This is a genomic window from Rhizobium sp. AN5 (genome assembly GCF_900215255.1).
GTDB lineage: Bacteria > Pseudomonadota > Alphaproteobacteria > Rhizobiales > Rhizobiaceae > Agrobacterium > Agrobacterium tumefaciens.
In genome coordinates this window covers 226,527-284,197 of the sequence record NZ_OCMJ01000002.1, presented here as the reverse complement: position 1 = coordinate 284,197, position 57,671 = coordinate 226,527, and the positions used below count along the sequence as shown (strand labels likewise).

Below are 57,671 nucleotides of genomic sequence, written 5' to 3'. Positions count from 1 at the left end.
AGACCCTCTACATGGAAAAAGACCGGACCCGCGTGAATGCGAGGGAATTCCTTCAAGCTGTTTGCAGCAGTGCCAGGCAGGCCTTCTCAAAGGAGGTTGCGCTCCATATCGACGTGGATGAGGTACAATTGCCGAACGACGTTACGATGCCGCTGGCGCTGGCCCTGAATGAACTGCTGACGAACGCCGCCAAGCATGGCTGCGACGACGCGGGGAAATGCGACGTCTGGATCACCCTTTCACATCATGACGGAGGATTCGTGCTGACAGTCCGCGACAGTGGTCCCGGGTACAGTTTTGAGGCCACGGGCAGGCGCTCCTCGGGGACGGGGCTGGTGTCTGGCCTGGTAAGGCAACTGCGTGGTTCCTTCTCCGTGGCGCCAGGTCCAGGCGCGATGTGCACGATCCGATTCATTGACAACAAGCTGGGCTGAACATGTACCCGACGACGTCGTCCCCAACTTCTCATGGATCCAACCCGTCAACACTGGAAACGAGACGAGAATATGCGCGGAACTGAACCCGAGGATTTGCGCATTCTAATTGTCGAGGATGAATTTCTGATCGCGTTGGAACTGGAGAGTAGCCTTCTTGATGCAGGCTATAAGGTTGTCGGAATAGCCGTGACGGCCACAGAGGCCGTCGCTATGGCTCGTTCTGAGCAGCCGGATCTGGCGGTGATGGACATCCGGCTTGCTGATCGGACGGACGGTGTAGAAGCTGCAATCGAGTTGTTCGGTGCGTTCGGCATTAGGTCAATCTTTGCATCTGCTCATGTTGATGAAGTAACGCGGAAACGAGCCGCACCAGCCAGACCCATTGGCTGGGTCCAAAAACCTTACTCCGCTGACGCGCTGATACGTCTAATTAGGGACTTTTGCGGTTAAATCGTTGTGGTCTTATCTGATATCCGCGATGCGGCTCGCTCCTATTGAGTTGTTCCAGCCTCCTCCGATATCACAACACTCATCGAGTGGCTCTGCACAACAACCTGAGGAACAGCAGTTGAAGAAATGGAGGCGCGGTCGAAGTGGGGGGCGTTTGGATGCCGAAGGCCGATCTGCCAATGGCCGTGTTTGATCAAAATCGCAAGGTTTGCGGGTTCGTCTCCGCTCTGCATATCCATTGAAGCAGCGGGTCGTAAGTTCCAATTGGTTCAAGGCGTGGTGGTCATTCGCATTCAGCTTGCTGAATTCCTGAGATGAGACGCAGGCTTCCGGACGCCTGCGTCTCGTATTTCCTTGCGCTAAGGAAGGGCGACCAGAACCTCAATCTCGACGAGCCATTCGGGCATGGCGAGTGCTTCGACGCCGATCCAGGTGCTCGCGCAAACCGGCCATTTTTCACCGAATATGTCAGCGCCAGCCTCGAAGATCGCTGGAACAAGATCCGCGGAGTGCCGAACCACGTAGATCTTCATCTGCAGGATGTCGTTCGGATGCGCTTTCATGGCCGCGAGGGCGTTGAAGACATTCCCGAAGCATTGCTTTGCCTGGGCGGCATGATCGTTTCCACCGACGAGTTGACCTGCCCTGTCGACCGCGACCTGGCCCGAGATGGCGGCGAGACGCGCGCCAGGTGGGGCGATGGCGATTTGTGCAATCAGGTGTGAGAAGGCATCAGTCAGGGACGAGGGGTTGAGAGTTTCCATCGCTGCCTCCCTTATTCCTGATCGACAGCGGCGACGTAACCGTCTGGCCTGACCAGCAGCGCCCGAACGCCGCGAAGGGCGGCGTGATCGGAGGAAACTGCTGTCAGGGATTTGACGAGGCTGGAGCGCAACCATTCCGGGCCGGAAACCGATGCGCCTAGCGTGAAGGAAAGGTGAAGCCAACGTCCTTCGACCAGCAGGCTGTAGAGTGACAACGATCCGCCGTCCCTGTCTACCAGTTCGATATCGGGAACGCGGCGCCCTGCCGTCAATTGCCCGGCAGTAACGGCCGCCTTCGCATCGGCGCCATAGGCGACGTCGAAACCGGAAAGCTCACCGGCAAGACGATGATTGACCGCCGGGATTTTCAGGAGTTCGTTCAGCGTTTCGCGCAGGGCAAGGGTCGCCGGATCGAGCCGGGTGACCAGCCCGACTTGCGCGAGGGTATTGGTGTAGAGAATTTGTCCTGTAGGTCGCCGTTCCTCTTCATAGGTATCAAGCAGTTTGTCGGGCGCTTCGCCCTTCACGACTGCGGCCAGTTTCCAGCCGAGATTCAAGGCGTCTTGCAGTCCGACATTCATGCCCTGTCCGCCCATCGGAGCGTGGATATGAGCGGCATCGCCGGCGAGGAGGACGCGACCCTTGCGATAGGTTCCCGCTATGCGCGTCTCATCGGTGAAGCGCGAAAGCCATATCGGGTCGCGAGCCTGATAGTCCTCGCCGATAATGCGCGCAGTCGGTCCCGCTACTTCTTCCAGAGTGACTGGTTCGGTTCTTGGCACATGGGTTCGTTGGGGATCCACGAGCACGATGCGGTAGTGCTTGCCGTCACCGAGAGGCGCGATCATCACCGAACCATGCTCGTTGGTGACTGACACGACAGGCTTTGCCGGCGGCGAGGCAAGAACTACGTCTGCGAGCATGAGTGAATTGCGGGCTTCTGCTCCCTCATATGAGATGCCAGACTGTTCCCGCACGATGCTGCGAGCGCCATCCGCTCCCACCACATAGGAGCCGGAAAACTCTCCGGCGTCGGTTGAGATGTGCACCCGCCTTCCGTCGTCCAGAATTCCGGTTGCTGTCACGCCCCGCACGATGACGACACCGAGTTCAATCGCACGTTCTTTCAGACGCTCTTCGGTCACGGCCTGCGGAATAAACAGCGTGTAAGGGAAGCGGGTGTCGAAGGCTGAGAAATCCAGCCGCGTATCGAGGACCGCGTAGTGGCCGGTCGGGATCGGTTTGCCGGTGCTGAGGAAACGATCGGCGAGACCGCGCAGGGCAAATACTTCCAGCGAACGTCCATGGATGGTGAGCGCACGCGACTGTGCCGTCCGCTCCGTTCGTCGCTCGAGAACGGCGACATCCACACCGGCAAGTTTCAATTCGCATGCCAGCCACAGCCCGACAGGCCCGGCGCCGACAACAATAACATCATAGTTCATTTTCATGAGGGGTGCTCAAATCTAACGTTGTTAGATTTGCCTAACAATGTTAGAGAGTCAACGGTAAAACTGGAGACGGACATGCGCATTGTGAAAACCGAGGTCATCGCGACGGCGCTGAAGCTGCTTGATGAGGTCGGCATGGAGGGGTTGACGATGCGTAAGCTGGCGGACGCCCTGAACATCCAGGCACCGTCGCTCTACTGGCATTTCGCCAACAAGGACGCCTTGCTCGAGGGGATGGCGGATGCCCTCATGGAGCCGGTCGCCGCAAGCAATCCGGAAGGCGAGGCCTGGGATGCGAGGCTTGGGCGCGTGGCTTCCGAAGTGCGCGAGGCCCTGCTGTCTCGCCGCGATGCTGCGCGGGTTTTCGCTGGCACCTATCCTTTATCTGATAACGTGCTGCGCGTCGGCTCGTTGTTGATCGGCGCCCTCAAACAAGCAGGTGCTGACGACCGCACTGCAAGCTGGGGCGCATTCACGCTGATCTATTTTGTGATCGGCTTCGTAATTGAGGAGCAGGCCTTGGGCGGAAAAAAGACCAGCTCCGGCAGTGAGGAGGCGCGAGTTGCCGCTGAGTTTCCGCTCGCTGTGATCGCAATGCGTGAGATTGCCGGAACAAATGCCGATCAACGTTTTTCGTTCGGGCTCGATCTGCAGATCATGGGCTTGAAGGCGGCGCTTCGTCTTCCTTGAGACGGTAGCGAGGTTACCCGCACATCTTTGTCCAGGACATTATGGCCCCAGACTATCCGCCAGGAAGCGACCCAAAAATTTGGCTTCGGCGGAAAGACTTGCCCGGCCCTTCACCAATGCCATCTCGGACGCGGGCTGATCATCGAACCCATCCCTTGGACCGAGTTGCCGATGTTCGGAAAGCACCGCATCGGAAGGCAGCAGACTGATCCCGAGTCCGGAAGCGACAGCTGCCTGAACGCCCATCAGGCCCTGGCTGGTATAGGCGATCCGCCAGCGACGACCGCTGCGCTCGATCGCACGGATGGCACGATCCCGGTAGATGCATCCGACGGGAAACACCGCAAGTGGAACCGGCTCCGTCTCGACTGGACGGGTGGCACTTTCCACCCAGAGCAGTTCCTCCTTCCAACTCGCAAGACATGCCCCATCTCCGGGCTCCCGCTTGATCAGCGCGAGGTCGATCTCGCCCGCATCCAGCAGGCGGCGAAGCTCGGTGCTCCATCCGCTGACCGTGTCTAGTCTGATATGGGGCGATGTACTGGAAAATCCCGACAGGAGATCGATAAGGCGTCGCCCGGCAAAATCTTCCGGCACGCCAAGACGGACAGTTCGCGGCGCCGAAGGCCTCCGCATGACCTCGGCGGCCTCATCTGCCACGGCGAGTAATTTACGCGCATAGCTCAGCAGCAACTCGCCGGCCTCAGTCGTTTCCACAGTTCCGGTCGATTTGCCCCGCCGCAACAGTGAGGCGCCCAAATTGACTTCCAGCTTCTTGATCTGCTGGCTCACAGTCGATTGCGTCAGGTGAACCCGCTCGGCCGCCCTGGTGAAGCCGCCGCAGTCGACGACTGCAGCAAAGGTTGTCAGAAGATCCAGATCGAAACCGAGGCTCATTTGATTTCTCGATGACAATGATGATGAGATTTAATTTCTCAATCAATGTGGGTTTTATCAATCTCGGGGAAATCCAAGGAGAAGATACATGACCCTGATTGGACCCAAGCCGACCTGGCTGACCTTTGATTGCTATGGAACCCTGATTCAGTGGGACGAAGGGCTGCTTGCTGCAATGGACAGAATACTGTCCGCAAAAGGTGGCGATATCGACCAGAAGGCCTTCATCTCGATCTACGACCACCATGAACATGCGCTTGAGGAGGAGCGTCCGCACCGCACGTTTGCGGAGGTCAGCGCGCTTGCGCTGGAACGGGCCATGGCCGAATTCGGCCTTCCGTTTGAGGTTGCGGATTCCGAAATCCTGACGTCCTCGATCGGGAAGATGCCACCGTTTCCGGAAGTGGTTGCAACATTGGAAAAGCTGAAGGCAGCCGGTTTCCGTCTGGCGATCATCTCCAATACTGATGATGCCATCATTGCTGGAAACGTAGCCCAACTTGGTGGCCACATCGACCGCGTCATCACGGCTGAACAGGCCGGTGCCTACAAGCCATCCAGCCAGATTTTCCATCAAGCCTGGAAAAGCCTCGGCATCAGCATGGAGGATCTCGTGCACATCTGCGCCAGCCCGCATCTTGATCTTGCCGCAGCGCGTGAGCTCGGATTTCGCAGCGTCTGGATCGATCGTGGTACGGGCCGCAAACCACTCGCTGACTACCACCCGAATGAAATCGTCCCGACGTTCGACAAGGTGCCTGCCATCCTTGCCGCAGCGGGCTGGATGGAACGATAGGAGACTAACATGGCGCATGAGCTGAATGTTTCGAAGACAAATCCTGCACTTCGGCACAATCTCCCGATGGATACCGACGAGATATGGCAGGCGCGTGTCGATCTTGCCGCGTGTCTGCGGATGGCGGCGCGGCTTGGCCTCGAAGAGGGGATCTGCAATCATTTCTCCGCCGTCGTGCCCGGCCATCCCGACCTCTTCATCGTCAACCGCCTCGGTTGGGCGTTTCAGGAGGCGACGGCATCCTCGCTGCTGATCTGCGATTTCGACGGCAATGTGGTTGCTGGCGATGGGGTGCCCGAAGCGACGGCCTTCTTCATCCATGCGCGTCTGCACAAGATGGCGCCTAGGGTGGGGGCCGCCTTTCACACCCATATGCCGAATGCCACAGCGCTCAGCATGGTCGAGGGTGAGCCGCTGGTCTGGGCAGGCCAGACGGCGCTCAAATTCTACGACCGTGTGGCGGTCGATGAGAATTACAATGGCCTTGCGTTGGATGAAAGCGAAGGCGACAGGATCGCATCCGTCCTTGGGGACAAGGACATCCTGTTCATGAGAAACCATGGCGTCATGGTTTGTGCACCCAACATTGCCGAGGCCTGGGACGATCTCTATTATCTCGAGCGGGCCGCCGAGGTTCAGCTGAAGGCAATGGGCTCCGGCCGCAAACTGCTGCCGGTCTTGCCCGCAGTGGCGGCCGCAGCGGCACGGCAGATGCGGGAAGGCGACCCGGAAAGCGCAAGGATGCATCTGGAAAGCATCCGGCGGGTCCTCGACCGGCAGGCGCCAGAGTATCGCGATTGATGGAACAGGAAAGGCGAAGCGTTTGGCATTCGCCTCTCCTATAGTTTCTCCGGGTCAGGGCGTCCCTTTCAGCAGCGCCGAATCATTCAGTGTCACGACCATATGTTCGATGAAGGCACGGACTCGGTGGGGCAGGGGACCGCCACCGACATAGACGGCATGCACCAGTTCAAGGTCGCCTGGATTGAAATCTTCGAGCAGTGGGATCAACCGTCCCGCCGCGATGTCGTCGGCTACATGGAACAGGCCGACGCGGGCAATGCCAGCGCCGGCCAGCGCCATTTGCTTCATCGTCTCGCCGTTGTTGACGACGATGCTGCCTTTAACCGGTTGCGCGATATCCCGATCATGGTCACGAAACGGCCAGGATGGCCGTGCGCGCCGGAAATTGAACGTCAGGCAGTCGTGATGCGCAAGATCCGCCGGCGTTTCAGGCGAACCCCTGCGCGCCAGATAGTCGGGTGAAGCGCAGACCACGCGCCGGCTCTGCCCCAGCTTGCGGGCGATCAGGCCGCTGTCCGGCAGGTTGCCCATGCGGATAGCGACATCGGTTTTTTCTGCGACCAGATCGACAATCCCGTCGGTGAAGGAGAGGTCGACGATCAGGTCGGGATTGCGGGCGATGAATTCCGGAATCGCCGGAGCAACGAACATCGTGCCGAACGGTATTGTGGTGTTGGTCCGCAACCGGCCACGGACTGCGCCACCTGCTGCTTCCTGCTCCGCCTCGTTCAGTTCCTGCAAAATCCGAAGCGCGGCATGATGATAGGCCTCGCCTTCTTCTGTCAACGTGAGTGCGCGTGTCGTTCGCACCAAAAGGCGCGTGCCAAGCCGTGCTTCCAGACGGGCGATCAACTTGCTGACTGCTGATGGCGTGATGTCCAGATTGCGCGCGGCGGCGGAGAAACCCCCATCCTGAAGAACGCGGGCAAACACTTCCATCTCGCCGGAGCGTTCCATCAGAATGCGCGGCATTGATGATCCTCATTCACAGGTGCATGTCTTCTGCGGGCAATAGTGTGAATTGAGCTTAAATCATAAGTTTCCTCCAGCAACAATCTGGAGACACGGATATGGATCTGCAACTGAACGGGAAGACCGCCCTCGTGACCGGCGCCACCGCAGGCATCGGCCTCGAAATCGCCCGATCTCTCGCCGTAGAAGGCGCACGCGTTGTCATCACAGGCCGCGACCGCGCCAAGCTCGACAACGCCGTCGCCGCAATCATGGCATCCGGCGGATCGGACGTCTTTGGGGTTTTGGCAGACGCCGCCAGCCCCGAGGGTGCCGCGATGATCGCGAAGGCCGAACCGTCGGTCGATATCCTCGTCAACAATCTCGGCATCTACGAGAGCAAGGCCTTCGGCGACATCACCGACGCCGACTGGAGCCATCTGTTCGACGTCAATGTCATGAGCGGCGTGCGCCTGTCGCGCACCTATCTTCCCGGCATGCTGGAGCGCAACTGGGGCCGGATTATCTTCATTTCCAGTGAGTCGGGTCTCGCAATCCCTCAAGACATGATCCACTACGCAACGAGCAAGACGGCGCAACTCTCGATCTCGCGCGGATTGGCGCAGCTGACACGCGGCACCAATGTCACGGTCAATTCCGTGCTGCCCGGACCGACCCGCTCGGAAGGCATCGAGGCTTTCCTGCGCAGTCAGGCAAGCGATCCGTCCGCACCGATCAAGCAAATCGAGGCCGAATTTTTTGCCACCGCCCGCGCAGCTTCGATCCTCCAGCGCATGGTGGAAGCGGAGGAGGTTGCAAACCTCGTTGCCTATCTCGCCAGCCCCCGCTCATCCGCCACGAACGGTGCAGCCCTTCGTGCCGAAGGCGGTCTCGTCAACACCATCGCCTGAGAAAGGTGCTACCCATGTCAAACACGCCTTTGACCATCATCGCCATCACCACCGCCAAGCCCGGCAAGGAGGCGGCGCTTGGTGCCGCCCAGGAAAAGCTGGTCACTGAGACTTTGGCCGAAGACGGTTGCCTTCGGTACGAGTTGCACCGCTCGCTCGATGATGGGCGCGTGCGCATCTTCGTTGAAACCTGGGCAAGTGAAGCCCAATGGCGCGCCCATATGCAGGGCTCCGCCATGCAGCGGTTTCAGGCGAGCGGCGTCGGTGACTATTTTGCCGACTTCGCCCTGCACCGGCTGACCAAGGTCGCTGGCTGATCAGCCTCCGTCTTCTGCATTCCCAAACAGAATTTCTCATATTCGGAGACAAACCCATGAAACTACTGCGTAGCCTTGCCATCACTCTTGCGCTCGGCGCCAGCACTCTCAGTGCCCATGCCGGAAACGTGCTGATCGTCCTGTCTGATTCCGATCGCCTCGACCTGAAGGACGGCAAGGTATTCAAGACCGGTTTTTACCTCAACGAGTTGATGCAGCCGGTGCAGGCGTTGCGCGACGCCGGCCATGAGATCACGTTCGCCACTCCGAAAGGCACCGCGCCTTCCGTTGACCGGACATCCGTCGACAAGATGTATTTTGGCGGTGATGAAGCGGCGATGAAAGCCAGCGAAGAGCAGCTTTCGGAACTCGGCCTGATGTCGAGCGACAGATCGCCGGTCATCAGCCTCGCGCGGGTCGAGCAGATCGGTTACGACCATTTCGACGCGGTCTATGTGCCCGGCGGTCACGCACCTATGCAGGATCTTCTTGTCAGTTCCGAACTCGGCAACCTGCTCACTTATTTCCATGAAAATGGCAAGACGACCGCACTGGCCTGCCATGGCCCCATCGCGCTTCTTTCTACGCTGGCAGATGCGAAGGGTTTCGTCACGAAGTTCGAGACGGCGGGAACTGCAAAGGCGCAAACTGGCTGGATCTATGCAGGCTACAAGTTCACGGTCTTCAGCAACCAGGAAGAAGAAATGGCCAAGGGACTCTTGGGTGGTGGCGAGATGAAATTCTATCCGCAGGATGCACTCAGCCGGGCGGGCGGTCAATTCAGTCAGGCTGATGAAGCTTTCTCCGCGCATGTCGTAACGGATCGCGAGCTGATCACCGGCCAAAATCCCGCATCAGCCCCGGCTGTGGCGCAGGAACTGCTGAGCCGATTGAAGTAGCATCTGCCGATGTCGCCTCCCTTGGCGGGATCGGTTACGGCTCCACTGCAATGTGGATCATTGCCGTGTTCACTGGATTGGTTCTGGATCACACTGGTCGCACATATGCGCCACCATTGTCTTCCATCGCAATCAGGCTCTCCATTCCGTGCATAGCTGCACTGCAGCAAAGTCTATTTTGTGTGCAGTGAAAATTGGTACTTTGGTTCTCATCGAAGCAATGCATGTCCTCCCGCAGAGCTTCGATTTCAGACGGCCAATTCCTCCTCCCAAGGGGCGTCTGTCAGAACTGCGGCACTCCTCCTCCCAGCTGTTGTTCGGTTCTTTTCGAAAAGCCTGCCGCACCTCCTCCCGCGGCAGGCTTTTTCGTCTTGGGGACTGGCTGATGAGAACCCGGGATTGAGCTGCTGTTCTTGCCCGTTTTCTTCGCAGTCAACCGACGACCTGCTCCTTGTTGAGGAAACGCTCCAGATCCTCGATGCTTTTCATGACAGCCTCAAAATCAGGCGGTGTCGCAAAGATCATGGCTGACATTCTCCCGTAGTCGGTCGCCAGTTTCTTGCGCATATCGGCGGTCGGCACCAGTCGGAAACTGCCGGGTACTGCCCGATCATAGCGATGGTCCGGTGCACGGAACATCAGTTCCTTGTGCTGCCGGCACGCTTCGGCAAGATCGAGCATGGATGCAGTCGCCTTTCCGTAGTCTGGATGCGTCCAGATCTGATGAACATCGTAATAGTGGCGCGAGTATCGATTGAGGTCGGGGACCTTTCTTTCCGCATTCTGGTCCGCGTTTCGTTTCTCGGTCATTTCCGTCATGGCATGAAGGATGAGGACCTTTTCCCAGAACGTCCGCTCGGGCCTGACGGTCATCACATTGGAGATCGTGAGATCCGAACCGGCCGGCATTTCGGATGCGATGTAGGGGACGATCTGCCGCGTCTCGGCTGGCACCGGATCCGGGCGTGCGCCGCCTTCGATGCGCACCGCCGCCTCGACATAGCCGCCGCTGGTATCAAAGACGCTTCTGTATCCCAGCACCAAAATGTCGAGCGCTTCCTTCTTCCGGTAGGGATCGTACCCGAAGCCGAGCGAAAAATGTCCCGTTTGTCCGATCTCTCCTTCGACCACGGCGATTTCCTCCTCAAGCAAACGCTTGAGTGGCCCGGAGATATAATGCCGTGCTGCCTCGTCCACCTGTTCGGCCAGAGCCTTCTGTTGTTGATTGACAGAGGGGAGAGCGGCGATATCGGCCTCAAGCGGAACTTTCAGGTCCCCCTTGTAGATGCCGATGTCGATGTCCTCGGAAAAACGCTGGATCAGGCTGTAGGCCTTGCTGAGGCTGGTCCCGCCCTTAAAATAGAGGCCAATGGCATCGTCCCTCCGTCGGTTGAACAGGAAGTCGAGCACCCAGCAGACGTAGAGATCCTTCTCGATATTCTCGGCCCGCGTTTCCAGATCGGAGGCCGCGGGGGCGAATAGTGCTCTCCGCTCGTCAGCGCTTGAGCGAAGGACGTCAATGAAGCTCTGGCGCATGTTCAGCCTTCCCATCCTGACCCGTTGGAGTGTCTTCATCCACCGGGGGCCGCGGGTCGCGTGTTATCGTTTCTATCGCCTGGTACATCCAGGCAGGGATGGCGTTGATGTTTTCGCGCAGATCCTCGACAATCGGTTGCCTGTGGGGGCTTCGTTCCAGGTAACGGACGATACCATCGACAGCGGTCTCCAGATTGGATCGCTCATCGCGAAACCAGTGGAGGGCCTGGATCACCCGCATCGCCGGCCGGCCGGCCCAAAAAGCGGTCTTCGCCGAAATGCGCTTGAAGTCCAGGATATAGATGACCGGTTTCACGGCATGCGTGTCGCCGGCATTGGCCTCGATTTCGATGGTTCGAGGGTATGTGTCCGCATAGATTGTGGACCGGGCCGGAACTGCCGTCGTCAGGCTAAGATCGTTGGCAGCTGTCATGCCGTCGACGCACACACGCAGCTTGTCGCGTCGTGCGATCGCATCGATGAATGAGGCGCGCGGCGGAAACACCATTTTGCCATTCAGTTGGCTGATACCCGGCTTGTCATAGAGACCACGATAAGGTCGGCGGATATCGCCGCGGTTTGTCAGCCTCTGCAGCGCCTTTTCGACGGCGTTTGGCGATGCGATATCCAGGAAATCGGCGCGCGACCAGACGCCCGAGGGCGCCGCGCCTTCAATCCTTTGGTGAATGCGTTCGAGAGTGTCCGATGTGGGATCCGGCATAGCTATCCTACCTTCTGACCGAAGATTATATACAAATTTTGGTCACTTGCAATCGACACGCTCACACTGACCAATTTTTATATCTAAATATTGGTCAGTGTTTGATGTTCGTGGCTGCTTGGGAATCAAAACTGAAATCAACGAACAGAGTGCAACATAACGGATGTGTTGTTCGCGATCGTTGCGAATGGCTAGAATGACGCCCCCACAGCCCGGGTAACGCCTTGCGCGCGAGTCTTCTCCCTTCAAGCTTTCGATGACGACGACGGTCTGACACCATCGAGCGTTGCTGCACTATTCCCCTTTCGGAAAGCCACAAGCAGCAACCGTCCAACACCTTCATTGTATCGGAACCTGCTGGTTACGTGATCAGCAAGCGGCAGGGCAATTCAGGCCGAACGCAATGATGCACCGCCCATCAGCGCTTCCGATGCCCGCTCTCTTGTCTGGCATCCCTAATCCAGTCCCGTCCTTGGACGGTCAACCCGCAGGGGGTTCGCGAGCGAGCTGCGACCTCTCTGGCTACGCCGCCGAGGTGACCGCGGTCGGGTCCGGATCAAACGGGCGCCAACGCGCGGGGATCGGCCCCGCCAACGGATGGAGCAGACCATGCCGAACGATCTCAACCTTGCACAAAACCACGCACTCGATCTTGCCCGGACCTTGATGGTCCCAGTCACCCTCTTCCAGGTGGATGGAGAGATCGGCGTCATGCCTTCCGCCTAGGCCACAGGTAGCTACATTTTCCGGAGGCACTCACAATGTCCTGCTAAGACTGGCGCGGTAGGATTCTAGTTAGAGATCAAAGCGTTCGGTCCGTTAAACTGCGCGTCGGTAGTTCGAATTTGTTCAAGGCGTAAAAGTAGAGCTGGAGTTTTCAGCCGCTCGCCGCTGTCTTGCACTGCATTGGGCGCTAAGGTCGGCGAGTGGCAGAGAAAGCCACCACTCGCTGAGTACTTTTTACACGTGTATGGCGTTTCGAGGCGGATTGACTGTCAGGAGCAAGGCCAAGCTTAGGATAGCCGTCCCGACAATATACCACGCCGGTGCTTGGGCCTGTCCCGTGGCACTCACTAGCCACGTGGTGATAAAGGGGGCGAAGCCGCCAAATATGGTGACGGCAAAGCTGTAGGCGATTGATACACCCGTGGATCGGATTTCCGGCGGGCATACTTCCGTCATTGCGGCTGGAGCGGGACCAGTGAACGACGCGATGAGGACTGCGAATAGGGCTTGGCATACAATCAGATTTGTCTGCGTCGGGCTTTCGCGTAGGAATGACAATACGGGATAGACAGCGATGGCCATCGCTACCACGCCGCCCATAATGAGCAGCTTTCTATCCACTCGATCCGACAGGGCGCCGAAAACCGGCGCCAGAACCAGAACAAGGGCGAGACCGATACTGTTTGCAATGAAGGCCTGATGTTGAACGAAGCCTAATTCCCGCACAGCATAGGTCGGCATGAAGACCAGGAAGAAGTATGTGCACACGGTCCACGGAATCGTGATTGCGAAACCGGTCAGAACCGAGGCTCGATGTGTACGTAGGGCCTTCATAAGAGGAGAGCCCTGGGCGGTTTCCTTGGATTTTGCATACTCGGCGCCTTCCTCGGTCTGGGAGCGGATGTACATCCCGACCGGGCCGATCAGGATGCCGAATATGAATGGAAGACGCCATCCCCAGCTTTCGAGCATATCAGGCGCCATCGAGCCGGTGATGAGCGTACCAAATAACGAGCCGATGAGTAGCGCGCCCGCTTGGCCTGCCTGCTGCATGCTGCCGAAAATGCCACGCCGCCCGGGTGGGGCATGCTCAACCAGGAAAGCCGTGGCGCTACCGACTTCGCCACCAGCTGAAAAGCCTTGAATGAGACGAGCAAGCACGATGATCGCCGGGGCGAATATACCGATGTCGCTATAGGTTGGCGCGAAACCGATCATAGCGGTGCTGATCGCCATGAGCATGATAGTCAATGTCAGCGCTGGCTTTCGTCCCCGCCGGTCGGCAAAGCTGCCAATGACAATCGCACCGACCGGCCTCATGATGAAGCCGCCGCCAAAGGTCGCAACCGTTAGCAAGAGGGAGACCGTTTCATTCCCCGCAGGAAAAAAGAGCCGTGATATGATGATCGCGAAGAAACCATAGACCGCGAAGTCGTAAGCTTCGAGCATGTTGCCGATCGTCGCTGCGATCACGGCGCGACGCTTGCTCTCCGAGGTCGGAGGCTTTTCCCAGTTAGACATTGTTGTTCCCTTTTTTATTAGATGTTGGTTTAGCTCTGCTGGCGTTTGCTGATCTGCTGGATGAACCGGATCCCTTTCTCAATCTGGTCGATCGCAATCCACTCGTCTGGCTTGTGTGCCTGAAGTATCGAGCCGGGACCGCAAACGACGGTGGCGATGCCTGCGTTTCGGAAGTAGCCAGCCTCCGTTCCGAAGGGGACCCCCTCTGGCAAGAGATGTCCTCCAGCGCTCAACGCCAGCGCAATCGCCGGATTTTCGTCGAATGGTCGAAGAGGGGGAATGCCGATGAGTTCGTCCTGCTCACAGGTCGTCGATCCACGAACGCCGTTTACGAGCTCCCGCGCTGACAGCCTGCATTCCTCGAAATCCGTCATCACCCCAGGGCGCATCTCCCAATGCACATCACAGCTACTGGGGATGATGTTCGTGTTGGTCCCGCCGGAGATGATCCCGACGTTGAAAGTCGTGCCGGCTTCACGGTATTCACCGGAGCTCTGCCGGCGGAGAACTTCAGTTGCCAGGCGGGCGGCTGCGCCAATCGCATTGATGCCTTTGTTCGGGTCGCTGGAGTGTGCGGCCTGGCCGTGGAACCGCGCACGAAAGCCGAGGTAGCCGCGATGTCGATCGGCGATCCCCATTTCCGTGGGCTCCCCGACAATCATCATTCCAGGCTTGAGCCCATCCGCGATCATTCCATCGATCAGAAGGGGAACGCCGAAACAGCCAACTTCCTCGTCGTAGCTCAGGGCAAGATGGAGTGGCTTTGAGAATGCCCCACTGTTGCAATCCGACAGGACAGAAAGGGCACAGGCGAGAAACCCTTTCATATCGACTGCCCCTCGGCCATACAGACGGCCGTCTTGCTCCTGCAACGCGAATGGGTCTGTTGACCACTGCTGTCCATCAACGGGGACTGTGTCCACATGCCCCGACAGAGCAATGCCTCCGGCAGTTGCGGGTCCAAAGCTCGCAACGAGGTTGGCCTTCTGGCGGCTGTCGTCGTATGTCAGCCGGAGAATGGCACCGGTGGGTTTGAGGGTCTCAGCAACCCACTCGATCAATTGCAGATTTGAATTTCTCGATGTCGTGTCAAAGCTCACGAGCTTGCCAAGATGGTTGATCGCAGTTGCGAGATGTTTACGCTCTGAAGCTTCAGGCATTTGCCAGCCTCTCATTCGCGATCGCTTCAGCAGCGATGTGGGTCGGCACCCCTTGCGCGTCTGCGCGTTCGAAGATTTCCTGCAAGGTATTGGCAATCTGGCGCACGCGCGGCTCGATTTCATTGCGATCGAAGCCAGCCACTTCGTAAGCGAGCTGGATCATACCGCCGCCGTTGATGACGTAGTCCGGCGCGTATAGAATACCTTTCTGGCTCAGGGCTTCTCCGTGGATGCTCTCGCGCGCAAGCTGATTGTTTGCTGCCCCGGCAATCACCTTTGCCTTCAAAACGGCGAGGGTTTCTTCGTTGATCACAGCACCCAATGCGCAGGGAGCGAAGACGGACGCGTCCGCCGAATAGATGTCATCAACTGTCGAGACCTTGGCACCAAATCGCGTTTCCGCCTCCTGGACCCGTTCTGCGCGTGTGTCGGCAACGATGAGCTGCGCACCAGCCTCTGCCAACAGCGTACACAGGTTCATGCCGACATTGCCAAGACCCTGAACAGCGACCGTAAGGCCAGACAGATTGTCGACCCCAAGGCGATGCCGTGCGGCGGCCTCAATCCCGACGAACACACCGAGGGCGGTTGATGGCGACGGATCCCCACTGCCGCCCATGTCCTCTGGCAGGCCCATGACATGGGTTGTTTCTGTCCTGATAGCGACCATGTCCGCGACGGTGGTACCGACGTCCTCACCAGTCTTGTAGCGACCGCCCAGGCGTTCCACCGTGCGGCCGATGAAGTACAAAAGCTCGGGGGTCTTTTCCGTATGGGGGTCTGCAATGACGACCATCTTTCCGCCGCCGAAGGGAACGCCAGCGACCGCAGCTTTATAGGACATGCCTCTCGAAAGACGCAGAACGTCCGTCACAGCTTCGGCTTCGTCTTCATATGTTCGTATGCGGCATCCACCGATCGCCGGTCCGAGGCGCGTATTGTGGACCGCTATGATTGCCTTGAAGCCATGCTTGGGGTCGCTTGCAAAGACCACCTGCTCGTGGGCATCAAAATCCTTCGATTGGAAGAGTTCCATTCTGTTTTTTCCTATTTTCAGTTTGAAGAGGGGGCAGCTGGGCGCGGCTTGAGCCGGACGGCGATTGCAAAACCGATCAAAATCAGCGCGATGCCGATGAGATGAAAGGTGTGGATCGGCTCACCAAGAAACGTGAGCGCGAGCGCTGAGGCATAGACGGGCATCAGATGAAACGATGCCCCGGTGACGCTAGGGCCGAGCAGATCGATGCAGCGGTTCCAGAAGGCCGCACCGAGCAACGACGCGAAGATTCCTATGAAAAGAACGGAAAGCACCGAATATGTGGCGAGGGGAAAATGCTGACCGGTCAGTCCTTCGCCGATCCATGGCGGCATCGAGATGACACATGCGCCAACACTCATGGCAGCGAGAAACGCCATGTCGGGAAGCCCCTTAGGTCGAAAACGCAAGCACACTGAGTAAAACGCATACCCGGCGACGGCGAGGAGAACGAGGAGCTCGCCACGGCTGACGCCGATCTCCAGCACCCGCGACGGGTGTCCCTGTGATACGATCCAGATCACCCCGACGAACGAAATCAGGATACCGCCGACCACGCGTGCGGATGGTCGATCTCCTGAGATAAGCCACGCAAACAGAGGCACCATCAATGGCAAGGTCGAGTTCAATATCGAGGCGCTTGCCGCAGGGGTCGTGTGCAGGCCAAAATAGTTCAGAACCGGATAGCAGATGAAACCGCTGACCGTGCAGACAAGTATGAGCTTCCAGCAGGAGCGGAGCGCCTCTCGGTGTTGTTTCAGGGTCGCCCAGACTATCGGAACCAAGATCACGGATGCCACGGCCCACCTCCAGAACGTCAGGCCGAACGGTGGAAGGTTTGCAGCAAATGCGCGGCCAATAAGAAGGTTTATGGCCCAGAAGAGAGGAGGCAGCGGCAGCAAGATACGGGGACTTTGCCAGAGCGCCGAAGTCAGTGAATTTATCGCAGTGCGCATCGACAGACCCTCACGATGCGATCCCAAGACGAACCCGGCGATTGTGGCGCCCCTTGTTGTCGATCTTCAAAATGCGGAGAGCCGGTGACTGCCCGGTGCTCTCGAGATGCGTTCCGCCACAAGCCTGCTCATCGAGGCCCTCGATCTCGACAATGCGGATGAAACCGTCGTCACTCGGGGGAGGGGTCGCCGACTTCGATCTGATGAGGCCGGGCGTCTGCTCCGCGTCAGCGAGTGTTACGTATCGTGCCCGAACAGGTAGATTTTTCTTGATGACGGAGGCAATCTGCGATTCCATGGCCCTCAGTCGGTCGTTGTCGACTTCGGGCAGATCGAAATCAAGGCGCACGCTTCCGTCAGCGGCAAGCTGTGCTCCTGTCACCAAAGCCCCTTCGAACTCTTGGAAGACGAGGGCGTTGAGCACATGGCTACCCGTGTGCAAGATCTGCATCATTCGGCGAAACTCAGGATCGACTTCCGCTCTCACGTCATCTGCGAGTTCCAATGCAGGGTCGGCGAGAATGTGCCAGACACGCTCCTGATCATGCTCGAAGCCCGAGACCTCGACCTCACCGCCTCGATGCACGAGCTTTCCAAGATCAGGAAGCTGCCCTCCACCCCCCAAAAAGAACGGGGATTGCTCCAGCACCACACGGCCCGGACGGCTGTCCACGATTGTCGTCTCGAGTTCTAGCTGGTTCGGATTGGCGTGATAAAATGGCTGGCGCATGGGTATTCTCCTGTTTCGAGGAGGAAGCCAACCACATGCGGGCCGGTCGATATTGGTAAAAATCGAGGTTCAGAGCCAATCCCGTCAGCGCCCGTTTTCATGGGATCGTCGTGGCGATGCCGACCTCATGGGCATGGTTCACAGCATTAAACGACTGGTCAATTGACAACGTTATTCAGGCAAAGCATAAATAAATACGAGACGGTTCGTCTCGTATTGTGGATGAACTGATGCAGGCAACAACGTCGATCACAAACTCGGCTCCACGGGGAGCTCGCAGGTCAGCACGAGCTCACGACGCGATCCTATCCGCCGCTACAAAGTTGGCGGAGGAAGGTGGATATCTCTCTGTATCGATTGAGAAGATTGCAGCTTCTGCTAACGTTGGGAAGCAGACGATCTACCGATGGTGGCCGAACAAGGCTGCACTTTATGTCGAGGTCTATTGTCAGCTCGCTGATACGCTGCATCTGTCTGAGGATACGGGAGAATTGTTTTCCGATTTGTCGGTCATGACACGGAAGCTGCTGGCAATCTACGACGATACACCTGCCGCGACCATTCTGTCAGGACTGGTCCTGGAGGCTCAGAGCGACCCAGCCGCAATGCGTCAGCTTCATGAGATCTACATCCAACCGAGGCGAGGCATCGTTGGTGCGATCGTACGCCGGGCGCAAGAGCGCGGCCAGGCGAGCCGCAGCGTCGATCCCGACTTCATTAGCGACCTATTCTCGAGCTTTGTCTGGTTCAAGCTGCTGATCCAACCGACGCCGCCCGACAATTCCTCAATCGAGAATCTGGTTCAGGCGCTTGTGACTATCGCCGTTGCGGGATGCGATGGCCCTGTAATGCCCCGTGCAACGATTGAAGGAGCATAAGAATGGCGCGGAAGGACCTGTCGAATTCCACACGCTTCTGGCTCGATCGGTCGGTTCCCGGCTTAAGTCTGATGCAAGCCGCCTTGACAACCCACGAATACAAGACGACCGATTGCAAGCATGTGCTCGTTCTCTGGAACACCGAGGACGAACGCCGGCACATCCGGTATCTTCGTGAGGATACGGCGCTAGCTTGCTATCTGCAGTGAGCCCTTTACCTCGGGTCGTCTCGAGTGATGAGCAATATTTTGGGGACGTGTTCCAGGCCGGCGACTATTCAAGTCCTTGGCCAGTAACGAAAATTTATTGCGAATGCCCTCAGTTGACAAGCGGGTCGACGGTTCATGTCCCCTCAAGAGCCTAAGAGCTCGCGCTGCCCCGCTTCTTCTGTCGTGGCCAGCTAAGCGTCGTGCGGATTTTTGTTTGACAATCGGGGCGGCACATACAGTGTGCATTCCTTCATGAACCTACAAGCAAATTGTGACTATTCCCCGCGGCAATAGAGGGCGTTTGTGTGATTGATGAGGTAACCCCAGAATTACTGGCTAAAATCACCAAATTTCTTGTCGGTAATCTGCCCGGTAATGCGGATCAGGACTGGCATCACGATTTCATCTCTGGATACCAGATGGGCTGCAATGCCGTCGTGAGACTTGGGCAAGCGACTGAGACGCCGCGGGGCGCTGTTCCACGCATTCCGCCGATTTTGCCGACGCCGCTGCCGCGTTTGGATGACCTTGTCATTACTGTCCTGAATGTTGCGGGGCAGAAAAATCTCTTTGCGCTTGTCCCCACGAGAGCGCGGGCAGAATGGATGAAACTACGCATCTTCCAGCGAGATACGAAACCGGAAAATGTGGTGACAATCGTCGCCTCCCACAATCTCGGCGAAGCCCTTGCGACGCCAGCGATGATTAGTTTGCTGGAGGGACTTGGTTTGGTGAAGGACAGATTTTGGGCCGAGCACGCTGAGACGATCCTATGGCGATACGGGGTGAGCGAATGGGGTATCGATTTCACTGGCGATCATCGATTTGTGGGGGCGGTTGAAGCATCCATTGACCATATGCCGGACGATATCCGCTCAGAAATGGACCGACTTGTTGTGGTTACGGACGAGGACGCTGCTCTCTTGCAACGTAGGACGAAGGCCTACAATCGGGAAATATGCGCCGAGATGGGGCATAGCTCTGTCAGGAGACCTCTCACGCTCGAACAGCTTCGTTCGAACATTGTATCCGTACGATGCAGTGATCTCGACTGGCTGTTCGTCCGTCGTTGGCGTCTTTCTGGCAATTGGCTCTCACCGACCGAGGCAGGACGGGCTCTTGAAATTTTCCATGATCGTCTTGCCACCGCCATGAGAAAAGCAGTCGTCACCCGACTTTATCCCTCTTTCCCCTCCGACCGGTAACTGCCTCAGCTGTTTGAATTGCGTAGCAAGCGCGGTACTGATGCGGTGTCGCGAGTGAATCCAACAATCCTCTCGCGTTAATCATGCCAGCCGACTTTGCTTTACAACAGCAACCGCCGGCAATAGCGAATGAGGTAACTAACCCGCCGAGCGGATGTACCGCAATTTCGAGTAGTGCTGCATATGGTCTACAAGGCGTTTTTTCCGGTACTTCTTGCCCTCACGGCCCTGACAATATTCGTCATCAATTTCCCTCAATTGGCAACGATTGCGGCGGTGAGCATTATCGGTCTTCCAATAGCGCTGGTCCTGTGGGCGGCGGCGCCACTTTTATTCAGCCACTCAGCGAGAGCGTCGTTTCCTTTTTTCGTCCATCGCCAAGGTGTCTTTAGCTCATCGATCTGAGGAAACGTTGGCAGCACGTTATTGGTCCAATTGACAATCGGTTCTACCCCAAAATCGAAAATTCCCTGTGGGGGGATCACCGAACACTATCACATGAACTGTGCGAGAAAGCGCTTTTGCGATCTTATGCTGGCTGATCGTGCAATCCTGATATTCGTCTACCAGCACCATGGAGTACGAGGCCCGTATTACTACGTCAACGCTGCCTGAGGCGAGGAGCTGATGTGCGGTTTGGTAGACTGCAGGCCACTGGTTGCCACGAGGTGTGATGATTGGCGGAAGGCCAGAGGGTTTCGGAAAGAGGATGCGTACCGAAGCGCCCAAGCAGCGATCGTATCCAAATGATACCGCTTTGGTATGATTCCTTTCGACTTCAAGCGTAGTCGGAGCGCATCAACACCGGCCCATGTGCGGGTCAACAACAAGTAGTTTAATTTTTTATTAACAGGTTGTTGACTCCTGCATAATTTCATATTCTTATATACGAATATTAATTTCGACCTTCATGAAGAAAGTCGATAAAGATGGTTTTTTCATCAAGCTTATTCATATTTATGTTTTTACCGATTGCGCTCGGTGTCTATTTTTCCGTTCCATTCCGGTACAAATCACTCGTTATACTTCTGTTTTCCTACCTGTTCTACGGATGGTGGAGGATAGATTACCTTGCCCTGCTTTTCCTCGTGACGCTCTGGAGCTATATCTTCGGAAAGCTGATCTATGTGGAACGCACGGCGCAAGCGCGCAAAAGATTGCTGATTGCTGCGATTTCCGGGCCTTTACTTGTGCTCGGTTATTTCAAATACTGCAATTTCTTCATGGACAGCCTCGCCGACCTCTTCAATGGCGGTGACCCGTTCAAATCGTGGCATGCACGAATCCTGCTACCGATTGGCATCTCTTTTTATATATTTCAGGCGATCTCATACCTTATCGATATTTATAGGAAAGACGCGCCACCAGCGCAGAACTTTTTCGATTTTGCAGCATTCAAGGCCCTGTTTCCGCAATTGGTTGCCGGTCCTGTCCTGCGTTACAAGGACCTTGCCCATCAGTTCACATATCGCCAGCATTCGCTCGAGCTTTTTGCCGAAGGTGGCATTCGGTTTTTTGCAGGGCTGGCCAAAAAAGTACTGATTGCGGATTCCGTGGCACCTATAGCGGATGCGATATTCGCAAAAGCCGACCCGACATTTGCCGAGGCCTGGCTTGGAACCATCGCTTATTCGATACAGCTGTATTTCGATTTTTCGGGCTATTCCAGCATGGCTATCGGATTGGGAATGATGATGGGATTCCGCTTTATCGAAAATTTCGACTGTCCCTATGTTTCCCGTTCCATCACGGAATTCTGGCGTCGCTGGCATCTCAGCCTGTCGGCCTGGCTGCGGGATTATCTCTATATTCCACTCGGCGGAAACCGGCTGGGAACCGTAAGGACGTATTTCAACCTGTTCATTACAATGGTGCTGGGCGGACTGTGGCATGGCGCGAACTGGACCTTCATACTGTGGGGTGTCTGGCACGGTGGGCTTCTGGCATTGGAGCGCCTGCTCGGGGTCAAGCCGTCCGATAAACGCTCTGTCGTGGCGTTGGGTGGCACCCTGTTGCTGGTCATGCTCGGGTGGGTCATGTTCCGATCGCTCGACGTGCACAGCGCGGTTGACATGTATCGCGGACTGTCAGGTTTCAACGGGTTTGATATCCAGCCGGATATTGCGTGGCAGATCAAGAACTTCGCTCTTGCTTCCCTGGCCGTTGGTGTGGCGGTGGTGTTTATTGAGCCGTGGTTCAACCGGACTTTCCCGGCCGAGCGATTGATCCATATGCCGCTTCATCCGTCGACTGCGGGCGTGGCTTTGGCGGCAACGGGCATTGTCTGTTTTTTTGGCATGATTTCGATATTGAAGCTGACGGCCGACAATGATTCACCCTTCCTCTATTTTCAGTTTTAGGGAGTACGGCGCATGATCTCACCACGTTTGCTTTCAACCGCGTCGGTTCTCTTTCTTTTGCTGACTGGTGCCGGAATTACCGCCAATTATGTGGTCGATATACCGGATGAGGACCTGAAAGTGGATGATCTTGCCGATATCTGGACCGGGAAAGTCGCCAGTCGGCTTGAAGAGGGCTACGAGCGCGAATTGCCGTTCAGCAATTTCGCCGTCGAGTTTTTTAATGCAGTTTCTCTCGGTGTTTTCGGGGAAGCCAGGAAAGGTGCAATCATTGGCCGGAGCGGTTGGCTTTTCACGGCGGAGGAGTTTGCGTGGAGCCGGACATCGGAGGCCAATCTTGCAACGTCTTTCCAGACGATTGCGGATGTTCGCTCGATATTGGCGGAAAAAGGCACTATTCTGGTTATCGTGCCGATTCCGCCCAAAGCGCAAGTCGTGGCCGGGCAGTTGGGCAGTAACGTTTTACCGGAAACCAATGCCGATCTCTACGAGAGATTTATGGCCTTCCTGAACAAGAAGGGGATCGCGGCGGCAGACGTGGCCGCGACGTTCAGTTCGGCAAAGCCTGAAGAACTTTTTCTGCGATCGGATACGCATTGGACGGTCAAAGGCAGCGGTCTGGCGGCCAAGGCGGTGTGTGCCGCCATTCCCCGTCGCGATCAGTTGATGAAAACTGTTTTTGACAGTGTATCCCAGCACGACGTCAACCATGTTGGCGACCTCGCAAAGTTTGTCGATGCCGGCTGGATGTTGTCCGGAGCCGGCACGGGCTTAGACATTATTCAGCCGATATCGGCTGCGGCCAGGGCGGATCATGCCGATGCATTATTTGCTGATGGCGAGGCTGGAGCTGGACCGGCGGATCAGGTCGTGCTGGTCGGGACGAGCTATAGCGCGAATCCGCTCTGGTCGTTTGAAGATCAGTTGAAAACGACATGCGAGGTGGATGTTCTCAACTATGCCAGGGAAGGAAAGGGGCCTTTTGCGCCCATGCAGGATTTTCTGGAGAAACTTCGCTCGCAAGCAGCACCAAAAGTCGTGCTGTGGGAGATACCGGTACGGTATCTGGATGATATCGTATAAATATATGAATTTTACGCTGTGTATAATGATTTATAGTTTGATTAATTCCATTAATAACATATAATATACGAATATATAGCGAATTTCATATAATTTACTTCGAGTTTTGATCGTAAGTTTTGTAAATTTATTTCATTGAAGGATTATGCTATGAGACACTATCTCGAAAAGAGAGTGCTCGGTCTTCCTGATGAAGTATTGCCTGTTGATAGATTGTCGACAGTGCCGGTTTCTCAGGCGGGGGAGCAATCCGCTATCGTCAATTGGAGCGAAAGCCTTCCAGCCCATTTGCTGTTTGTGCTTGGCCTCGCCAGCTTGATCGTGATCGTCCCGGAAGGCGTGCTTTTTGGAGCAAACGCGGGTCTTTTGTTCGGTCTGGGCGCACTGGCCGTGTGGCGGTATTTCTGGGGTATCCTGCATTTCGTGCGGTCCAACATCTACCGTAGCGTTGTCTTCCCGAAAATGCGCATTCGAGCGGATCGTCATCTCCAGCTGAGTGCGGAAAACGGGCAAGCGCCTCATGCCTATCTCATCGTAACCAGTTTTCGCATCGACGGCGACACAACAGCCGAGGTCTATCGCGCCGCATTCCGCGCAGCGCTTGCGTCTCGCGGCGGTGCGACGGTCATCGCATCCATCGTCGAAATGTCCGACCAGCGCCTGATCCGTTCGATGCATCGCCTTATTTGCGGCGAGAACACGGATATCCGTCTGGTGATCGTGCGCATCAATGGCAGCGGCAAGCGGGATGCGCTGGCCTATGCGTTTCGGGCCGTCTCCAAGCTGGAGCCGCGAAGCGATGACGTCGTGGCAGTTATCGATGGCGATTCCATTGTGCCCGAAAACCTCGTAGATCGGTGCGCCGGTTTCTTCGCGGATGGTCGCGTTGGTGCGTTGACCACGGATGAAACCTCGCGGGTGCGTGGAAAATCGTCATTTCACGTCTGGTATTCCTTGCGGTTTGCGCAACGCCATATTCTCATGTCGTCGAACGGGCTTTCCAGGCGCGTGCTGACGCTGACCGGCAGAATGTCGATGTTCCGAGCCTCTGTCGTCACCAATTCCGATTTCATTCGGCAGGTGGAACGGGACTATATCGAGCACTGGCGTCTTGGCAGGCTGAAGTTCCTCACCGGCGACGACAAGTCGAGCTGGTATTGGCTGCTGCGCAACAGTTATCACATGCTGTATGTGCCCGACGTCACCGTCGCGACAGTCGAAGACCCGCCGACATCAGGTTTTTTTCAGGCCGCGGCGCAATTGATGACGCGCTGGTTCGGCAACATGCTGCGGACGAACAGCCGCGCACTGGCACTTGGTCCCTGGCATATCGGTCATTTTACCTGGTGGACGATTTTCGATCAGCGCATCTCGATGTGGACGTCGCTTGCCGGCCTTGTCATGGTCATCCTGATCGGGCTTTTCGACAACCCGTTCATTTTCCCGGCCTATTTCGCCTGGGTTCTGCTGACCCGCTACATCATGACGTTGATGCTGTTCAATTCCCGGCCGCGGGTTTCGATTTTCTATCCCTTTTTCATCTATTTCAATCAGGTTTTCGGCTCGATCATAAAAACATACATTTTCTTCCACCTCGATCGCCAGAAGTGGACGCGGCAGAAAACAACACTATCCGCCAATGGCACGGGTCGAGCCGCCGCGCTGAAAAACGCCTCTTCCACCTACATGCATGTTTTATCGATTACCCTGTTTGTAACCCTCATATCGTTGCTCGTCGGTCAATTGTCGGTCCCAGGGCTTGGGGCGACGACGGCGATTTTCGGTATGCGCTGACCCGCGAAGGAGCCCAAAATGAATATGAGCATCGTGAGTTTCGAAGCGGATGAGCAACGCCAGCATGCGCGCTACAAGTTGCCGCTGAAATGCGTGATCGATCAGCACAGATATTCCTCGATCGACTGGTCTTTGGGTGGGGTGGGTGTCGCAACAGGCGATGCCACCTTCGAAGAAGGACAAGTGCTGCCCTTGCAGTTGCAGATCCCTCTCGATGGTTTCGACATGCTGTTGCCCGTGAAAGCGGAAGTGCGTCATTCTAGCGCGGAAACCGGCCGTACGGGTTTCAAGTTCGTCGATACGTCTCCGGCCGCGCAGCGTATGCTGCGTTACATTCACGATTCATATCTCAGTGGCGAGATCGTCGAGGGTAACGACATTCTCGATTTCGCCAGGCGCGCTTCCGGCGAGGTGAAGCTGCGGCCACGAAAATCGGACGAGGTGGTGCCGGGCGCTGGCAAATTCCGAAAAGCCTTGGGTATTGTCGCCACGCTGGCCATCTCGCTCGCGCTTGCAGCGTTTCTGGCAAGCAGTCTCTATCAGCGTCTCTGGGTCTTCGAAGCCGATAGTGCGGTGGTCACGGTCGATACGGTGCCGGTTCTTGCACCTGCCAACGGCATCATCACCAATCTGGTGACTGGACCGGTAAAAAGTGGTGAGCGGATTTTGACCGTTCTGACCGAAAGCGGACAAAGCACATCGGTTGTCGCATCATGCGATTGCGCCGCCGAGCCCACCGGTCCGGTTGTCGATACGCAGATCAAGGTCGGAGCCCAGGTGTTGGGACTGCGTCATGCGGATGCCAAACCGCACGTGGTCGCCATGGTGGATCGTTCACATCTGATGGCGCTCTATAAGGCGCCGCATGTCAGCGTGGACCTGCCGCAAGGCACGGTTCTGCATGATGTGGTGGTGTCTAAACTGCCAAAGGTCAGCGAACAGTCCGCCGCGACCAGCGACCGGGTAGCAGTCAGGATCGATTTTGGCGGACATGACCTGTCGGCTGAAATCGGTACACCCGCTGCCGTTCGCTTCGACAACGGACCGTGGTTCGGTCTGAACCAATGGTTTGCGGATATGACGAGCAGACTCCTGCCGAAATGAGTGGCTGCGGGAGGTTTTGCCTCCCTCCGCCAAAGGGCCGCCGGTCGGCAGCCATATTGCATGCCAGTTGCAGGAAATTCATGTGCAGGGGACGTCTTGGTCTCTGACGGGACATCCGTTGTCAGAATTCCGGTTCTGCACGCAATTATCGAGCAGCTTTTACGACACAGACCTGACGAAGGAAGCATGATGACACACGACATCATCCACCTATCAAGTTCCAATTGCCGGTGGCTGCGGAAAAGGGCGAGCACTTGGCTATCGCTGCGCATGGCGGCGTTGTCGATCTGCCTCGTGTTTACCGTCGGGCACTGGCCAGTTGCCTCCTCGGTTGCTTTCGCCCAGCAGGCCTCGGCAACGCAGGCACCCGCGTCGGGCAAAGCCGATGCCGCCGTGTCAGACATTACTGCGAACGTTCTGAAGGCCGATGGTGCGACAGATCCTCGGCAGCGCCTTGCGTTTCTCGATGCGGCGCGTGCTGGCATGGCGCAACTGAAATCGTGGATGGCGACGAATTCCATCGAAGCAAAGACTGCGTTGAGCAGCCTGGCTTCCGGTGGCATCGATGCCGACAGTCTGGTTTCCGCCAGTATCTCCGCATTGCAGGAGCAGATGAAGGGCCGTATCGCGGACCCGGAGCAAAGAACCGAGATGCGTGTGCGGACAATGGAGCTGATCGAAGCTCTTTCTCTGCCGGAATTGCAGGTCGCTGCCCTGGGAGGTTATGCCGCTCTCGTTGCCAAGGGCGACAAGCCGAATGCCATAAGCCTGATGGAAAAGGCAGCCGACCGTGTCGATCTCATCAAGGACGAGACGGCAAAGAACGCGGCGCTGAACACCCTGGCGCAGACCGCCACGATCATCGATCCTCAAATATCCTCCGCCCTTGCCGATAAGGCGGTTTCGCGCATGTGGCCAACACGCATGCGTGGTTATGCCCGCTACGATCTGTCTTTGCGAATTCTTGCGGGCAAGCAGATCGATGGTAAACAAGTCAGCGCCGCTTCCTCGGACAGCATTGTGGCGCAGAGCGTCGGTGCCCTTGAGAAAGACGATCTGGAGTCGGCATTGTTGTGGGCGCTGGCGATCAATCCGGAAGATTCCGAAGCGCGCAAGAAGGCAGTCGGCAATGTAGCGGATCTGGCCCTCAGGGAAGGCAAGCTGGAATGGATGCCCGTGCTGGCCACCAGTCTTGCGGACAACAGCGATCAGGAAGATCTGATCGAGAAGATCGTCAAGCAGCGCATCGAGGCCGGGCGTGGGCTGGATGCAGCAAAGCTGGCAGAATACCTGCCGGAAAGCGCGTTGCGCGCCGAGCTTGATTTCACGCTGGCAACGGTGTTCGCCAAGAACGATCTGACGAAGATGGCGGATGCTTCCTATGCCAACGGAAACGCCGTTCTTGCCGGCCTGTCCGGCCCTGAGCGGGGAGTGGCGGTGGTGGCGGCGGCCGAGAGCGCCATCAGCCTGGAGCGACTGGATGACGCGTTGGCGCTGGTGCAGGAATTGCGTACGGCGAAGGATGGCGGCAACACGATTGCCAATCTCGCCAAAAGCCTGGCGGATGCCGACAGGCTGAAGGACGCGGAAAAGCTGCTGCCCTTTCTCCAAGGCGGCAATGACCTCGACAAGGCTGTTGCCGGTATCGCCCGCGTGAAGGTGCGGGAAGGTGATATTTCGGCGGGCAAGAGCGCGATCGAAATCATCACCAATAGCCGTGACAAAGGACGTGTGCAGTCCGAACTGGCGCGCACGCTTGCCAAAAAGGGCGAGACGGATGATGCGAAGTCGGTTGCCCTTTCCATTCAGGACACGGAGTTCCGGATAGAGGCGCTGCTGCGGCTTGCCTCGGTTGCCAATGACAGCAAGGGCAACGGCGATTTCGATGCGCTGGTCGGCGAAGCGGTGAAAGTTGCAGCTGGTGAGGACAAAAAAGATAACCGCGACAAGGGTTATCTGAAGATCGTCGAAGTGCTGACCGATGCGCGCAAGACCGACGCAGCCAAGCAACTGATTGATCGTATTGCCGACGAAAAGATCAAGGCGCGGGCCGCCAGCATGATTGGCAAACGTGCTGCGCTGGATGGCTTCGGCGGTGAGGCATTGACCTATCTCGCGTCATTCGCCGGTGCAGGGGAGGATGAGGCGCTCAAGGCCGAAGTTCTGGTTGCGGCTGCGGCAAATCCGGCGATGCTCAGATTCGCATCGGTTCAGGCGACCACGCTGAAGGATCACATGTTGCGTGTCCGCACGGCGCGTTCCATCGCGGAAGCTAATTTTCGGTCTCTTGATGTGCGTAATCTCGGCTGGGGCAAAGGGAGCCCGGGCGACTACCGGGCCATGCAAAAGGCACCGAAGCTTGAGGCCGTGGCAGAGGTAACACCCGCTGCCGCCTTCAGCGATGGCAGGCTGACACTTGCCCGACTGGAAGGCAGGATGAGCCTTCCCGAGACCTACACCTATCCCGACATTTCCGTGCGTGCCGGCATGGTGCGTAAGGATGTGCCCTTGCCTCGACCCGGTCATGCCGCCGTTACGCTTGCCAATCTCAGTCCCTATAGCGACAAGTTCATGGAAGATCTGGCTGCGGGCAATACGGGGCTGTCTTTCGCGGCCGAAGCGCAGGGCATTCCCTATCCGCGCATTATCGTTATCCAGAGCGGCGTCTACACTCTCGGCAGTCTGGCAAGCGAACTGGATGCTGGCGGCGGTTTTCCGTTGGTCACGCGCGAAAACGACGTCGTGACACTGCGCGCCCCTGTTCTGGTGGCGGAGGGGGCGACATTGATCCTGTCCGGACAGGAAGCGGCCACCTATCGTCTTTCCGCGACGGCCGGCAGTTTCATTTCCGTGGCTGGGACGCTTTACGTCCAGGATACGACCGTTACATCCTGGGATGAGGCGACCGGAACGCCACGTTACTCGGACAAGGAAAAGCGTCATGTTTTCCGGCCTTATATCATCGGCTGGAGCAACTCACGGCTGATGATCGGTGGCTCCGTGCTGGATTCGCTGGGTTACGCAGCGCCCAAGTCCTTCGGCCTGGCCTTTTCTGCCGGTCCCAAGACCGTGGCGCAGCGGATAACTGACGCGCGTGCGCCGACCGGGGTCGTTGTCGACAATTTCTTCCACAATTTCGAATATGGCTTCTATTCCTACGAGGCAGACGAGGTCAGCCTCGTGGGCAATGAATATCGCGACAACGTGCTCTACGCGATCGACCCGCATGACCGCTCTCATCGGCTTCTGATTGCCCTCAACACCACCTATGACACCAAGGCCAAACACGGCATCATCGTCTCGCGTGAGGTGAATTTTTCCTGGGTCGTCGGCAATGTGTCACACACCAACACCGGGTCGGGCTTCATGATCGACCGCAACAGCGTCGACAATTTCATTTATGCCAATGTCGCCTTCGACAACAAACAGGATGGCCTGACACTCTTCGAAAGCAGCTGCAACCTGGCTGTGGGTAACCGGTTCTTCGACAACAAGCGTGCGGGCATCAAGATCCGCAACAGTTGGGATGTTGGCGTTCACGAGAATGTTCTGGAAAACAACGCTCAGGATGCGATCCACGGTTATATCAGTAACTTGCGGACATCCCCTGCAAACGCATTGCGCGATTTCGAGTTCGATCCCTATCTGCCGCTGACGACCTTTGCGGCCAGCGGCAACCGCATCCATGGAAATGGCGGCGGCATCAAGGTTGACGGTACGTCGGGTTTCAGCCTCTCCGGCAACGATTATCTCAATCAGGTCGGCCGGTTGATCGATGGCGATGGTCGGGCGATGGAAGGTCACATGCTGCGCTTCAACGAGCGCGAAAGCGTGTTGATAACCTCGACGGTGTGCCGACCGAAACGCCCGGAAGCCTATACCTGCCGTTTCCGCGATGCGGGGTTTTTCGATGGCGACGGTCAATCCGCAATCTTCGCGGAAGATGCGCTGACCGACACCTGCACCAATGTTTCAAACTCCGTTCAATACGAGAACTTCAACGGGACGGGAGGCCGAAGCTGATGGCAATATTCTCCGGGATTCCTGGCGCAAAAACCCCTCTGAGACACGGAATCGTTGTCGCCCTCGGTGTCTGGTTCTGCGTCACCTCGGCCGCAACCGCTGCGCCTGCCTATGACGGTCTTTTCGATGTCGCAGCCCGCAAGGCGGCAATCGCGGCCGATACCTCGGGACGTCTTCGCAAACAATGCCTTGCGATCAAGGCCGATAGCAAATGGCTTGATCTCGAGGTCGTCGATGGATTTCGTCCGACCGCCGGTTACGGCAGCGATCGTGCCGGTGCCCAGTTCGCCTGGGCGGTGATGGTGCTTTCCGGGCGCTCGCTTGGCGGTGACGCCGCGTCGACCAAGATGCTGCGTACCCTTCTGAACACCTGGGCGGATCGTGGCGCCTTCGAAAAAACGGAGGTGGGGCACGACGCTTATTATGCGCTGAAGCGTGCACTCTTGCCGGCCATCACGGCTTTTTCGATCATTCGCGACGACTTGCCGGACGGGGAACGGTCGAAAATCCAGACATGGCTCGATCCGCTGGTTCGTCGCGTCGACCAGACATTCAACGGCGACGTCGACGTCAACAATCACCGGTATCTGGCAGATAGTGTGCTGATGACATGGGGCGGGATCGTCGGGGATGACGGCCTTTATGAAAAAGGCAGATCGCGCTTTCTCTCCATTCTCGATGAGGCGCGCGCCAATGGCGGGCTGCCGCTTGAAACGCGCCGGGGTGCACGGGCGCTCTGGTATATGCGGCAGTCGCTGACCAGCATGGTGGTGATGGCAGAGGTTGCCCGCGGACATGGCGAAAACCTCTATGTGACGACATCCGGCGATGCCAACCCCGTGAAACGGTCGATCTGGACGGTCTTCGGTTATTGGCTGAACGGCATCAACGATCCGGTTCTCGTCAATGCCTATGCGGCCGAGAATTATATTCCCGGACCAAGCCGTGATTATCTTCACCAGGATACGGGCTTTCTCGATAACCGTGGCAATGGTCGCCACTATCTCGCATTCCTAGAAGCTTTGGCTGCCGTTCCTGCCGAGAACATCTCCATGCAGCGCGCGATTGCGCTGTTGCAAAAGGATGCCGCGACCGAACGGCCGTTGATCGATGAATTTGTCGGTGGCAATGCCACCTGTTTCTGGGGGAAGTGATGATGAAGCGTCACCTTTTCACCCTCGCTCTTACGGTTGGATCGACGTTTTTAAACGGCCTTCCAGTATCTGCCGCTGATGCGCAAGTGCCGGGCAGACTTATCGAAGCCGCGACCGCGCTTTCGCAGCGGAGCGACGGTCAGGGCATGCTGGATTATGCAAGGTTGCTGCGGGCAGGCGTGCCGGTCGATGCGCAAAATCCGTTGCTTGTGTCCGACTTCGGCAAGGCACGGACTGTCCTCGAGGCCGCGCTGACCATCCCCGGCCCACACCAGTCCGCAGCCAGGTTGACGCTGGCGAAGATGCTGCTTGCGGGAGAGGGCGGTTCGTTTGATATCAATCGGGCCCTGTCGCTTCTGGAAGAGGCTGGCCGGGCGGGGGTCGCCGAGGCAGCCTATATTGCCGGGCGGACGATGGTGGAGCGGCAGCTCGGGTCTACCGATGCGAAAGCCCGGCTGCAACTGGCGCTGCGGCTCGGTTATGGCGCGGCCGCTTTCGAGTTGGCCGGTCTGGCTGGAACGCCTGAGACCGAAGCACAATCGATGACCCGCTTCGGCATCGGGCTGCTTGAGCGGCGTGCGGCGTCCGGCGATGAGCGCGCGGCTTATGACCTTGCGACCTACTACCGGGAAAATGCGAATTCCGATGAGGCGTTACAAGCGGCACTGGGCTGGTATCGGAAAGCGGGCGAGCTTGGGCACAAGCGATCGATCTTCTGGATCGCGCGTCTGCAAATGGATTCCGCGACCAGCCTGTTCAATCCCGCTGAGGCGGCGGATTATCTCGACCGGGCGGCCGAGACCGGCGATGTCGAGGCGGCGCAGGAACTGGTCAAGGACTTTACCGAGAGCGGCGACATCAATGTCGATCAAGCGATCTTCGATAAATGGATGCGGCGTCTCGCTGGCATCAAAGATGCCAAGGCCGTCCTCTATTTCTCCGTTCAACTTCAGAACACGTTGGAAAACCGCAAGAAGCTTTCCGACGATCTGTTCGCCCAGGTGATGAATGGCGCGACGCGCGATGTGGATGCGCTTCTGCGCATCGGCACGATGTTCCGTGATGGGGACGGTGTTATCGCTGATGCGCGAAAAGCACTGGATATTTATGGGTTAACGTTGGCGCGCCAGTCCAAGGATGGCACAGTCCTTTTAGCGCAATTGCTTCTCGAAAAGCCTGAATTGCGGACGGAAGAAAGTCTGACAGCGGCCCGCAACGGGCTTGTCGCCACCGCCGCAGCCGGCAGCATCAACGCAATCGTGCTGAGGGGCGATTTCAGTCTTCATGGTATCGGCCAGACGGTCGATATCGACGATGCCATGGCGTGGTATTCGAAAGCGCTTGCGGTACGGTCGTCAGTTCGTGTGCTGAACAGGCTGGCAGAGGCCGCTCTTCTGTCTTCAGACCCGGAGCGAAAAATTCTCGCGATGGGATGGTTGGAGAAGGCCGATATCCTTGGCAGCGATGCGGCGATGCTGAAGCTCGGTAAGCTTTACGCGGAAGGGCAGATCGTTCCGGTCGATGTCGGCAAGGCGACGGAATATCTGGAAAGAGCGGCTGCAAGGGGCAGGACGGATGGTCTCATAGAGCTTGCAAATCTGCACATGCGCGTCGGCGGTCCAGATGCGTTTGAAAAGGCACATGCGATTTTCCAGAGGGCGGTCGACAGGGGCGATGTCGAGGCATCGGTCGAGATGGCACGTTTTCTGAGAGCGAATGGCCGTTTGGAGGAAGCAGTTCCGCTTCTGGAAACAGCGGCGCGAGCCGGGAGTTTCTCTGCGGCGATCGATCTCTTTGATGTTCTTTCGCTGGAAGGTGGAGAGAGCGGCAAGGCAAGAGAGTTTCTGGAACTTGCTGCAACCATTCCCGATCTCTCGTCTGCCGATCGTTTCGTGCTCGCCGGTGCTCTGCTGAAATCAACAGATTCGCTGTTGAGCCTGCGGGGTGCCAACCTCGCCAGGGAGATGGCAGGTGCGGGGTATCCGGGTGCGGCCGCCATGCTGGCTTCAACATATCTCGGTGAAGAGAAAAGCGAACGGAATTTTGGAGAGGCGCAGCGTGTTCTCGAAGAAGGGATCGCCAATGGCGACGTCGAAGCCACGATCATGATGGCCGATCTTCTGCTGGATGGCGTTCATACACCTGCCAACCCGTCCAAGGCTTTGTCCTATTACGATCGAGCACTTGCCGTGCAGCCGAAAAACCCATCGCTCAACCTGAAGCTTGCCCGCATGTATGCCGATGGCGTTGGCGTCGACATCGACAAGACGCGCGCCGCCGACTACCTGCGAACCGCAAGCGACGCCGGCAGCCGTTCGGCGCGGCGCGAACTCGGTCTCGCATATCTCTGGGGTGCAGGAGTGCCGCAGAACAGGGAGCTTGCAAAACAGAATTTGCAGGCGGCGGCAGATGCCGGTTTTGATCGTGCATGGCACGATCTCGCGGCGCTGGAAAGTTCCGGTTTCGCCGCACCCATCGATCCGGAAGCGGCATTTGCCCTTAATTACAAGGGTGCAAAGCGCGGCGACGCGGCGGCGATGATCGATGTCGGGCTGTCTCTGCTCTCCGGATTCGGTGTTCCGCATGATGGCGAGGCGGGCATTGGCTGGTTGGAGAAAGCCGCAGCGACACGCACGGAAGAAGGTCCGCTCGCCATGTATCGGCTCTATGAGGCGTACAGGTCGGGGCAGGGCGTCGAACGGGACGCTGACAAGGCGAATGAATGGCTGGCCCGAGCGGCAGCCGCCAACAATCCGTCCGCCATGTTTCAGACGGCACTCGTCCTTCGCGCAGACAGTTCCGAAGCCCTGCGGGCAGAGGGGCTCCTCTGGTTGAGGCGCGCGCAGGCGCTCAAGCACAATCAGGCCAACAAAATTCTGATGAAGATGGCGGCGGCTGATCCCCGTTTCGAGATACCCAAGATGGAGGTGGTCGATGAAAACGAAGAGCCTTGAGGTTTACCATCTTTGCGGTGCAGGTGAGGCGAGCCGGTTCGCCCTCCGTTTCATGAGTGCGTTGTTCGTTTTCGCCGCAACGCCTGCTTTTGCAGGCAAGGCCTGCCCGGATATCGGCAACAAAAAAACGGAATTCAATCTGGCCGAAGGGCTCGACGGCGTGTTTTTCCGTACCAATACGGATTTTGAAGAGTTCTTCGTCAGAACGTCGGAAACGATGGTCTCCCTGCGCGCCATTTCCGATGCGTTGCGCATCAAGGGAACGGAACTTGTTTTCATGCCGGTGCCGTCCCGCGGTATCGTACAGCAAGCGAAACTCGATGATAGCGACGAGATCCAGGCACGCTACAATGCCCCCGCTGCGGAACAGGAGTTCCGTCACTATGTCGCGCAGTTGCAAAAGAACGGCATCACGACGGTAGATGTTCTCAAGGCGATTGACGATCATCAGGCAAGGGACAATTTCTTCTTTGCGCGGGACCATCACTGGACGTCATCCGGCGCCCGTCTGGTTGCTTCCGCTGCCGCCGAAACGATAAAGAAGCTCGCCGAATACCCATCCCTGTCTACCTACAATTTCGAGACCAAGGCTGTCGGCAGTCTCGATTACATCGCGCCGATGGGCCACGAAATTCAGGCCCTGTGCGGCAGCGCGGTGGAGCCCGAGAAGGAAACGGTCTGGCAGACAACGCGATCGGCAGATGATGCGAGCGATCTTCTGGGGAATGTTGCCGAAACCTCCTCACCGGTTGCTCTCGTCGGCTCCTCTTTCAGTGCAACGCCTGAATTCAATTTTGCGGGCTTTCTGGCGCAGGAAACCGGTCTGGATATCACGAACTATGCCGAAAACGGCGCGCAGTTCATCTCGTCTCTTGCGACTCTCGTGTTCTCTAAAGGCTTTCATGAAAAGCCGGCTCCGCTGATCATCTGGGAGGCGCCGTCATATTATGCCGTGGACCAGACGATGTTCCAGGCATCGCGCCAATTGCTGGCGGCCGTCTACGGCTCCTGCGAGGGTAACAGCAGCATCGCGAACTCTCAGCCGAAGAAAATCAATGGCGAGACGGTGTTGCTTGCCGCCGCAGACCTCAGGGGGCAGCAATATGGGGACGCGTATCTGGAGTTCGCTACCTCGCAGGCTGGCCTGAACCAGATGACTGTCACCGTGCGTTATCGCGATGGCGATGAGGATACGCTGACGCTAGGCGGCTTTCCTCGTTTCGTCGATGACGGCACGTTTTACCTGATGCTGAACGACGAGTTTCCGACGCCCATTACGGGTGTATCCGTCAACGGAAACTTCGGCGACATCACGGTTACCGCTCGTCTTTGCCGCGTTCCAGATCAATTCATCAAGAAGCAGGGCTGAAGCAGATGTTTTTGGATGAGATTGCCTTCAAAATAAATCGACGCCGGTTCGTTCGCCTTGTTACCGCTTTTGCGGGCCTGATGGCGGCAAACCAGTCCGTTTTGGCGGCTGGCGACGATGCCGGCATCTATGATGCGGATGTTCCGAAAGACTGGAGCTTCATTCGTATTGCCGCGACCGATCCGTCGGCTGTTGTAACGGCGACCATTGGCGAGAAACCGTTCAAGGTATCTACAAGCGGGATTTCCGATTATATCGCAAGAGCTCCCGGAGACTACGCCCTGCTGGTCAAAGGGCGGTCCACGCCGCTTTCGGTGGGGCAGGGACAATATCTGACGATTCTCGCGGGCACGGACACAAAAGAGCCTGTTGTCGTTGCGGATGTATTTACGTCCGACCCGGCGAAATGTGCGCTTGCGCTCTACAACCTCACGACAACACCGGTTTCACTGACGGCGCTCGCCAAACGCTCACCCGTCATCAAGGCCGTCGCACCGATGAGCGGCGTCTCTCTCGAGGTCAATGCCGTTGCAATCGATCTGAACGTCGAGATTTCAGGGGCGATTGCCAGGACTTTCGAAAAAACGACGCTGAAACGCCGTTCGGTGACGTCCATCTTCGTTCTAGGCAACGGGCCGGACGATATCGTTCTCACATCCGTTTCGGCGAAAGCCTGAGTAGGAGCAGGAAGATGAGAGGGATCAGGTACATGACAACATTCAAAAGCACGGCATCATTCCTCTCCGGTCGGCGGGAAAAGACGAGGTTTGGTGCGGGCCTGTTGTTTGTAGCGCTGGTGTTTGCGGTGCAGCCGGCGCAGGCGCAGACGACCTTGCCGTTGCAGGACGGTCTTATGCCAAGTCCCGACTTCGATTACGCGCCGATCTGCAGGGTCAGGGCGCAACAGCGCGATCTTTCCTTCGACTGGAGCAAGTGGGACGGCGGGCCGGTTCCCGGCAATCTGGACGATATGCTGCTGGATGCGCAGGCTTATATCGGCGGAACCGGCAATGTCCCGCGTGACAGGGTGCTTGCGCGCCGCATGCTCGAATATCTGAAAAACGCCAATTATGAATTGGCTGGCCGTGCCTCACACACATTGGGTCGCCTGATGTTCGACACAACGTCAGGATCGCCCGATCTTGGCCGAGGTCTCGCGCTCCAGGACGAGGCGATAGCGCGTGGCTTCATGGAAGGGGCGACCTTTCTGGGGCGTCTTTATGCCACGGGCGATGTGGTGCCGCAGGACAAGCTGAAGGGCGAAAAGTACCTCAAGATGGGTGCGCAAAACGGTGATCCGGATGCGGCTCTGTTGCTTGCGCGGCTTTATCGCAACAATCCGGATCTGGCGCCGTCGGAGAACGCGCCTCAGCTTCTTTTCAATCAGGCGATCGACCGACTCAGCCAGTCGCTCGGCGCTGGGGAATGCGACGTTCTCAACCTGTTTTCCGGCATTTATGCCAATGAAGAATTCGGCCTTTATAATCCGCAGCTTTCCGCCAAGTGGCTGATGGCTGCCGCACAGGCCGGAAATTTCGTTGCGGTCGAACGTCTGTCGCAGCGTTACATGATCGGCGACGGCGTTCCGGTGGATCGCAACAAGGCAGTGGAACTTCTGGAAACCGCTGCTGCGAAAGGACACACCGGTAGCCGCATTTCGCTTGCTCGCCTGTTGCTGGCAAATCTCGATCTCAAGGACGCGCTTCCAAAGGCGACACAGGCGCTTAAACAGGAGGCCCAGCGCGGAAATGTGCGCGCTTTCGAACTTCTGGCGCAGATCTCCCATGGAGATTTTGGCGGAAAGCCCAACTATTCCGCCATGGTGGGCTATCTCGAACAGGCCGCGCGCAATCCTGTCGTTGATACGGATATTCTGAAGCAGTTGGGCAGTGCTTATGCCAGCGGCACGGGAACGGCGCGCAACACGGAAAAGGCCGTGGAATATCTGACGCGTGCGGTTGCTCTGGGATCTGATACCGCCGCTCTTGAGCTTTACCAGCTGATGGTCGACAGCACGCATAATATTTCAAAAAGTGTCAATCCGGTTGCGATATTGCGGCGCGCCGCCAATAACGGCTTGAGCGAAGCGATGGCCACACTGGCAGACGCCTATAGCTGCGGCATCGGTGTCGAACGCAACGCGGGGATAGGGCGACGCTGGCAGGAGCGAGCCGCTGCTGCGGGTAACCGCCCCAGCCTGATCGCCGTCGCCAGACAGGCGCTGGCCGAGCAATCCGGTGATGACGGAAAGCTGATGTATTTCCGCAATATTCGTCGGGCGGCGGCTCTTGGGGACCGGCGGGCGATGGTTCTCCTGTCGCTGGCCTATCGTGACGGCATCGGCACGGGTGCCGATAGCCGTGAGGCCGGCCAGTGGTACGAAAAGGCATTGGCGGCGGGCCAAGAACGCGGTCAGGCGCTGGTTCTGCTGGCGCGACTGCAGCTTTCATCTGAAAACGCCGACAAGGCGAACGTGAAGGTGGCGATCGAACTTCTCAGAGATGGTCTGTCAACCGGCGATACCTCGGTGCGTTATGATCTTGCCAAGCTCTATTTGAAGGGAGCTGCAGGTTTCACTCCTCAACCCGAGGAAGGTATCAAACTTCTTGTCGAAGCTGCACATTTGGGTCACACGGCTTCGATGATCCAGCTTGCCGATCTCGGTGTGGACATAAAGACCGGTGGCGGCAGGGCAGCCGATCTCTGGCTGAGACAGGCTGTGAATGATGGCGATATCCGCGCCATACTGAAAACAGCCGACCGTGCGAGCGACCGGACATCGCGCCGCGCCATGTTCGATATGGCCCTGAAACAACCGCTATGCAGTGCCAAAGACGAGGTTGCGCTGGCCGATGCCATATCGCGGGATGCTGATTACGCCATACCGACCCGCAACCTGGTCGAGCGGGCGATTGCTTCGGAAACGGATGACGCCAGCACGCTCTATCAGCTCGCAAATTTGCTCAACGACGACAAACGCGGAGTTGCCAATCCCGAACTGGCGCTTGCGACGATGGTCAAGGCTGCGGAGGCGGGCAAGGTGGAAGCGATGCGCGAAGCCGGTCGCATGTACCTCCTGTCGCCCCACGCCGATCCGCGGCAAGCGACGCGGTGGTTGCTTGCCGCAGTTCGCGCCGGAGACGACGGAGCTTTGAAGACGCTTGTCGAGCAGTTGGTAGGGGACGAGGCGCCGAAGGCGTCGGCAAATCCTTTAATCGTCGCCGAAGCCTTGGCGGCACTTGAAGATGCCGCGAAAGCAGGGGCCGGTAATGCCATTCAGGCTTTGGCGCGCGTTCTTTCGACATTGGCGAAAGAGGACGGAGCCCATTCGGAGAAGGCCAGGGTCTGGATGATGAAAGCTGCAGAAACCGGCGACGGCGCTGCCATGTTGACGGTTGCCGACGCTTTTGCGACCGGCACCAGTGGTTTTCCACTTTCGGCCGCAGACAGTACGGCATGGCTCGCGCGGGCGGCGATTTCCGGTTATCGCCAGGCTTTCGAACCTTACGCCATTGCACTGCAGATTGGTTACGGCGTCCCCACCGATCCGAAGGAAGCGGAACGGTGGTTGGGTAAGGCTGCAACGATCACTCAATAGCAAAACCTCCGTCACGATATCCGGATGGTGGAGAAAGGACCGCTCGATGAAACTTTCTGTCATTTTCACCCTGATTACGGTTTTGCCGATTGCGACGAGCGTGGCTCTGGCTGCAGGAAAGGGCAGTGTGCCGGTTCCAAAGGCGCGCGCGACGATCACCGTCAGCCCGCAAGCTTTACCGGCAACGCGTCTGCCTTCGCTTGAAGTGGCAAAAAAGCTTCCTGTCGCCCGGCAGCTGGAAATCGCAGCGGCTGCCCTGAATGAATCTCGCCGCGATCTTCGTAATCCTGATCTCGGTTTTTCCCTTCTGATATCGGCGTCCCCCAGGAACCGCGAGGCGGTGCGTCTGCTGGCCAAGGGGATCGTCAACAACGATTATTCGTTTGGCACCAATACCGGCAAGGTTATGAACCTGTTGGCGAATGAAGCCATGCGAGGGTCTTCCAGCTGCGTCATCGCGTGGGCGCGCATGCAGCAACTCGGCATTGATGTTCCCAAAAACGACGCCCTTGCCTACAAATGGTACAGGTGGGCAGCGCTGGTGGGCAATCTCCGTGGCATAGAGGAGACTTCGCTTGCCTTGCTGGAAGGGCGCGGCATCACCCGGGATGTGAATGAAGCGATTGCCTTGCTGGACAGGTTGCGGCCGGAGCGGCGCGCGGCTCGTTATGTCGAAACCGCATCCCTGCTCATGCAAAGCGTCGACGCCGACGCAACGGCACGCGCCAAGAGGCTTCTGCTCTCGGCGATCGATCTGACGCCGCAGCGAAGTCTTTCCGCCGCGATGAAACTTTCCGACAGTCGGTTCAGTGCGGCGGCGCGGGAAAAGGCACAGGCGATCATCGCCGCAGCGCCGCAGGGCGGTCCTATCTCAGAAGACGGCAAGATCGCCCGCGCTCTATGGAACAGCAACGACCCGGCCGAAATCCGAAAGGGTGTGGACATGTTCGCCGAGGCCGCCAAGGCGGGCGATGAAAAAGCCGTGCCTTTCCTGGCCAAGGCGTTGAACCGTTCTGGCGTGCCGGCGACCACGCATGATGCAATTTTGCAGATTCTCGAACCCTATGCCGACCGGGGGAATATGGACGCCATCCGTGCGGTCTCCGAGGCTTATTTCGTAGGGCGTGGTACGAGCCGGTCGTTTGAAAAGGCGGCGGCCTATCGAAAACTGGCTGCAACACAGGGAGACAGCGAGGCGCAATATCTGCTCGGTCTGATGTATGCGCAGGCGACCGGCGTAGTGAAAGATATCGGGCAGGCCAAATATTGGCTGACCCAATCTGCCGATGGCGGCTACCTTCTGGCGCGATCCGCGCTTATCTCGCTAAACGGCATGACGAGGTAGACGATGATGGTGTTGTCGGCGTTATCCCTGTTGGAGTTCGCGTTTAAGCGTATCCAGCCTCAGATGGGCAGGGTAGCTGTCTTCACGCGGCGGCTTGGTTTGCTGTTTCATGGTCGCCGATTCGAACAGCGCTGCATCATCAACACCGTTCAACGTGGCTTTGGCCAGTCGCTCGAGAGAGCCGGAGCAAATGTCATCGAGTGGTTGACCGATCTTTCGGAACGTGACGAATGTGCCAGCCAGCGGACGAAAAGCATAGAGATGGTAGTTGCGCGCAAGCGCTCCCCTTTGCATTTCGAGCGGCAAAGTGCCGTCTTCGGTGATCTGGCACACGCCGATCCGATAAGACTGGCGGGCCCATTCGATCTTGTTCTGGTCTCCCGTCAGGCTGCCGACTGTGGCAAGGGCAAGTGCTGCCCAATAACGATGGTTGTTGCGGGCGCTTCTGGGGCCAGCCTTGGTGTCGAAAAACACCATGGTGTCGTCTGCCATGATGTTCAGCCATTCCGTAATGGGTTTTTTTCTGTCGAGATCGCCTGCCACACCCCAGGCGGCGATGAGACCGGATATTTCTGCAAGCACACGAGCGCGGGTGAGTTTGGCGTCGGGTGTCGTGGCGTCGATCAGGGCGCGGGACGTCGCCCATTGAAGAAGGACACGCATGGCGCACTCCGCTCCAAAGCGCGTCTCAATGTTTTCCAGCTCGAGAATAGAACGCCAGATCGGCTTGAAAACGACGATATGGGAGGTGTCCTGCCCTTCGCCCTCTATCGCCCCTTGGGAAAGATATTTCGAGCTTGTGGCAATTTTTTGCGGCGGGGTTTCGATTTGGGAAGTCGCCACATCGCAACTCATGCCCCTTTCCTTCATGTCGTTCGAGATCGTTGCGCTGCCGGATCTTTCCAGTTTCACCTGAACGGTCGGCGGGCGAGCAGGCGACGTATTCGGTGTGAGGATTTCATGTGTGGCGTCATTCGAGCCTGAAACGTTGCCAACGCCCAGCATAGGCAAGCTGAACAGAAAGGACGTAGAAAAGGCAATCAACGCAAAACGCAACATGGTTCACTTCCCGACAAGGCAAGCGGCCATTGAAGCAGGTTTAAGGAAACGTCTAGTTAATGCTGCGGATCGAGTGACGCGCGTAAGCAACGGGCGGTAAAATATTTGCGGGTATTGCCTGTATTCGTAATTATTTCGCATTAATCGTTAAATATTTGTTGACTATATTGTATATTCATATTTAATGATTTTGTAATTAATAGCGAAGTCAACACGGTCATGTAATTCTTTGTTCGCCGTTGTTGTTGCCTTCATATATGTTTATTTGAAATTTTGTCAATTCGGCTGTTTTCGATGATGCGTGCATTTTTTTGCATTAATATCAATACGTTGTAATTTTTCGTTAGATTTTTTGCCGTTTATTCTTTTGCTTTCGGCGAAGCACTTTCGCGATAAAATATAAGTTTTATGTTGCCAACGGGTTCTGTCGAGCCTGATCCTGCATTGCTTTTGATCGCCTCCCTCCGGCCCGGTCCGGTGGCGCGTCTATTCTGAATTTTCAGAATTGTCCCATGGTTATTTAAGTATTTCCTTAGTTGCTTTCAGGGGTTCACATGACCAAAATTGATATTAACGTCAGTGCAATGGGTCTCAGGGTCAGTGTTTTCGGGGCCGGCTATGTCGGTTGCGTGTCGGCCGCCTGTCTGAGCAACGACGGTTTCCGCGTCGTGGCGGTCGATCCGGACAGTTTCAAGGTTTCGTGCCTTGCCCGTGGCGAAGCGCCGATCATTGAACCAGACCTTGCCGAGTTTCTGGAAAAAGCCAACCTCAACGGTATGCTGACCGCGACAACCTCCGCGGAAGAAGCGGTCGAAATGACGAATGTGTCGCTCTGCTGCGTGGGTACGCCCAGCCTTCTCGACGGTACACTCAATACCGACTACGTGCGTCAAGTCTCTTTTGAGATCGGCAGGGCCTTGCGCAACAAAAGCGAATTCCACGTTGTCGTCATGCGTTCCACCATCCTGCCCGGCACGATGGAGGAGGTTGTCATACCGGCGCTCGAAGAGGCGTCCGGAAAAATCGCCGGAGTGGATTTCGGCGTTGCCTACTATCCCGAATTCCTGCGCGAGAGTTCGGCGATTGCGGATTACTACAGGCCAGGCGCCATCGTTTTCGGTCAGTATGGCGATGATACGCGCTCGATCGACGTTCTTAAGGCAATGGTCGCCCATATTAGCGTCGTTCCACATGTTATTCCGCTGCGGAGCGCCGAGATCGTTAAATACGTCAACAACTGCTGGCATGCGGTAAAGATCAGCTTTGCCAACGAGATTGGCAATCTCTGCAAGGCCAAGGATATCGACAGCCATGTGGTCATGGATGTCGTGTGCGCGGATACCCGCCTGAATATTTCCAAGGCCTACATGAAACCGGGCTTTGCCTATGGCGGCTCGTGCCTCCCCAAGGATCTGCGGGCTCTGTCCGGCTTCGGCCGCCGAATGAACGTTGCAACACCGATGCTTGACGCCGCAAAGGCGGCAAACCTGGTACAGATCGATCGTGCAAAACAGCTCATCTCTGATGCGCGCAAGGATCGCATCGGCTTCATCGGCATTACGTTCAAGACCGACACTGATGATATGCGCGAAAGCCCGATGCTGAGCCTTGTCGAGAATTTTATAGGCAACGGCAAAGAAGTGTCGATCTTCGATCCAAACGTTGTGAGGGATGAAAGCGAAGGCCGCACCTACCTGCGCCATATTGCGCCACGTATCCGACCGTCGATCAACGATGTCATCGACAACGCCGATATTCTGGTGGTCGGCCACAAATATGCCGGTCTGACCGGGGCGATCGAAGCGGCCGGCAGACCGCTCGTGGTGGTGGATCTCGCGCGTGTCGAGGTGCCCAATCGTAGCGGTCACATTGTCTATCACGGACTTTGTTGGTGAGTTGGCGGCAACGCGGGTCAATTTCTTGCGAAAATATATTTTATGGTTTTGTGAGGGTTTCATATGCGTCAGGATTTGACCGCTGTTGCAGGCGAGAACACTCGGATCGTTCCCGCCATCATGATCGGTGGGTCCGGAACCCGGCTTTGGCCTCTGTCCCGCTCGAACAAACCGAAGCAGTTTCTCACGCTGGGTGACGACGGGCATGGCAGCTTTTTCCAGCAGGCGCTCGGCCGGTTTGCCGTACCCGGATATAGTCTGCCGTGGCTGATGTGCGCACGCGACACATTGGTTCATGCGGAAGAGCAAGTCGCCAGCGGCGGATTTTCCGTCGACGGACTTATCGTCGAACCTTCGATGCAGGGAACGGCGGCGGCGATCGCCGCGCTGACTGTCACCATCTCGCGGATGGATGCGGCAGGAAGCAACGCCGTTCTTCTTGTGGCCCCTTCGGACCATATCATTGCGGAACCCGAAATCTTCAACAGGATCGTCGCGGGCGCCCTGCCGATCGCACGTTTTGCCGACCGTATCGTCACCTTCGGCATCAAGCCGGAACATCCTGAAACCGGCTTCGGTTATATCCGCCCGGGCGAGGCAATCGAAATAGATGGTGAAGTCAGGGGATACGCCATCAGTGCTGGCGATTTTCTGGAAAAACCGTCGCTTGAAAATGCAAGGCGTTATGTGGAGGAGGGGTTCTGCTGGAACGCCGGCATCTTCATGTTCCGGGCCGGGGTCATGCTGGAAGAACTGGCGCGTCATGCGCCGGAAACCCTGCGTGCGGCCGAAGAGGCGTTTGAAAGAGCCACCATCGACATGTTCGATGATATACACGCGATCATGCTGGAATCTTCGGCGTTCCGGGCTGCGCCAGCAGATATTCCGATCGACACGGCGATCATGGAACGCACGTCACGCGGTGCGGTGGTGCGCTGCGAGGGCATCGGCTGGTCCGACATCGGTTCTCTGTCAGCCCTGCATGAGATCGACCGCGACAAGGATGCCAACGGCAATGCCCTTTCCGGGCCGGTGCTGTCGATCGGCTCCACCAACACCCTCGCTTATGCACGCGGCGGCAGAAAGGTCGTTCTGATTGGGCTGGAGGACATGATCGTGATCGACGACGACGATGCCGTCCTCGTTACAAAGATGTCGCTCGCGCAGAAGGTCAAGGATGCCGTCAATCTTCTCAAGCAGAACAAGATGCCGGAATCGCGCGCCACGCGAGAGCAATTGTATGGCTGGGGAAAGGTCCGGCTGCTGAGCGATGAGGGCGACCTTTCGGTATTCACGGTGACGTTGCGCAGCAACGCGACGATCGCGCTGCGCATTCCAGAGGGCTATTGGGAGAACTGGGCGGTATCCTCCGGCAAGATCGACATCATCCTCAACGGCTTCGTTCGCCATCTGGTGCCGATGGCCAGCCTTTTGCCGACAGAAGGTGAGATTCTGTCACTTTATAACGGCACGGCCAGGGAAAGCACTATCGTCGTCACCCGGCAGCGCAGTTCCGGGCGGAATTTGGCCATCGCGCCGCAGAGTTTTACCGCGGACACGGTTCTCGACCTCATTCCTGTCGAGGCAGATGTGTCAGCCTTCGATCTCAACATGGTGCCGGAAAACACCCTCGATGACGAGCCCCATGCCGCCAATTGACGAGGTGTGCAGCACGCCGGGTAACGCGGATTTTGTGCAATAACAGCAGCAGGCGAATGAGTATGCCGAAAGACGGCGCGTTTGATCGTAAAACGGGTGGGCGACACGCCCGCGCCCCGCTCCTGCATCAGGCTTTTGCCCGGTGCAGGAGCGGGTTTGCGGTCGTTGCCGTTGTCAGCGGTTTCATCAATCTGCTCTATCTGACGAGCCCGTTTTTCATGCTGCAAGTCTATGACCGCATCATCCCAAGCGGGAGCATCGGCTCGCTCATTGCACTCTGTCTGCTGGCGGGCATGCTGTTTGTCTGTCAGGGTGCGTTTGAAATCGTCAGAAGTCGCATGTTGTCGCGTCTCGCCGCCTTGTTCGAAGTCACTCTCGACCGGGTCCTTTATCGGCGATCGCTGTTGCTGTGCGGCAGACAAGCACTCGTCTCGACAAGTGACGATCTCGATATGGTGCGCGGTTTTCTCTCCGGGCCGGGGCCATCGGCACTTTTTGATATTCCTTGGCTGCCCATCTATCTGGCGATCTGTTTTCTGCTTCATCCCGTCATCGGTTTCGTGGCGCTGGCAGGCGTGCTGGTCTTGATGATTTTGACCGCACTTGCGCATTTCAGCCTGCGGCAATCTCAACGCGATCTCGCGGTGCTGACCGCAAACCGCAGGAGTTTTTCCGATTCCGTCAGGCTGAATTTCGGAGCGCTGAGGGCCATGGGCATGACCGGCGACGTGGCGGAAAGGTGGGCCGCCAATAATGCGGCATTCCGGCTGCTCGGCACGCGTCATGCCGATGTGGCCAATACTTACGCGACACTAACGAAAATTCTCCGGCTTGCCCTGCAATCCGCCATTTTGGCGGTTGGAGCCGTGCTCGTGATAAGGGGGGATGCGTCCGGCGGTATCATTCTGGCGTCCTCGATCTTGACGTCGCGGGCGCTTGCGCCGGTTGAGGCGGCTATTGTGCACTGGCGGGGCTTTGCCGCAGCAAGACATAGCTGGCTCCGGCTCGAGGCTATCGTTGCGGTAGAGACGGACCGCGAAACTCTTTCGGAGTTACCGCTCCCATCCCGCAATATTACTGTAGAGGCCATGGCGGGAGGTTCGCCGGAAACCAAAAAGCCCATCATATCGGAGATCGCGTTTTCGCTCGAGGCGGGAACGGTTCTTGGAGTGATCGGACATAGCGGATCCGGCAAGACGGTGCTTGCCCGGTTGCTTCTGGGCATCTGGCCCGTCAGCTCCGGTACGCTGCGTTTCGACGGAGCGACGATGGACCAGTGGGACGTTGATCGGCTTGGCAGTCATATGGGTTACCTCCCGCAGGAGGTCGGGCTGTTTGGAGGAACTATCGCCCAGAACATCGCCCGGTTTCGTAAGAATATTCCCTCTGTAGAGGTCATTGCTGCGGCACGAACGGCAGGCGTGCACGATCTGATTTTGCAGCTGCCGGATGGCTACGATACCATGATCGACCCCCAGTTTCCGATACTCTCGGCCGGTCAGCGCCAGCGTATCGCTCTGGCGCGCGCGCTTTACGGCCAGCCATTCCTAGTCGTTCTCGATGAGCCGAACGCCAATCTCGACGTTGAAGGAGAAGAGGCTTTGTCTCGCGCCATCGACAGCATCAAGATGCGCGGAGGGATCGCCGTCGTCATCACCCACAGATCCGGCATTCTTGCACAGGCGGACAGGATTCTGGTCTTGAAGGAGGGTAAAATGGCAGCCTTCGGCCCACGCGAGGCGATCATGGGTCAGGTCCTTCGCCGGGAACCGGCTGCCCGTTCAGGAAAGATTTTGAAGGTTGTCGGGGCAACCGGAAAGCTGGAGGTGCCGCGATGAGCGATGAGCTTTCCATCGCTTTCTGGCGCCGTTCACTCCGACGACATATTGCCGTTGTTGTCGGGCTGGGGCTTGCGCTGTTCGGCGGTGTTGGTGGCTGGGCGGCGACGACAAAGCTGGCGGGGGCCGTCAGCGGTCAGGGCTTCATCGTCATCGAGAACAACGTCAAGAAAATACAGCATCTCAGCGGCGGCACGGTGTCGGAACTGCTTGTGCATGAGGGCAGCGACGTTGCGGCCGGGGATGTTTTGCTGCGTCTCAGCCGGACGACTGTCGAGGCCAATCTGGCGATTATCGAAAATGCGCTGGTGCAGTCTCTGGTACGCGCTGCGCGTCTCAGGGCGGAACTTGCCGGCACGAGAACTTTCGAGGCCGATTTTCTGGAGCAGAAGCGGCTCACCAGGCCTGCCTATGGCCAGCTCGTTGCATTGGAGCAGAACCTTCTCCAGACGCGGCGAGACGGTCTTGAAGGCATGAAGCGCCAGCTCGACGAACGCAAGGGCCAGCTTGCAGACGAGATCGAGGGTGAAAACGTTCAGATCGAGGCGGTGGGAGCGTCGATTGCGGCGGTCGATGAGGAATTTGCCTCTGTCGACGGATTGTACCGGCAACAGCTTGTCACGCTGCAACGCCTGACGTCGCTCAAACAACGTCGCGCCGAGCTGCAGGGCAATCTTGGTGAAAGACTGGCATCGAGAGCGCAGGCCGAGGGTCGCATCAGCGAAGTGGAGTTGCAAATTCTTCAGCTCGATGAAAACCGCCGGGGGGAAAATGCCAAGGAGCTGGCGGAAACCGAAGCGAAGATCACCGAAATGGAAGCGCGACGTGTCGATGTGACGGAACAGTTCGGCCGATTGGACATCCGGTCTCCTGTCAGCGGTCGCATTTTCGAGCTGGAGCTTCACACCGTCGGCGGCATCGTTCAGCCAGGGGAAACGTTGATGCTGGTCGCACCGCGTGGCGATGGTCTGATAGTGGAGGCGAAAATTTCGCCGCGCAATATCGATCAGGTGACGCCGGGTCAAAAGGCACAGCTGCATTTTACCGCTTTCGACCGCACGACCACACCAATGGTGAAGGGTGAGGTCGTGTCCGTTTCGCCGGATGTGCTGACCGATCAGAGAACGGGACTGCCGTTTTACGCGGTGCGGATCAGGCCTGAGGCGGAGAGCCTGGAAGGGTTGGGAAACCTGAAACTCTATCCGGGAATGCCAACGGACGTGTTGATGCCAGCGGCGGAGCGGCGCGTGATCTCCTATCTCGTCAAGCCGCTGACGGATCAGCTCAATCATGTTTTCAGGGAGGACTGAGCCGGGACAAGAGAAATCATTTCCGCCCGGTATCAAGCAAGGCAATCAGTTAACGAAAAAAAGCGTTAGCCCGGAGGGGACCATGGCAGTTATCCAGTTTATTGCGTTTATGGGGCAATCCAACGCCGACAACATGTTCAACCTTTATGGGGACAACGATTCCGGTGCTTCGGTTCTTGCGACCGAGCTTTCGTCCTATCTCGGCATTTCCGGCGGTGTTTCGGCGTCCACGCTGAAAACAACTATCCAGGGCACTGGAACCTCGTCGAAATTTGCGACTGCTGACAACGTGGTGGTTCAGGATTTTGCCAAGGGCGCGAGCGGCGTCGATGGTAATGCTTCCGATGCGCCCGGCTCGGATTTTCTCTGGTGGTATCCCGACACGAACACGCCCGGAGCACTGGCGCTGGCCGCGATACAGGGCATCAACGCCTCGGTTGCCGCACTCGAGGCGCAAGGCTACACGGTCGAACTGAAAATCGTCTGGGCGCAGGGCGAGGCGGATGCCAAGCGCATCATGGACGGTACGAGCGACGTCGATACCTATAAGGAAGCGACGGTCGAGGTGCTGGATTACATCCGAGCCCAGACCGATCCTGCCGCGCCGGTTTTCATACAGGAGGTTGCCGATACGACCTATACCGGTTCGGATGCCCGCTGGAACGGGGGGCAGGATATCGTTCGCGAGGCGCAGCGGGAAATCGCGGCCAGTCGCGACGATATCTATATCGGTTCGATCACCGACGATCTACCGCTTAAGGATCAGGTCCATACGGATAACGAATCCTACGAAGTGGTTGGAGGCCGGCTCGCCAATTACATCGCTTATACGGAAGGGTTGACCGGTACCATTTCAGGGCCGCGTCCTTCGCCGGACCCGGATGAGGTGATGGAACCCGGCGACACTGCTCCCGTTGCTGTTGCCGACAGCCACATTACCGTGGCCGAGAACCGGACGACGGTCAGCAATACGTTCAATCTGCTTGCCAATGACAGCGATGTGGATGGCGATGTCCTGCGGGTGACGCAGGCAACGCATGGTTCCAAGGGTACCGCCATTCAGGCAGCGGAGACTGCCGTTGCCGGCAAATACGGCACGTTTTATGTCAGCCCGAATGGCAGCTATTATTACAGGGTGGACCCAACCCTCGCCGCCACCAACGCCATTGCGGCCGGGCAGACCGCTGAGGACAATCTCACCTATCGTATCTCTGACGGACGCGGTGGGACAGCCAGTGCCGTCGTCACGGTGAAGATCACCGGTCTGAACGATGCGCCGACGGCGGTTGCCGATACCGCCTCGGTCGTCAAAACCGTTTCGGGCAACGGCAATCTGCTGACCAATGACCTCGATCCGGATACGGGCGACGTTCTTTCCGTGCTTTCCGCCAGCGCCAGCGGGGGGACGGCGCAGAGCGTGACCACCGCCGGAACCACTATTGTCGGCAGCTACGGATCGCTGATCCTTAAAAGCGATGGAAGCTGGGTCTATCAACCAAACCAAAGCAATGCTGCCGTTGCAGCACTTTCCGGCTCCGCGTCGTTATCGGAAGTCTTCAACTACACGGTCCGCGATGGCGCAGGTCTCCAGTCCTCGGCATTGCTGACGGTTTCCATTCGCGCCTCCTCCACAGGTGGCGAACCCGAACCGACAATCAGCGGAACGGCGGCGGCCGATACGCTGCGTGGTACGGCAGGCGCAGACGTGATTGCCGGCCTGGGTGGCAACGATACGATCAAGGGGCTTATCGGAGACGATATCCTCATCGGCGGCGACGGCAATGACTATCTGGAGGGCAATGAGGGCAACGACCGACTTAGCGGTGGTGCGGGTGTCGATACGCTGAAAGGTGGCGCGGGTGCGGATACCTTCGTCATCAACAGCATGGGCGAGGTAGGCGATATCGTTTCCGATTTTCGTTCGGATGACTTCTTCGATCTTTCCGGCATTCTGGCAATGCCGTCCGGTGCGACGGGCGCGAGCGCATTTGCGGCGGGCTATATCCGTGTTTCACAGTCGGGCGCGGATACCATCGTCGAGGTGGACGTGGACGGAGCCTCCGGACCCGGCGCCTTCGCAACGATTGCGACGCTCAGCGGAATTACGGCGTCGAGTGTGAAGGCGGCGCAGTTCATCGTCACACCATCGGTTCCGTCCGGGCCTGCCAACACCGCGCCGTCTGCGACAGGCGAGGTCAGATCCGTTTCGGAGGACGGTCCGGACAGTACGGCTTCAGGCAACCTGCTTGCCAATGATCAGGATAGCGACGGCGATGTCCTGTCGGTTGCCTCGATCGTGATCAAGGGCGTGACCTATTCGCTTGGCGCGTCGCAAACCATTCAGACCAGTTACGGCGCGCTGACGATTGCGGCCAATGGTGGCTACAGCTTCACGCCATCCGCAACCAATCCGGTCGTCAACGCGCTCTATTTCGATAATCTGGTCGAGAGTTTCGAATACACCGTTTCGGACGGTCGCGGCGGAACGGCCAGGGCGACCCTGTCGATCACGATTGCAGGCAGCAACGACGCGCCGGTGGCGGTCGGGGACACCGGCATCGTGTCGGTCAATGCCAGCACGACCGGCAACGTCGTCGCCAACGACACCGATCCCGACGCCGGTGATTTCATGGCCGTGACGCGCGTGGTGCATGGCTCGTCGAGTGTTGCCATCACCGAAAACGATACGCAATTGGCGGGTACATACGGCCTCTTGGTCATCGATTCTGACGGCACGTACAGTTACGTTCCGAATATTTCCAATCCGGCGGTTTCCGGCCTTTCGGGCAGTTCGACGCTGACCGAGACTTTCAGCTACACCATTCGCGATGAGACGGGTCTGCAGTCGACGGCCAGTCTGGTGTTCACCATCAAGGGAGCGAACCACGCGCCGGTTGCCGCCGATGATGCGGCGACAGCGACGGCGGGCGCGGCCAATGTGACAGGAACCGTTCTCGGCAACGATAGCGACGTCGATACCGGAGACGCATTGATGGTCCTGTCTGCCAGCGGCAGTGGCGCGGCCGTCAATGTCACGGGCGCGGGAAGCGTAATTGCCGGCAGTTTCGGAACGCTTGTTCTCAAAGCGGACGGGAGCTGGAGTTACGATGTAGAAGAAACGAACCCTTCAGTTGCAGGCCTGTCGGAAACCTCCAGTCTCACGGATAGCTTTCACTACACGATCCGGGACAGCCAGGGTGCAACCGCGACGGCGACATTGTCGATGACGGTCAAGGGCGCGCCCGCCAGCGGCGGTCCGGGATATGGAGTCCCGACCATCATCGGGACCGAAGCGGGCGAAACGATATCCGGCCTGGCCGGCAACGATATCATCGAAGGCGGGGGCGGCAACGATGTTATAAAGGGCAGGCTTGGCGATGACGTCCTCGTCGGCGGCTCCGGCAACGACACGATGGAGGGCAACGAGGGCAACGATGTGCTCTATGGTGGAACCGGCAATGACCAAATGAAGGGGGGCGGGGGTGCCGATGCGTTCTGGTTTGGCAGCGGTCACGGCGCCGATATCGTGTATCAGTTGCGGGCCGACGACACTCTGGTGTTTACCAGCGATCTTTTTGTGTCCAAGGCCGCTTTGCTGGCAGCCGTTACCGTGGTTTCAGCAAATGAACTGTTGGTCGCGACGCCGGATGGCGGCTCGATCCAGTTCCTCGACACCACACTGAGCGATTTGCAAAAGAGCGGTTTCACGGTCGCAGACGGCTTGTTCGTCTAAGCTGTCGCCAATGCCCTGATCATCGGTAGGATTCGCGTCATGCTCATTCCCGAAATCCGCCCTCTCGACGTTTGATTACATGAGGGAGCTGTGCGGTCTTCTTTGTGTTAAGCTGAAATTGGTTGGTTCCGGGCCTTTTCGGTCACCCGGTCGCGCACGCTCTTCAGAATCTCGTAGGACAAGGCGGGATCATTCACCGCCCGGGACATGACCAGAGCGCCGACGAAACTTGCGACATCCGCGATTGCTCGGGCGCGGTCAGGCCCGAAACGACTGTCCGTCTGCAAGTTCTCCATATGACCGTGGTGCTGACATCAATGGCGTCACGGCCGAGACGATCGAGTTTGGTCACGATCAGGACGTCCTCCGATTCCAGCCTATCCATCAGCTTGGAAAATCCGCGGCTAGGCAGAGGCCTTGTACACCAGCAAGGTAGGCCTGAAAATTGTCGCTCTGAGAGATAACCGCCTGGAAAGCGGTGATCAGTGGAACCCTTGATCGAGACCACAATTGGGGATCGGGAAGTGGTTGCTGACAAGTTCTCCCTTGGCCGACATTAACTTCAGTACTTTGAATAACTGCATCTTTGGGATCACCTAAGTTCTCGGTCGTAGGTTCGATAACCCTTCAACTGCCCGGAAGTGTCCAACTTTGGGGGCAGCCATGGTCCGCTAGTGGTCGCTCGATGCGAAGAGGTACTGCAAGAGCTGAAAGGGATGAGAGAAATTAGGAGCTCCTCCAGCCGCTTTTAAATATTTAGTCAAAGCGCGTACAGTTGGAAACTTCCATACTTGGATCGCCTCAATCAACAACCGTCATTGCAATCCCGCTTGGTGATAAGCATACAACTTGAAATCGAAATTTGATCTGATAGCGTCCGAAGTATTGGGGGACGTTGACGCTTTCTGTGGCGGAGTTGCGGGGGCAGTTCGAGGAACGCCTGGGCTCTATTCGCGGCTGGATGAAAGTTCAATGACAGGTCATTGCCGGCTTCATGCGCCGGCACTAATTTATCTCCCCGCTTGGCGCCGCGGCCGGAAACATATGCGGCTGCTCCCAGAAAATTGCTTCCAAAGTAGCTAAAATATGCCGCACCGCATCGGAATGGCTGAAATAGTAGATCAGAGCTGTTCGGGTAACCTTTCCAAGGAAATCGCTCAGATGGTCTCTAGCCTGTCTATGTCCGAGGACATCTGCTACGGACAAGGGGTGTAAAGTCTTTCTGAAAGCTGTGTCATTGCAAGACGATGTTCCGAAAATGCCTGCAAGTGGCATCCAGACGCTGGCGGCCGCTCTCGAAGGCGATCAGGTAAGCGTGTCTGCACTGCTGGAAGCTGTTCTTTCCGCCTCTGACGACTGCATCAAAATCCTGGATCTAGATGGCCGTCTCCTTTTTATGTCCGAAGGCGGCAAGCGGGTCATGGAAGTCGATGACTTCGATGTTCTGAAGGGATGTCCATGGCCGGATTTCTGGGTAGATCAGGGCAACGCTGCAGCGCGCAATGCGATCGAGACCGCAGCAGCAGGGCGATCAGCCCGTTTCACGGGCTCCGCCAATACCGCTCGCGGTAATCAGCGTTTCTGGGATGTCCAGGTTTTGCCACTCCTTGATCGCAACGGCAAACCAACCCATCTCCTGTCGATTTCCCGCGACATCAGCGAGGCTCATGCCGCGAGAGAAGAGGTCGAGAAGCTGCTTGCAGCCGAAAAGGAAGCGGCTAAAGCCGAAGCTGACACATTGAGGTGCCTGCTGCTGGATGCTCCGAGCTTCATGTGTGTGCTGGAGGGACCGGATCATGTCTTCAAGATCACCAACAAAGCTTATCTTCAGCTGGTTGGCCACAGAGACCTAATTGGTCGTCCCGTGCGCGACGCGTTCCCCGAAATCGAAGGACAGGGCTTCTTTGATCTGCTGGACCAGGTCTATTCGACCGGAATACCGTTCATCGGACGCAGCGTCAGCTTCGCAGTCCAGCGAAAACCGGACGTACCTTATGAGGAAGCTTTTCTCAACTTCGTCTATCAGCCCATATTCAATGCGAGCGGTGAGGTCACCGGAATATTCGTTGAGGGCAGCGATGTCACGGATCTAAAACACGTCGAACTTGCGCTGCGCCGGAAAGATCTTCAGCTCGAGCTGGCATTGGACGCGGCGGAAATGGGTGTTTGGGAATGTACGGTGATCGACGGAATGTTCACCGATATCAAGGAAGACGAAAGGGCACGCAGGCTACTCCATCGGTTGCCGGAAGAAGACGCGACATTCGACAACTTTGCGTCTCGCGTCCATCCCGATGACAGACTCGCTCTTCGTGAGTGCGCATCGCAAGCTTTGGATCCCAACGGTAACGGCCTCCTCGATGTTCAGTACAGAATGCTGGAGCGTCCTGACATGCCGGAGCGTTGGATTCATGCGCGGGCCAAGACGGTTGTCTCTGAAGGTATGACAAAGTTCGTGGGCACGGTGCGCGACGTCTCAGACCGGAAGGACGACGAGGCACGCCAGCACATGGTCAGCGGTGAGTTGCAGCACCGTATCAAGAACCTCCTGGCAATGGTCAGTGCAATAGCAACACAGACGCTGCGTGGCGACGATATTGCCGATCGACGCGAAACCTTCAATGCCCGCCTGCATGTTCTGGCACAGGCTCAGAACATGCTTATGGCCACCACACTTGAGAGCGCTGGCATCCATGACACGCTACGCGCGGCGCTCGCTCCGCACGGCGGATCGGACGGCCGGTTCGACATCGAAGGATCCCACTTCGAGATGACGCCGAAGCAAAGCCTGTCGATGGCGCTGACCCTGCACGAGTTGGCAACCAACGCGACCAAGTACGGCGCGCTTTCGAACGATGTTGGCCGCGTCAGAATATCATGGCATCTGATTAAAACCGCGGAAGAGAAACAGGCCCTGAACTTCGTCTGGCAGGAGAGCGGCGGACCGGCTGTATCCGAGCCGAGGACCAAGGGTTTTGGCTCTCGGCTAATCTCGCGCGTGCTCGCCGCCGATTTCTCGGGCGAGGTGCGGATCATTTACCCACTCGGTGGCGTTTTATGTACTCTTAATGCAAAACTCGGCTAATTCGACGCGCAAATCTTCGCTTTGTCCCCATTCCATGGGATCCGGCCAACCAGAAATCTAAAGCCATGATCACTCAACGGACTACCGTTCTGGTCGTCGAAGACGAAGCTCTCGTGAGAATGGGAATTGTCGATGAATTGGAAGATGCGGGTTTTGAAGTCTTCGAAGCTGCCAATGCCGCCGATGCGATCGGCATTCTGATCGCGAACGCTCGGATCTCGGTGATGTTCACTGACGTTGACATGCCCGGCGGAGTAGACGGCCTTAAACTCGCGGCTTCCGTTCGGGATCGCTGGCCGCCCATCACCATTATAATCACATCTGGCCATCGGATTGTTGATGTGGGCGACCTTCCCGTGCGAGCCCGGTTCATGTCTAAACCGTATAATCCTGACACGGTCGTTCGTTCGATAATAGAGATGACTGGTCGCTAATGCAGCGGACATATCCTGCGCACGCATGAATGGGGAGGTCGTGTTCTTGACGAACGTGTGCGAGGTTACGCTCGCCTATCAGCCGTTTCGTGGACGTCAATCCGACGTCCACCACTGAGAAATTTCAGCGAGTTAGCTCTGGTCAAGTTGCAGGGCCAAAGGTTTCGATCCATTCAAGAGCAGGAACGTGGAACAGCGGTTCTCCTGTTTGAATCCGTTCAAACCAACTACTGCAGAAACCGAAAGTCATAGGATCGCTTCACCACGGTTCTGTCTCAATGAAATTCCAGAATCACACCGCTCGTATGATTGGGCCCAATAACAAGCTTACCTCTTGATGTCTGCGTCAATGGAATGTTTTGCTCCTTCAAAAAGCGCCGTGTCTGCTCCAAGTCGCTGACCCTGATCTGAAGTGCGGCAAAGCCATTGCGAGGCGTCCTGTCCACATCAAGTCCGGTGTAAAAGTCACGAAGTGCGGAATGGTCGAAAAATAACAATGGTGCTGAGTTATCGCCAGTTGCCACGCGGAACCCCCCCTCAACCTCGCTCACATGGCCTTGTGCGTAAAATCCTGCGTAGGTTTCTGCCGTCGCGTAAGGGTCGTCGCTGATACCGATGATGCCGCCGAGACCAATCGCCCCGTTTGCGTGCTGCTGAAGCTCCGGGCGCCACACCATGTCGCGCGTTTCGTGCTGGCACAAGAAAAAGTGGCCGAGGGGAACTTGCTCGGCTTCGAAGCTCAGCGTTCGAAAGCTCGCAATGCCTTCACCGCCACCAGGGAGAGGCAAAGGTCGGGAAAAGGCGCTGGCCTCTCCGGTTCTTATCCCAATCGCGTTCAGAGCAGGTTTGGCAGCTTCGGCACTTTGCGTGCGATTGGCAATGGCTTGGAGACCCTCGCCATATTGAGCAAGCGTGTTGCGCTGTGACGTATTCTGTTCGGTTTCGGTGACGACGCCGAGAAGCTCGAGATAGTCGTCTTGAAACATGATCGTGTAATTGGCTGTTCCCTTTTGCGGGCTGTGTAGCCCGCGGGGTGACAGCGTGAAGCCAAGCCGACGATAAAGATCGGCGGTGGCATCGAGGTCATGGACCAGAAGATAGGTGTGGTCCACGCCAAGCACTGGATGGGTCATGAATGTTCGTCCGTTCGTTAGATTGCCGGGGTGGGCTCACCGATGGACAGCATCAGCCGGTTTGCCCAGTTGAAGAAGGCTGCACCATGGACGACATCGGAAATTTCTTCGTCAGAGAGGCCAGCGTCGCTTAGGCGTTTCTTGTGCTCAGAGCCGAAGGCCGAAGGGGTGGCGCTGAGCGCAACCGAGGCCGCGACGATGGCATTCCAGCGCTCGCCGAGGTCCGCCGTCACGCCCTCGTCTAGCAGCCTTTGTACGTCGGCTTCGCGTTTTGAATATTGCGAGGCGAAACGCGAATGCACCGAAGCGCACAGAATGCAGCCGTTCAATCGTGACGCCGCCGTGGCCGCAAGTTCCCGCTCGGCGCGGGGAAGGCCATCCTTTGTGTTGTAAAAAATGTCGTTGTCGGTTTTTGTGCGGGCTTCCAGAATATCAGGGTCACGCACGAGAAGCGCGAAATAGGGGTTCTTGGCGCGTGCTTTGTCGACCAAGGCTTCGTAATGCCGGTCTGTAAGTTCGGCCTCGGTGAGCGGTTGAAGCCAGGAGGTCCAGCCAATCTTGTCCTGGGTAAAAGCAACGGGCGGATTTTCGATGGCGGGTTCGATGATGGTGTCGGACATGAATATTCTCCGTTAGGCCGCAGCCAAGACCCTGAGACCAGAGACGATGCGGATCTGGAAGGCGAGGAAGGAAACA

Annotated in this window: 45 protein-coding genes and 1 pseudogene (2 of these 46 cut by a window edge); 29 read left to right on the top strand and 17 right to left on the bottom strand. The window is 57.4% G+C overall.

Annotation, left to right across the window (positions count from 1 at the left end):
• Together CRP02_RS02235 and CRP02_RS02230 are read left to right on the top strand one after the other, a co-directional pair.
• A protein-coding gene (locus CRP02_RS02235; protein ID WP_097170088.1) for a sensor histidine kinase crosses the window boundary here: on the top strand, positions 1 to 434 show its final stretch. Its footprint begins 967 nt before the window's first position; 434 of the gene's 1,401 nt are visible here — the last part of the coding sequence; its start codon lies beyond the left edge, outside the window; its stop codon occupies positions 432 to 434.
• A gap of 72 nt (positions 435 to 506) precedes the next feature.
• Entirely contained in the window at positions 507 to 887 is a 381-nt protein-coding gene (locus CRP02_RS02230) for a response regulator (RefSeq protein ID WP_097170087.1), read from the top strand.
• Between the two features lie 359 nt (positions 888 to 1,246).
• On the opposite strand, the gene CRP02_RS02225 is transcribed toward CRP02_RS02230, so the two are convergent.
• A complete protein-coding gene (locus CRP02_RS02225; protein ID WP_097170086.1) occupies positions 1,247 to 1,651 on the bottom strand; it encodes a RidA family protein in 405 nt (134 codons plus the stop codon).
• 11 nt (positions 1,652 to 1,662) lie between these two features.
• Positions 1,663 to 3,102: an FAD-dependent oxidoreductase gene (locus CRP02_RS02220; RefSeq protein WP_097170085.1), complete on the bottom strand. Its 1,440-nt coding sequence runs from the start codon at positions 3,100 to 3,102 to the stop codon at positions 1,663 to 1,665.
• A gap of 75 nt (positions 3,103 to 3,177) precedes the next feature.
• Here CRP02_RS02220 and CRP02_RS02215 point away from each other — a divergent pair, with 75 nt between their 5' ends.
• Entirely contained in the window at positions 3,178 to 3,792 is a 615-nt protein-coding gene (locus CRP02_RS02215; RefSeq protein WP_038496418.1) for a TetR/AcrR family transcriptional regulator C-terminal domain-containing protein, read from the top strand.
• 39 nt (positions 3,793 to 3,831) lie between these two features.
• Here CRP02_RS02215 and CRP02_RS02210 read toward each other — a convergent pair whose 3' ends face one another.
• A complete protein-coding gene (locus CRP02_RS02210; RefSeq protein WP_097170084.1) occupies positions 3,832 to 4,689 on the bottom strand; it encodes a LysR substrate-binding domain-containing protein in 858 nt (285 codons plus the stop codon).
• Between the two features lie 88 nt (positions 4,690 to 4,777).
• Here CRP02_RS02210 and CRP02_RS02205 point away from each other — a divergent pair, with 88 nt between their 5' ends.
• Positions 4,778 to 5,485 carry a haloacid dehalogenase type II gene (locus CRP02_RS02205; protein WP_097170083.1) on the top strand — a complete coding sequence of 236 codons (708 nt, stop codon included), beginning with the start codon at positions 4,778 to 4,780 and terminating at the stop codon, positions 5,483 to 5,485.
• A gap of 9 nt (positions 5,486 to 5,494) precedes the next feature.
• The gene (locus CRP02_RS02200; RefSeq protein WP_097170082.1) at positions 5,495 to 6,286 is read left to right on the top strand and encodes an aldolase; all 792 of its coding nucleotides are present in this window, start codon (positions 5,495 to 5,497) and stop codon (positions 6,284 to 6,286) included.
• A gap of 54 nt (positions 6,287 to 6,340) precedes the next feature.
• Here the strand turns inward: CRP02_RS02200 and CRP02_RS02195 are convergent, their stop codons facing one another.
• Positions 6,341 to 7,261, bottom strand: a complete 921-nt coding sequence (locus tag CRP02_RS02195; RefSeq protein WP_097170081.1) for a LysR substrate-binding domain-containing protein — start codon at positions 7,259 to 7,261, stop codon at positions 6,341 to 6,343.
• A gap of 98 nt (positions 7,262 to 7,359) precedes the next feature.
• On the opposite strand from CRP02_RS02195, the gene CRP02_RS02190 reads away from it, so the two are divergent.
• Genes CRP02_RS02190 through CRP02_RS02180 form a run of 3 tightly spaced genes read left to right on the top strand, consistent with a single transcriptional unit; the run spans position 7,360 to position 9,367 of the window.
• Entirely contained in the window at positions 7,360 to 8,151 is a 792-nt protein-coding gene (locus CRP02_RS02190; protein ID WP_097170080.1) for an SDR family NAD(P)-dependent oxidoreductase, read from the top strand.
• 14 nt (positions 8,152 to 8,165) lie between these two features.
• The gene (locus tag CRP02_RS02185; protein ID WP_097170079.1) at positions 8,166 to 8,468 is read left to right on the top strand and encodes a putative quinol monooxygenase; all 303 of its coding nucleotides are present in this window, start codon (positions 8,166 to 8,168) and stop codon (positions 8,466 to 8,468) included.
• Between the two features lie 56 nt (positions 8,469 to 8,524).
• Positions 8,525 to 9,367, top strand: coding sequence for a type 1 glutamine amidotransferase domain-containing protein (locus CRP02_RS02180; protein WP_097170078.1), 843 nt, complete (start codon positions 8,525 to 8,527; stop codon positions 9,365 to 9,367).
• Between the two features lie 432 nt (positions 9,368 to 9,799).
• Here CRP02_RS02180 and CRP02_RS02175 read toward each other — a convergent pair whose 3' ends face one another.
• The 7 genes from CRP02_RS02175 to CRP02_RS02145 form a co-directional block, all read right to left on the bottom strand.
• The gene (locus tag CRP02_RS02175; protein WP_097170077.1) at positions 9,800 to 10,903 is read right to left on the bottom strand and encodes a nucleotidyl transferase AbiEii/AbiGii toxin family protein; all 1,104 of its coding nucleotides are present in this window, start codon (positions 10,901 to 10,903) and stop codon (positions 9,800 to 9,802) included.
• Positions 10,884 to 11,624 (bottom strand): DUF6088 family protein, encoded by a 741-nt coding sequence (locus tag CRP02_RS02170; protein ID WP_097170076.1) that lies wholly within the window; start codon positions 11,622 to 11,624, stop codon positions 10,884 to 10,886. The genes CRP02_RS02175 and CRP02_RS02170 overlap by 20 nt, the downstream gene beginning before the upstream one ends.
• A 960-nt stretch (positions 11,625 to 12,584) precedes the next feature.
• Positions 12,585 to 13,871, bottom strand: coding sequence for an MFS transporter (locus CRP02_RS02165; protein WP_097170075.1), 1,287 nt, complete (start codon positions 13,869 to 13,871; stop codon positions 12,585 to 12,587).
• A gap of 29 nt (positions 13,872 to 13,900) precedes the next feature.
• Complete coding sequence (gene argE / locus CRP02_RS02160; RefSeq protein ID WP_179783913.1) at positions 13,901 to 15,031, bottom strand: acetylornithine deacetylase; 1,131 nt, start codon at positions 15,029 to 15,031, stop codon at positions 13,901 to 13,903.
• On the bottom strand, positions 15,024 to 16,067 hold the full coding sequence (locus CRP02_RS02155) for a Glu/Leu/Phe/Val family dehydrogenase (protein ID WP_097170073.1): 1,044 nt from the start codon (positions 16,065 to 16,067) through the stop codon (positions 15,024 to 15,026). Before CRP02_RS02155 ends, argE begins: the two co-directional genes overlap by 8 nt.
• A 17-nt stretch (positions 16,068 to 16,084) precedes the next feature.
• The gene (locus CRP02_RS02150; protein ID WP_097170072.1) at positions 16,085 to 17,023 is read right to left on the bottom strand and encodes a DMT family transporter; all 939 of its coding nucleotides are present in this window, start codon (positions 17,021 to 17,023) and stop codon (positions 16,085 to 16,087) included.
• Between the two features lie 10 nt (positions 17,024 to 17,033).
• Positions 17,034 to 17,753: an alanyl-tRNA editing protein gene (locus CRP02_RS02145; RefSeq protein ID WP_003519091.1), complete on the bottom strand. Its 720-nt coding sequence runs from the start codon at positions 17,751 to 17,753 to the stop codon at positions 17,034 to 17,036.
• 230 nt (positions 17,754 to 17,983) lie between these two features.
• Here CRP02_RS02145 and CRP02_RS02140 point away from each other — a divergent pair, with 230 nt between their 5' ends.
• The 3 genes from CRP02_RS02140 (at position 17,984) to CRP02_RS02130 (ending at position 20,045) form a co-directional block, all read left to right on the top strand.
• Positions 17,984 to 18,631, top strand: coding sequence for a TetR/AcrR family transcriptional regulator (locus CRP02_RS02140; RefSeq protein WP_143539302.1), 648 nt, complete (start codon positions 17,984 to 17,986; stop codon positions 18,629 to 18,631).
• A 2-nt stretch (positions 18,632 to 18,633) separates the two neighbouring features.
• Complete coding sequence (locus tag CRP02_RS02135) at positions 18,634 to 18,840, top strand: hypothetical protein (protein WP_097170070.1); 207 nt, start codon at positions 18,634 to 18,636, stop codon at positions 18,838 to 18,840.
• A 305-nt stretch (positions 18,841 to 19,145) separates the two neighbouring features.
• Positions 19,146 to 20,045, top strand: coding sequence for a hypothetical protein (locus CRP02_RS02130; RefSeq protein ID WP_097170069.1), 900 nt, complete (start codon positions 19,146 to 19,148; stop codon positions 20,043 to 20,045).
• A 423-nt stretch (positions 20,046 to 20,468) separates the two neighbouring features.
• Here the strand turns inward: CRP02_RS02130 and CRP02_RS28050 are convergent, their stop codons facing one another.
• Entirely contained in the window at positions 20,469 to 20,774 is a 306-nt protein-coding gene (locus CRP02_RS28050; RefSeq protein ID WP_414896228.1) for a UvrD-helicase domain-containing protein, read from the bottom strand.
• 200 nt (positions 20,775 to 20,974) lie between these two features.
• Here CRP02_RS28050 and CRP02_RS02120 point away from each other — a divergent pair, with 200 nt between their 5' ends.
• From CRP02_RS02120 to CRP02_RS02070, 11 genes are all read left to right on the top strand, one after another.
• Positions 20,975 to 22,405: an MBOAT family O-acyltransferase gene (locus tag CRP02_RS02120; protein WP_097170067.1), complete on the top strand. Its 1,431-nt coding sequence runs from the start codon at positions 20,975 to 20,977 to the stop codon at positions 22,403 to 22,405.
• Positions 22,406 to 22,417: 12 nt separating this feature from the next.
• Positions 22,418 to 23,488 (top strand): alginate O-acetyltransferase AlgX-related protein, encoded by a 1,071-nt coding sequence (locus CRP02_RS02115; protein WP_097170066.1) that lies wholly within the window; start codon positions 22,418 to 22,420, stop codon positions 23,486 to 23,488.
• A 150-nt stretch (positions 23,489 to 23,638) separates the two neighbouring features.
• Positions 23,639 to 25,282, top strand: a complete 1,644-nt coding sequence (locus tag CRP02_RS02110; RefSeq protein WP_323455304.1) for a glycosyltransferase — start codon at positions 23,639 to 23,641, stop codon at positions 25,280 to 25,282.
• Between the two features lie 18 nt (positions 25,283 to 25,300).
• Positions 25,301 to 26,386, top strand: coding sequence for a PilZ domain-containing protein (locus tag CRP02_RS02105; RefSeq protein WP_097170064.1), 1,086 nt, complete (start codon positions 25,301 to 25,303; stop codon positions 26,384 to 26,386).
• Positions 26,387 to 26,572: 186 nt separating this feature from the next.
• On the top strand, positions 26,573 to 30,409 hold the full coding sequence (locus CRP02_RS02100; protein WP_179783912.1) for a right-handed parallel beta-helix repeat-containing protein: 3,837 nt from the start codon (positions 26,573 to 26,575) through the stop codon (positions 30,407 to 30,409).
• A complete protein-coding gene (locus CRP02_RS02095; RefSeq protein ID WP_097170062.1) occupies positions 30,409 to 31,563 on the top strand; it encodes an alginate lyase family protein in 1,155 nt (384 codons plus the stop codon). The genes CRP02_RS02100 and CRP02_RS02095 overlap by 1 nt, the downstream gene beginning before the upstream one ends.
• Positions 31,563 to 34,517 (top strand): tetratricopeptide repeat protein, encoded by a 2,955-nt coding sequence (locus CRP02_RS02090; protein WP_097170061.1) that lies wholly within the window; start codon positions 31,563 to 31,565, stop codon positions 34,515 to 34,517. The genes CRP02_RS02095 and CRP02_RS02090 overlap by 1 nt, the downstream gene beginning before the upstream one ends.
• Positions 34,498 to 35,886 (top strand): alginate O-acetyltransferase, encoded by a 1,389-nt coding sequence (locus tag CRP02_RS02085; protein ID WP_097099039.1) that lies wholly within the window; start codon positions 34,498 to 34,500, stop codon positions 35,884 to 35,886. The genes CRP02_RS02090 and CRP02_RS02085 overlap by 20 nt, the downstream gene beginning before the upstream one ends.
• A gap of 5 nt (positions 35,887 to 35,891) precedes the next feature.
• On the top strand, positions 35,892 to 36,563 hold the full coding sequence (locus CRP02_RS02080; RefSeq protein ID WP_097170060.1) for an alginate O-acetyltransferase AlgF: 672 nt from the start codon (positions 35,892 to 35,894) through the stop codon (positions 36,561 to 36,563).
• A gap of 32 nt (positions 36,564 to 36,595) precedes the next feature.
• Positions 36,596 to 39,484 carry a tetratricopeptide repeat protein gene (locus tag CRP02_RS02075; RefSeq protein WP_179783910.1) on the top strand — a complete coding sequence of 963 codons (2,889 nt, stop codon included), beginning with the start codon at positions 36,596 to 36,598 and terminating at the stop codon, positions 39,482 to 39,484.
• Positions 39,485 to 39,530: 46 nt separating this feature from the next.
• Positions 39,531 to 40,829 (top strand): tetratricopeptide repeat protein, encoded by a 1,299-nt coding sequence (locus CRP02_RS02070; protein ID WP_097170058.1) that lies wholly within the window; start codon positions 39,531 to 39,533, stop codon positions 40,827 to 40,829.
• A 21-nt stretch (positions 40,830 to 40,850) separates the two neighbouring features.
• Here the strand turns inward: CRP02_RS02070 and CRP02_RS02065 are convergent, their stop codons facing one another.
• Positions 40,851 to 41,888, bottom strand: a complete 1,038-nt coding sequence (locus tag CRP02_RS02065) for an alginate lyase family protein (protein WP_097170057.1) — start codon at positions 41,886 to 41,888, stop codon at positions 40,851 to 40,853.
• Positions 41,889 to 42,442: 554 nt separating this feature from the next.
• Between CRP02_RS02065 and CRP02_RS02060 the strand changes: the two genes are divergently transcribed.
• The 5 genes from CRP02_RS02060 to CRP02_RS02040 all read left to right on the top strand — a co-directional run bounded on the left by CRP02_RS02060 (position 42,443) and on the right by CRP02_RS02040 (position 52,323).
• On the top strand, positions 42,443 to 43,783 hold the full coding sequence (locus CRP02_RS02060) for a nucleotide sugar dehydrogenase (protein WP_097170056.1): 1,341 nt from the start codon (positions 42,443 to 42,445) through the stop codon (positions 43,781 to 43,783).
• A gap of 63 nt (positions 43,784 to 43,846) precedes the next feature.
• Positions 43,847 to 45,442, top strand: coding sequence for a mannose-1-phosphate guanylyltransferase (locus CRP02_RS02055; RefSeq protein WP_097170055.1), 1,596 nt, complete (start codon positions 43,847 to 43,849; stop codon positions 45,440 to 45,442).
• Between the two features lie 62 nt (positions 45,443 to 45,504).
• Positions 45,505 to 47,280 (top strand): type I secretion system permease/ATPase, encoded by a 1,776-nt coding sequence (locus CRP02_RS02050; protein WP_097170054.1) that lies wholly within the window; start codon positions 45,505 to 45,507, stop codon positions 47,278 to 47,280.
• Positions 47,277 to 48,590 carry an HlyD family type I secretion periplasmic adaptor subunit gene (locus tag CRP02_RS02045; RefSeq protein WP_097170053.1) on the top strand — a complete coding sequence of 438 codons (1,314 nt, stop codon included), beginning with the start codon at positions 47,277 to 47,279 and terminating at the stop codon, positions 48,588 to 48,590. Before CRP02_RS02050 ends, CRP02_RS02045 begins: the two co-directional genes overlap by 4 nt.
• An 82-nt stretch (positions 48,591 to 48,672) precedes the next feature.
• A complete protein-coding gene (locus tag CRP02_RS02040) occupies positions 48,673 to 52,323 on the top strand; it encodes an Ig-like domain-containing protein (protein ID WP_179783909.1) in 3,651 nt (1,216 codons plus the stop codon).
• 298 nt (positions 52,324 to 52,621) lie between these two features.
• Here CRP02_RS02040 and CRP02_RS02030 read toward each other — a convergent pair.
• A pseudogene (locus tag CRP02_RS02030) lies at positions 52,622 to 52,726 on the bottom strand (recombinase family protein); the annotation flags it as partial.
• A gap of 834 nt (positions 52,727 to 53,560) precedes the next feature.
• Between CRP02_RS02030 and CRP02_RS02020 the strand changes: the two are divergent.
• The gene (locus CRP02_RS02020) at positions 53,561 to 55,408 is read left to right on the top strand and encodes a PAS domain-containing protein (RefSeq protein WP_143539300.1); all 1,848 of its coding nucleotides are present in this window, start codon (positions 53,561 to 53,563) and stop codon (positions 55,406 to 55,408) included.
• 65 nt (positions 55,409 to 55,473) lie between these two features.
• On the top strand, positions 55,474 to 55,842 hold the full coding sequence (locus CRP02_RS02015) for a response regulator (RefSeq protein ID WP_097170050.1): 369 nt from the start codon (positions 55,474 to 55,476) through the stop codon (positions 55,840 to 55,842).
• Between the two features lie 275 nt (positions 55,843 to 56,117).
• Here CRP02_RS02015 and CRP02_RS02010 read toward each other — a convergent pair whose 3' ends face one another.
• The 3 genes in view from CRP02_RS02010 to CRP02_RS02000 are tightly spaced (at most 17 nt apart) and all read right to left on the bottom strand, a layout consistent with a single transcriptional unit that may run on beyond the window.
• Positions 56,118 to 56,975 (bottom strand): VOC family protein, encoded by an 858-nt coding sequence (locus CRP02_RS02010; RefSeq protein ID WP_097170049.1) that lies wholly within the window; start codon positions 56,973 to 56,975, stop codon positions 56,118 to 56,120.
• Between the two features lie 17 nt (positions 56,976 to 56,992).
• Positions 56,993 to 57,595 (bottom strand): alkylhydroperoxidase domain protein, encoded by a 603-nt coding sequence (locus CRP02_RS02005; protein ID WP_097170048.1) that lies wholly within the window; start codon positions 57,593 to 57,595, stop codon positions 56,993 to 56,995.
• Positions 57,596 to 57,607: 12 nt separating this feature from the next.
• Positions 57,608 to 57,671: the 3' end of a CMD domain protein gene (locus tag CRP02_RS02000; RefSeq protein ID WP_097099025.1), read on the bottom strand. Its footprint extends 533 nt past the window's final position; 64 of the gene's 597 nt are visible here — the last part of the coding sequence; the start codon falls outside the window, past its right edge; it ends in the stop codon at positions 57,608 to 57,610.

What these genes read in the sequence shown, in the direction of transcription:
- CRP02_RS02230 (WP_097170087.1), top strand. Translation starts at nt 507, where the DNA reads ATGCGCGGAACTGAACCCGAGGATTTGCGCATTCTAATTGTCGAGGAT.
- CRP02_RS02225 (WP_097170086.1), bottom strand. Translation starts at nt 1,651, where the DNA reads ATGGAAACTCTCAACCCCTCGTCCCTGACTGATGCCTTCTCACACCTG.
- CRP02_RS02220 (WP_097170085.1), bottom strand. Translation starts at nt 3,102, where the DNA reads ATGAAAATGAACTATGATGTTATTGTTGTCGGCGCCGGGCCTGTCGGG.
- CRP02_RS02215 (WP_038496418.1), top strand. Translation starts at nt 3,178, where the DNA reads ATGCGCATTGTGAAAACCGAGGTCATCGCGACGGCGCTGAAGCTGCTT.
- CRP02_RS02210 (WP_097170084.1), bottom strand. Translation starts at nt 4,689, where the DNA reads ATGAGCCTCGGTTTCGATCTGGATCTTCTGACAACCTTTGCTGCAGTC.
- CRP02_RS02205 (WP_097170083.1), top strand. Translation starts at nt 4,778, where the DNA reads ATGACCCTGATTGGACCCAAGCCGACCTGGCTGACCTTTGATTGCTAT.
- CRP02_RS02200 (WP_097170082.1), top strand. Translation starts at nt 5,495, where the DNA reads ATGGCGCATGAGCTGAATGTTTCGAAGACAAATCCTGCACTTCGGCAC.
- CRP02_RS02195 (WP_097170081.1), bottom strand. Translation starts at nt 7,261, where the DNA reads ATGCCGCGCATTCTGATGGAACGCTCCGGCGAGATGGAAGTGTTTGCC.
- CRP02_RS02190 (WP_097170080.1), top strand. Translation starts at nt 7,360, where the DNA reads ATGGATCTGCAACTGAACGGGAAGACCGCCCTCGTGACCGGCGCCACC.
- CRP02_RS02185 (WP_097170079.1), top strand. Translation starts at nt 8,166, where the DNA reads ATGTCAAACACGCCTTTGACCATCATCGCCATCACCACCGCCAAGCCC.
- CRP02_RS02180 (WP_097170078.1), top strand. Translation starts at nt 8,525, where the DNA reads ATGAAACTACTGCGTAGCCTTGCCATCACTCTTGCGCTCGGCGCCAGC.
- CRP02_RS02175 (WP_097170077.1), bottom strand. Translation starts at nt 10,903, where the DNA reads ATGCGCCAGAGCTTCATTGACGTCCTTCGCTCAAGCGCTGACGAGCGG.
- CRP02_RS02170 (WP_097170076.1), bottom strand. Translation starts at nt 11,624, where the DNA reads ATGCCGGATCCCACATCGGACACTCTCGAACGCATTCACCAAAGGATT.
- CRP02_RS02165 (WP_097170075.1), bottom strand. Translation starts at nt 13,871, where the DNA reads ATGTCTAACTGGGAAAAGCCTCCGACCTCGGAGAGCAAGCGTCGCGCC.
- argE (WP_179783913.1), bottom strand. Translation starts at nt 15,031, where the DNA reads ATGCCTGAAGCTTCAGAGCGTAAACATCTCGCAACTGCGATCAACCAT.
- CRP02_RS02155 (WP_097170073.1), bottom strand. Translation starts at nt 16,067, where the DNA reads ATGGAACTCTTCCAATCGAAGGATTTTGATGCCCACGAGCAGGTGGTC.
- CRP02_RS02150 (WP_097170072.1), bottom strand. Translation starts at nt 17,023, where the DNA reads ATGCGCACTGCGATAAATTCACTGACTTCGGCGCTCTGGCAAAGTCCC.
- CRP02_RS02145 (WP_003519091.1), bottom strand. Translation starts at nt 17,753, where the DNA reads ATGCGCCAGCCATTTTATCACGCCAATCCGAACCAGCTAGAACTCGAG.
- CRP02_RS02140 (WP_143539302.1), top strand. Translation starts at nt 17,984, where the DNA reads ATGCAGGCAACAACGTCGATCACAAACTCGGCTCCACGGGGAGCTCGC.
- CRP02_RS02135 (WP_097170070.1), top strand. Translation starts at nt 18,634, where the DNA reads ATGGCGCGGAAGGACCTGTCGAATTCCACACGCTTCTGGCTCGATCGG.
- CRP02_RS02120 (WP_097170067.1), top strand. Translation starts at nt 20,975, where the DNA reads ATGGTTTTTTCATCAAGCTTATTCATATTTATGTTTTTACCGATTGCG.
- CRP02_RS02115 (WP_097170066.1), top strand. Translation starts at nt 22,418, where the DNA reads ATGATCTCACCACGTTTGCTTTCAACCGCGTCGGTTCTCTTTCTTTTG.
- CRP02_RS02110 (WP_323455304.1), top strand. Translation starts at nt 23,639, where the DNA reads ATGAGACACTATCTCGAAAAGAGAGTGCTCGGTCTTCCTGATGAAGTA.
- CRP02_RS02105 (WP_097170064.1), top strand. Translation starts at nt 25,301, where the DNA reads ATGAATATGAGCATCGTGAGTTTCGAAGCGGATGAGCAACGCCAGCAT.
- CRP02_RS02100 (WP_179783912.1), top strand. Translation starts at nt 26,573, where the DNA reads ATGATGACACACGACATCATCCACCTATCAAGTTCCAATTGCCGGTGG.
- CRP02_RS02095 (WP_097170062.1), top strand. Translation starts at nt 30,409, where the DNA reads ATGGCAATATTCTCCGGGATTCCTGGCGCAAAAACCCCTCTGAGACAC.
- CRP02_RS02090 (WP_097170061.1), top strand. Translation starts at nt 31,563, where the DNA reads ATGATGAAGCGTCACCTTTTCACCCTCGCTCTTACGGTTGGATCGACG.
- CRP02_RS02085 (WP_097099039.1), top strand. Translation starts at nt 34,498, where the DNA reads ATGAAAACGAAGAGCCTTGAGGTTTACCATCTTTGCGGTGCAGGTGAG.
- CRP02_RS02080 (WP_097170060.1), top strand. Translation starts at nt 35,892, where the DNA reads ATGTTTTTGGATGAGATTGCCTTCAAAATAAATCGACGCCGGTTCGTT.
- CRP02_RS02075 (WP_179783910.1), top strand. Translation starts at nt 36,596, where the DNA reads ATGACAACATTCAAAAGCACGGCATCATTCCTCTCCGGTCGGCGGGAA.
- CRP02_RS02070 (WP_097170058.1), top strand. Translation starts at nt 39,531, where the DNA reads ATGAAACTTTCTGTCATTTTCACCCTGATTACGGTTTTGCCGATTGCG.
- CRP02_RS02065 (WP_097170057.1), bottom strand. Translation starts at nt 41,888, where the DNA reads ATGTTGCGTTTTGCGTTGATTGCCTTTTCTACGTCCTTTCTGTTCAGC.
- CRP02_RS02060 (WP_097170056.1), top strand. Translation starts at nt 42,443, where the DNA reads ATGACCAAAATTGATATTAACGTCAGTGCAATGGGTCTCAGGGTCAGT.
- CRP02_RS02055 (WP_097170055.1), top strand. Translation starts at nt 43,847, where the DNA reads ATGCGTCAGGATTTGACCGCTGTTGCAGGCGAGAACACTCGGATCGTT.
- CRP02_RS02050 (WP_097170054.1), top strand. Translation starts at nt 45,505, where the DNA reads ATGCCGAAAGACGGCGCGTTTGATCGTAAAACGGGTGGGCGACACGCC.
- CRP02_RS02045 (WP_097170053.1), top strand. Translation starts at nt 47,277, where the DNA reads ATGAGCGATGAGCTTTCCATCGCTTTCTGGCGCCGTTCACTCCGACGA.
- CRP02_RS02040 (WP_179783909.1), top strand. Translation starts at nt 48,673, where the DNA reads ATGGCAGTTATCCAGTTTATTGCGTTTATGGGGCAATCCAACGCCGAC.
- CRP02_RS02015 (WP_097170050.1), top strand. Translation starts at nt 55,474, where the DNA reads ATGATCACTCAACGGACTACCGTTCTGGTCGTCGAAGACGAAGCTCTC.
- CRP02_RS02010 (WP_097170049.1), bottom strand. Translation starts at nt 56,975, where the DNA reads ATGACCCATCCAGTGCTTGGCGTGGACCACACCTATCTTCTGGTCCAT.
- CRP02_RS02005 (WP_097170048.1), bottom strand. Translation starts at nt 57,595, where the DNA reads ATGTCCGACACCATCATCGAACCCGCCATCGAAAATCCGCCCGTTGCT.